The organism is Bacillus sp. UNC69MF (assembly GCF_000746035.1).
GTDB classification, from domain to species: Bacteria; Bacillota; Bacilli; order Bacillales; family Bacillaceae; genus Bacillus; species Bacillus velezensis.
In genome coordinates this window covers 165,179-214,070 of record NZ_KN050799.1, presented here as the reverse complement: position 1 = coordinate 214,070, position 48,892 = coordinate 165,179, and the positions used below count along the sequence as shown (strand labels likewise).

Below are 48,892 nucleotides of genomic sequence, written 5' to 3'. Positions count from 1 at the left end.
AAAGCTGTTAAAACAAAAGGCATTACCATGAGCATGTCCCGCAAAGGGACGCCCGCTGATAATGCCTCCATCGAATCGTTTCATTCCTCGCTAAAGTCTGAAACGTTCTATCTTAACAGCATTGATCGAACTACGACTGCCATCGTAGAACGCACTGTCATAGAATACATTCATTATTATAACAATATTCGTATTCAAACCAAACTAAACAACCAATCACCGATAAACTATCGGCAATTGGCTGTTTAAAAGGTGTTTTGACCCCTGTCTCAAAAACGGGGGGCAGTCCCAGTGATCTGCAAGCTTTTTCTTTATCCTCTTAATACGGCCTGATACGTTTCTTCCAGCGCTTTCAGCACGTTTTCATGAACTTTTGTCACTTCTTCTTCTGTCAATGTTTGTTCAGGGTTAACATATTGGAGCGAGAAGGCGACGGATTTTTTGCCTTCTTCCATATGCTCACCTTCGTACACATCAAACACGGTGACTTCTTTCAGCAGCGCGCCGCCGGCTTCTTTGATCACGGCTTCAAGCTGTCCGCTTGTAACGGTTTTATCTGCCACAAGCGCAATGTCGCGCGTGACGGACGGGTACTTCGGAATCGGCGTATACACGACAGGTTCTGTTTCCTCGGTCAGAAGCGCGTGCAGATCAAGCTCGAACACATACGTTTCTTTGATATCCAGCTCTTTTTCCATTGCCGGATGCACCTGGCCGATAAATCCGGCAAGCGAACCGTTCAATAGAATGTTTGCCGTCCGGCCGGGATGCATGTTTTTGCGTTCTGACTGGACAAATTCAACACGGTCTGACACATTCAATTGATGCAGCAGGCCTTCAACGATTCCTTTGGCGACGAAGAAATCAACCTGCTTTTTCTCACCCTGCCATAAATTTTTGCGCCACAATCCGGTTACAGCTCCGGCAACCCGTTCTTTTTCAACCGGTTTTGTGTTTTCTTCTTTCGTCAGAAATACAGAACCCGTTTCATATAAAGCAACGGAATCAGTCTGTCTGGCCAGATTGTATGAAACGGCTTCAAGAAGATTCGGCACGAGGCTGTGTCTGAGAATGCTTCTTTCTTCGCTCATCGGCAGAGCAAGCATCGTATTGAATGATTTTTCGATCGCAAAAGCGGCCGCTTTTTTATCATTCGTTAATGAATAAGTGGTCGCTTGTGAAAGACCCGCTCCTTCAAGGAAACGTCTCACTTTCCGGCGTTTTGCCTGATACGGTGTCAAGCCGCCTGTCGTGCCGGCCGTTTCCGGAAGCGTGGACGGAATATTGTCATACCCGTACAATCTCGCCGCTTCTTCAATCAGGTCTTCTTCTATTCTAATATCTCCGCGGCGCGACGGCACCGTTACGACGAGAACGTCTTCAGCTTCACCGACTGCAAACCCGAGGCGCTTGTAAATGCTGATGATTTCTTCTTTAGCGATTGTCATGCCGAGCACGGCGTTCACTTTTTCAACAGACACGTGAATATTGTTTGCTTCAATTTTCAGATGGTTTTCTTCAACCGTGCCTGAGAGCACTTCTCCGCCGGCATATGCCTGAATGAGACTGCAGGCCCGTTCAGCCGCCAGCAAAACGCGGGCCGGATCAATGCCTTTTTCATATCTGGCGCTCGCTTCGCTTCTCAATCCGAGGTCTCTCGACGCTTTGCGGACGGTCTGTCCGTCGAAATAAGCGGCCTCCAGTAAAATCGCAGTGGTGTCTTCACGGACTTCAGACTCAGCTCCGCCCATGACTCCCGCAACGGCTTGCGCTTTTTTTCCGTTTGTGATGACCAAATGGCTGCTTGACAGCTTTCGCTCTTGTTCATCCAGCGTTACGATGGTTTCGTTTTCCGCCGCTTTTCTGACGACGACCTCTTTTGAACCGAACCGGTCGTAATCGAAAGCGTGAAGCGGCTGTCCGTACTCAAGGAGGACGAAGTTTGTAATGTCCACGACGTTGTTATGCGGGCGGATGCCTGCATTCATCAGCTTCGTCTGCATCCAAAGCGGTGACGGGCCGATTTTGACGTTTTTAATGATTTTTGCGGCATAATGCGGATTGGCCTGCGTATCTTCAACCTTAACGGAAACAGCATCCGCCGCTTTTTCTGCCGCTTTTTCATATGAAGCCTCCGGAAGCTTTACCTCTGCGCCGAGGATAGCCGCAACTTCATAAGCCACGCCTAGCATGTTCATCGCGTCGGCGCGGTTCGGCGTTAAACCCAATTCTAAAATCGCATCATCAAGCTGAAGGGCCGCCATTGCGTCAGCTCCCGTTTCAGCATCATTCGGAAAAACGAAAATGCCTTCCGCATATTCTTTCGCCACGAGCTTGCTTTCAATTCCGAGCTCCTGAAGGGAACAGATCATGCCGTGAGACGCTTCGCCGCGCAGCTTGGCTTTTTTAATCTTGAAATTGCCGGGAAGCACGGCTCCGACCGTTGCAACGGCAACCTTCTGTCCTTTATCAACATTCGGGGCGCCGCAGATAATCTGCACGGGTTCCTCCGCACCGATATCAACAAGGCATTTGTTGAGTTTGTCGGCATTCGGGTGCTGTTCGCGCTCAAGGACGTATCCGATGACAACGCCTTTTACGCCCTCCCCTTTATACTCGATACCCTCAACTTCAATACCGGCTCTCGTAATTTTTTCTGCAAGCACGGCCGGGTCGATTCCCTGCAAGTCAACGTAATCTTCTAACCATTTATAAGAAACAAACATGTGTATCCTCCTCTTACGCCTGTTTAAACTGCGAAATGAATCTGACATCATTGGTATAGAAATGGCGGATATCTTCAATGCCGTATTTCAGCATCGCGATACGTTCCACACCCATTCCGAAAGCAAAACCCTGGTATTCCTCAGGATTGAATCCAGCCATCTTCAGCACGTTCGGGTGAACCATGCCGGCGCCGAGAATTTCAATCCAGCCTGTTTTTTTGCAGACGGAGCAGCCTTGTCCGCCGCACTTAAAGCAGGTCACATCCACCTCGACAGAAGGCTCTGTGAATGGGAAAAAGCTCGGACGGAGCCTGATTTCACGATCTTGGCCGAACATTTTTTTGGCGACCAATTCAAGCGTGCCTTTCAGGTCGCTCATGCTGATTTTGCGGTCGACGACGAGACCCTCGATCTGCATGAATTGATGGGAATGTGTCGCGTCATCGTTGTCGCGGCGATACACTTTACCGGGACAAATGATTTTGACGGGGCCTTTTCCTTTATGCTTTTCCATCGTGCGCGTCTGCACCGGTGACGTCTGCGTTCTCATCAGCATTTCTTCTGTAATGTAAAAGCTGTCCTGCATGTCGCGGGCCGGATGTTCCTTCGGCAGGTTCAGCGCCTCAAAGTTGTAATAATCCGTTTCCACTTCAGGGCCTTCTTCGACGGTATATCCCATGCCGATAAATAAATCTTCAATTTCTTCAATAACGACCGTCAGCGGATGGCGTCCGCCGATGTTTACCTGACTGCCCGGCAACGTGACGTCAATCGTCTGGCTGCTGAGTTTTTTATTCATTTCTTCTTGTTCAAGCTGTTCATTTTTCGCCGTAATGGCTGCTGCAATGCGCTCTCTCACTTCATTGGCGAGCGCTCCCATTTTCGGGCGCTCTTCGGCGGACAGTTTGCCCATGCCGCGGAGAACTTCTGTAATCGGCCCTTTTTTTCCGAGATATTGCACTCGAATGTCGTTAACTTCTTTTAATGAACCCGCCGCTTCTACTTTTTCTGCAGCTTCCAGTTCGAGCTGTTTAAGCTTCTCTTCCATCATGCATCCTCCTTTTATGTAAACCAAACCGTTCTATGCCTTTTTCAGAAAACAAAAAAACCCGCCCCTTGAGAGAAGGGACGAGTTGTGGCCGCGGTACCACCCTTTTTAAGGCAGACTTCATCTGCCGACAGCTTCATTGACATAACGGAAACGATCGTTCCGGTTCACCTTTACGCGCGTTTGGCGCGGTCCCGGTGACAACTCGAGAGGTGAAAATCAATTTTTGTGCTGCGATAAAAATGCTTTCAGTCAGCGGCATTTTCTCCCTGGAAGGCAGTGTGTGCAAAAATTGACGTCCTCTGTCACGGTTTTTACATTATTGCTATCTATTATAGTGAAATCCAAGGCTTTTCGCAACCTATCCTCTGAGATGATAAACGAGGATGGCGGCCGCTACCGCCACATTCAGCGATTCCGCCTGCCCGTACAGCGGAACGTACAGGTTGAGATCCGTTTTTTGCAGAAGGCCGGAGTCCACTCCCGCCCCCTCGTTCCCGACGATTAACGCGAACGATTCTTCAGGCTTCACGCTTTGATAAGCCGCACCGTTTTCAAGCGCCGTGCCGTAGATCGCGACGCCTTGTGATTTCAGCTCAGCGGTAAACTCATCAAGCGGACGTTTCAAAATGGGAATATGAAAATGAGAACCTTGTGCTGAACGCAGCGTTTTTCCATTGTACGGGTCTGCTGTTCCCTCACCAAGGACAACGGCGTCGATCCCCGCTGCATCTGCCGTTCTGATCATTGTTCCTAAATTCCCCGGGTCCTGCACGGCATCAATCAGAAGCAGCCGCTTCAGCTGATCAGGCTGCCTATCCGGCATATGGCAGACCGCGGCGATCCGCTGCGGCGTTTCTGTTTCCGTCACGGCTGAAAACGCGTCTTCGCTCAGCACGTAGCACGGAATGCTCATGTCCAGATCGGCCGGGATGGCGCTCTCATCGTTTACGAGAATTTCTTTTACCGTTCCCTTTGATTTGAGCGCTTCTTCTGCCAGATGCTCTCCTTCTATCAGAAATGTATTCGTTTTAAGTCTCTCTTTTTTTGTGTGAAGTTTTTTCCAGTCCTTCACTTTTTGGTTTTTTGCAGAGTCGATTCGTTTCACTTTATGTCTGTGCTCTCCTTTTTTCATGCATGTTGTTATTATATCTTAAGAACAGCACATAATAAACCGCGTGCGCGGTAAGAATATGCGTATCACATTCAGAAAAAGGAGCGGTTGTAATGGATCTTAATTTACGCAACGCCGTTATTGCCAATGTAACCGGCAATAACCAGGATCAGCTGGAGCATACGATCGTTGACGCCATCCAAAGCGGTGAAGAAAAAATGCTTCCGGGCCTCGGCGTCTTATTCGAAGTTCTTTGGCAGCATGCGTCGGACTCAGAAAAAAATGAAATGCTCAAAACACTTGAAGGCGGATTAAAACCTGCGCAATAAGCATGAACCGGGTGATGGGACACCCGGTTTTTTTTGTATAATAATGGCGAGGGGGATCGCCATGCAGTTACAGCCGGAACTGGCAAAGAAATTGATTGCCGAAGTCAAACATATGTACAGCCGCGAAGTGATTATTGCCGATACAAAAGGGATGATCATCGCGGGCACCAACGAGGCGCGCGCCGGATGGTTTCATGAAGGCGCACTGATCTGCGCGCGCGAAAAACGGAATGTCATCATTACGAAAGAAGATGAAAAACGGCTCGAGGGCGTAAAAGCAGGACTGAACCTCCCCGTTTTTTCAGGCCATGAAGTGATCGGAGTATTCGGCCTGACAGGAGACCCTGACGATATCCTGCCTTTCGGAGAATTGCTCAGAAAAATGACGGAGCTGTTTATTAAAGAAACGCGCCATATGGAAGAAGCGCAGTGGCGTGCGAGAATGCTTGAATCCTTTATGGTTGATTGGCTGCAGCTGAAAGAATGGTCTCCGGGCTTTTTAGAAAAAGCAAAGCTCATCGGCGCAGACCTTCATGCATACCGCCGGATCATACTCATTCAAGGCCGTTATGAGCAATATAAAGCGGAGGAGCTCGGGCGGCTCTGGCAGTACGAATGCCCTGAAGACCTGTTTGTCCGCTGGGGAAATGAACGCATTCTCATTAATCATGAAGCAAATTCGGCTTCCAAAACACAGCTCATTAAAAAGATCGGCGCCGTTTTTGGGCAGCCTGTCACCGCTGGCATCGGACGGATCGTTCCGGGAGAGCGCCTCACGGAATCATACGAACAGGCAGATAAAGCACTTTCAGCCGGAATCGGTGACAAGCAGGCCGTCTTTGAAGAAGATTTAAAACTGGATATGTGTCTTGCCGATATCACACCCCGCACGAGGTCGGAATTTTCACGGCGGGTTCTCGAGCATGTACTCGGCCGGGAAGAACTTCTGGATACGCTGCGCGCCTTTTTCGACCGGCAATTATCGTTAAAGCGCACCGCCGACGACATGCATATTCATATCAACACATTGCGCTACCGTCTTTCCAAACTGGAATCACTGACAAATATGAAGCTGGACCGCCCTGAAGACATAACGGCTTTTTATTTGGCGCTGCGCTTTTTAGATCAACATACAAAAATCACGTAATCATATCATCATTTTTCATATGTTTCTCCATAGTGTGCGGAATCGTTTTTCTTTACAATTAAATGAAAACGCTTTTCTTATCAGGGAGGTTGGGAGAACATGATTTCACGAGAGGCAAAAGAAGCGTTCATCCGGACGGTCGGGAAGGAGAATTATGATGATTCGGCGGCGGGCCGTCTTGTGTATTCTTATGATGCGGCTCCTCAGCTGCAAGCCATGCCGGATGCGGTAATCGCCCCCCGCAGCGCGGATGACGTGTCCCGTATATTAACGATTTGCAGCAGGCATGACATTCCGATCGTGCCGAGGGGTTCAGGCACAAACTTATGCGGCGGCACATGTCCGTCTGAAGGCGGGCTTGTGCTTTTATTCAAACATATGAACCGCATTCTAGAAATCGATGAAGAAAATTTGACGGCAACCGTCCAGCCGGGCGTGATTACGCAAGATATGATCCGTGCGGTTGAACAAAAAGGTTTATTTTATCCGCCTGATCCGAGCAGCATGAAAATATCGACAATCGGCGGGAATATTAATGAAAATTCCGGCGGGCTGCGCGGTTTGAAGTACGGCGTCACCCGGGATTATGTCCTCGGCCTTGAAGCCGTATTGGCTTCAGGCGATATCATCCGCACAGGAGGAAAGCTGACAAAGGATGTCGCCGGTTATGATCTGACCCGGCTTTTCGTCGGATCAGAAGGGACGCTCGGCGTTGTGACGGAAGCGACTTTAAAGCTGGTTCCGAAGCCGGAAACGAAAAAAACGCTGCTTGCACTCTATGAACATATTGAAGCGGCTGCGGAATCGGTTTCTGCCATCATCGCTGAAAAAATCATTCCGGCGACACTCGAATTTCTTGATCAGCCGACACTGCAGGTCATTGAAGATTACGCCAAGATCGGGCTTCCGACCGACGCAAAAGCGGTGCTGCTGATCGAACAGGACGGTGACATCGACACGGTCAGACGAGATATGGAAAAAATCGAAGCGATTTGTAAAAACGGAGCCGCCGTATCCGTCCAAACGGCTGAAACCGAGGAAGAGGCATTCGCGCTTACAGAGGCCAGACGGTCCGCATTATCAGCCCTTGCCCGGCTGAAACCGACAACGATTCTGGAAGATGCGACCGTGCCGAGATCACAAATTGCCAGCATGGTCAAAGCCATTAACGAGATTGCAGAAACATACGGCCTGTCCATCTGCACATTCGGCCATGCCGGAGACGGCAACCTCCATCCGACGTGCACCACCGATATCCGAAATACAGAGGAGATGGAACGTGTCGAAAAAGCTTTTGCCGCCATTTTTGAAAAAGCGATTGAGCTGGGCGGGACGATAACGGGTGAACACGGGGTCGGCATCGTAAAAGCGCCGTATTTAGAAATGAAGCTGAAAACAGAAGGCATCACCGCCATGAAAGCGATCAAACAAGCGCTTGATCCCCAAAATCTGCTGAATCCGGGAAAAATATTCGCCAATTCATCAAGGAAACGCGTGGTGGTGATGAAATGACAACGGCTAAAGAGCAGCAACAAATTCAAACAGAATTCAAAAACCGCATGGATGAAGGTGAATTGCTGAACTGTATGCGCTGCGGCTTCTGCCTTCCTTCCTGTCCGACCTATATCGAATCGGGATTTCAAGAATCCCATTCGCCGCGCGGCCGGATCGCCCTGATGAAAGCCGTCACTGACGGACTGATCGAGCCGGATGAAGATGTCGAGCGCTCACTTTCGCTGTGTCTCGGATGCCGTGCATGCGAGCCCGTTTGTCCGGCAGGGGTCAATTACGGACAGCTGCTTGAAGAAGCGAGGGATATCATTCATCAAAATAAAAAACATAAGCCGGGCGTGCGCCTCTTGCGGAAAGCCGCCTTCACCGGGCTTTTCCCTCACCAAAACCGCATGCAGACAGCCGTGAATCTTCTCGGAATATACCAAAGATCGGGACTGCAGACCGCCGTCAGAAAAACCGGTATGCTGCGCGTTTTGCCTGAACATCTGCGCACAATGGAACAAGTGCTCCCGCCCGCCCCGAAACGGAAAGACATGAAGGAAAGGCCGCGTTTTCTTCCTGCCGCGGGTCCCGTCCAAAAACGGGCCGCTTTTTTCTCGGGCTGCTTAATGGATACGATGTTTTTAGCGACAAATCATGCGACAACGGCGCTTTTACAGGCGGCCGGGTGTGAAATCGCGGTTCCGGACGGCCAGGCGTGCTGCGGCGCGCTTCACGGGCACAGCGGAGAAAAAGAGATGGGAAAAGAACTGGCCAAGCGGAATATCGCGGCTTTTGAGGCGCTTGACGCTGATTATATCATTACAAACGCCGGCGGATGCGGCGCCTTTCTTCAGGAATATCCGCATTTACTGAAAGATGAACCTGGATGGGCGGAACGTGCCGGACAATTCGTCCGGAAGCTCAAAGACTTTTCATCCGTACTGGTTGATCTGAAGTTCCATCAAAAAAACCTGCGGGCGCAGTCTCCTCATATCGTCACATATCAGGACTCCTGCCATCTCCGCAATGTGATGCATACGTCAGAGGAACCGCGCACGCTTTTGAAAAGCATTAAAGGGGCTGAGTACAGAGAAATGGAAAAGGCCGACAGCTGCTGCGGGTCGGCGGGAATTTATAATATAACAGAGTCAGAGATGTCTATGAAAATATTAGACAGTAAGATGAAAGCCGCCGGAAAAACGGAGGCCGCCGTCATCGTGACAGCCAATCCCGGATGCCTTCTGCAAATGCAGCTCGGCATTTTACGCGAAGGATTAACTGGCCGTGTCCGCGCGGTTCATTTGGCGGATTACCTTTTGGAAGCGGCGGATTTGTCATAAGATGAAAGCAGAGAGACATATCGGCTCTCTGCTTTTTTATGATGCTGCAATGTTCGGACGGCCGCGGATTTATCCGGGTATTGAAGCTTCCAGTCTGGCACTCGGATCACGCCATACATTCGCCCATTTTTTCACAGCCGCAATGATAATCACAAGCCCGAGAATGAGCATGATAATGGATAAAACGCCATTCAGCACGTTGTATCCCGCCGCTTCGGGGTTCAAATACACATACCTCACCATCCAATAACCCGCATAGTTGACGGTCACGTACAAATAAGCGAGAGGAATCAGGCATGTCAGCATATAGCGCCGCTTATCCGCTATTTTTAATACGACGGTCGCACCGATAATTAAGCCGACAGACGCCATAAGCTGATTGGATACGCCGAACAGCGCCCAAATGGAGCTGATGTCGCCCGAATACAGAAGATAGCCCCACAGCAGGCAGGCGAGCGCGCTTGAGAAAATCGAGCCCGGCAGCCAGTCTGTTTTTTTCAGCGGCTTATAGACCTCTCCGAAAAACTCTTGAATCAAGTACCGGGCGACACGGGTTCCCGCATCAATCGCCGTTAAAATAAACACCGCTTCAAACATAATGACGAATTGAAAAAAGTATGAAGCCAAATGACTGAAAAACGGAATCTCCGTAAAGATATACGTCATTCCGACAGCAAGCGTAACAGCGCCGCCCGTTCTTCCTTCCAGACTGAGCCCGATTTCTTTACTCAATTCAGGCAGATGGACGACATTCATCCCGAGGGTGCGGAATATTTCAGGCGTGCTGTTAATAGCAAAATAGTCGGCGGGCTCGAGAGCGGCAGCTGCAATGAGCGCCATAATTCCGACGAGACATTCCACAAGCATCGCTCCGAAAGCAACCGGCTTTATATCACTCCATTTATCCAGCATTTTCGGTGTTGTGCCGGAACCGACAAATGCATGAAAACCCGAAATGGCGCCGCAGGCAATCGTTATTGAAATAAACGGCCAGACAGGACCCGCGATCACCGGCCCTCCGCCGTGAATAAACTCCGTTACGGCCGGAAATTTAATGGCGGGATTGACGAAAAAGACGCCTGCGATCAAAGCGGCAAAAACCCCGATTTTCATAAAACTGCTTAAATAGTCACGCGGAGCCAGCAAAAGCCAAACCGGAAGCGCCGCGGCGAAAAACGCATAGACAGGAAGCGCCACTGCAAGCGTTTTCGCATCCAGTGTCAGCATGTCCCCGAGAGCCGTTGTCTGCAGCCGCGGCCCGATGACAACACCGGCCATTAACAAAAGAAACCCGACAGTTGATGCGAGTTTGAGATTGCCCGTTTTTTTATAGTAGAGGCCGACCCCCATCGCGATCGGAATCGTAATGCCCACCGCAAACGTTCCCCACGGGTTTTTCTCAAGCGCGTGCAGCACAACCATGGACAGCCCCGCCATCGTGATCGTAATGATAAACAGCATCGAGAGACCCGTGCAAAAACCCGCCACCGGGCCGAGCTCTTCTTTGGCGACTTCAGAAAGCGTTTTCCCGTTTTTCCGCATTGATGCAAACAATACGACAATATCGTGCACGGCTCCTCCGATCACCGCCCCGATTAACAGCCATAAAAGCCCGGGCAGATAGCCGAACTGAGCTGCCAGAATCGGTCCGACAAGCGGGCCGGCAGCGGCGATTGCCGCGAAGTGGTGGCCGAATGACACCCACTTATTCGTCGGCACATAATCTTTCCCATCCTCAAGCACATGGGCCGGAGTCGGTGTCTGATCATTGATTTTTAATACTTTGACCATCATAAAGGTACCGTAAAGCCGATAGGCGATCGCCAGAATACATATAGACGCTATGACGATTGTAATCGCATTCATTTAATCCCAGCCCCTTTTCTCTTTTTCTAAATATTATCACAATTATCAGATAACAGGAGATGATTTTTGCGTAAAAAAAAGCCGGCGGCGCAGCCCGGCTTTTCGGAACATTATTTGCCTGATAAACGGATGACATTCCAGGACAGCGGAGTAAAATGAGCCGTTATCCCTTCAGCATTTGCCGAAGACGTTCCGTTTGAGTGAGGCGTGACTTCTTTTCTGTTTTTTTGATTGGTCGCTTTCATATCCTGATGCTCCAGCACGATATGCTCAATGATGCGGTAATCTTCAAACCCCCTCAGCTTGATCTCCGTTTCCATCAGTTCCTTGCTTTTGTTGACGGCAAAAATGGTCAGTGCTTCATCCTCTTCATGGTAAACGGCCGCGGCATCAACATACGGCACATCCGTAAAATCCGCTGAGTCGTATTTCGGGGAGGTGATCAGCAGCTTCATTGAAGTCCCTCTCCCGTATACAGAGGCGTGCATGTAAGGATAAAAGATCGGCTGTCTCCATGCTTCTCCGCCCTTTTCGGTCATGATAGGCGCAATTACGTTGACAAGCTGGGCGAGACAGGCGATCTTTAGTCTGTCCGCATGCTGCAGCATCGTAATCAGCAGTGAACCGATCAACAGCGCATCTTCAAAATTGTAGATGTCTTCAAGAATCGGCCGGGCCGTAATCCATGGCTCCACTTTTTTATCCGCTTCATTTGAGTGATACCACACATTCCATTCATCTAAAGAAAGGTGAATCGTTTTTTTGCTGCGTTTTTTCGCTTTCATATAATCACATACGGCTGTGACGGATTTAATAAAATGGTCTAAATCCATCGACTTCGCCAAATAGTTTTCAAGATCATTTTCATGGTTGCCGTAATACGTATGCAGTGAGATGTAATCCACATGCTCGTACGTATGCTCAAGCACCTCGGCCTCCCACTCGATGAAGGACGGCATGCCGCTGTTTGAGCTTCCGCAAGCCACCAATTCGATCGTCGGGTCCGTCCATTTCATCACCTTTGCCGTTTCAGCGGCGAGCCGTCCGTATTCATGCGCCGTTTTATGACCGATCTGCCAAGGGCCGTCCATCTCATTTCCTAAGCACCATGTTTTGATGCCGTAAGGTTTTTCATATCCGTGCGATTTTCGTAAGTCGCTCCAGTATGACCCTTCAGGATGGTTGCAGTATTCGACGAGGTTCCGGGCGGCATCGATCCCTCTCGTCCCGAGATTGACCGCCATATTCACTTCGGCGTTCACTTTTTTCGCCCACGTTAAAAATTCATTCGTCCCTACTTCGTTCGTTTCTGTCGTCTGCCATGCCAAATCAAGCCTCCGCGGGCGGTCCTTCACCGGCCCGACGCCGTCTTCCCAATTGTAGCCCGAGAGAAAATTCCCTCCCGGATAGCGGATGAACGGCACTTGCAATTCCTTGATTAACTCCTGCACGTCTGTTCTGAAGCCGTCCTTGTCGGCTTTCGGGTGTCCGGGCTCATAAATGCCTTCATACACCGCCCGGCCCATATGTTCTATAAATGATCCGTACATCCGTTTGTCCACTTCACCGATGATATATTCTTTATCTGCTGTAATCCCCGCTTTTTTCATTATATTTCCTCCCTCTCTCTATCCCTTCACTCCGCCTACTGTGAGTCCGGAAATGAAGTATTTTTGGAAAAACAAGAATATGATGATCACCGGCAGTATCGCAAAAACGGACCCGGAAATCAGCATGTCATAGTTGTTGCCGTACGGACTCAGCAGCCCTGAAAGTCCGATTGGAAGCGTAAACATTTCTTTCGACCGAAGCACGATCAGAGGCCATAAAAAGTTATTCCAGCTGTTTAAAGATTGAAGAATGATCATTGCCCCGAATGCCGGTTTCATGAGCGGCGCCATAATTCTGAAAAAAATGCCGAATTCGGTGCAGCCGTCCATTCTCGCTGAATCAAGCAGATCCTTCGGAAGTCCGAGCGCATATTGCCGGAAAAAGAACACGGCGACAGGCGACACAATAAACGGCAGAATCACCCCAGTATAAGAATCGATCAAATGAAGACCCACCGTCAATTTGAACAACGGAAGCATCATCACTTCAAGAGGCACCATCATAATGATCAGCACAAGAACGAAAATAATATTTCTGCCTTTAAATTCGTAGACACCGAGTCCGTAGCCGATCAAAGAGGAAAAAAACAGCGTGAGAACCGTGGTGAGAACGCCGAGAAGCAGGCTGTTAAAAAACCATTTGAAATAAATGCTCCCCCCGTTGAACAAATAGGTGTAGTTATCAAGGCTCATCACATCCGGATCAAGGCGCAGATTCAGCCCGATGCGCATTAGCTCAGATGATGGCTTTAAAGAACCGAGCAATAGACAGATCATCGGAAAGATATACAACAGGCTCAGCATGATAAAAAACAAGGTGAACGCAACTCTGTACACGGAAGACATGTGATTGTTACGCAACGCTTATCCCTCCCCTTTAAACGAACCGGACAGTTTCAGTGAAACAAGACTGACTAGTAAGATGACAAGCAAAAGGACAATTCCGATTGCGGCCCCGTACCCCATTTCGTTGTATGCAAGCCCCTGCTGATATAAATAACCGACAAGCGTGAGGCCGATATTGCCCGGGGAATTATTCTGCCAAAGCACATAGCTTTCCTCAAACATTCTGAAACCGCCGATAATACTGATCGTTAACACATAAACGGACACCGGCTTTAAAAATGGAAGGGTAATATGCCGGAACTTTTTCCACGTACTCGCCCCGTCAATTTCAGCCGCTTCATACAATTCTTTCGGCACGTTTTGCAATCCCGCCAGAAAGTAAAGAATGTTAATCCCCATCCACCTCCATGACGCAAGCAGCACCATTAAAAACATGCCGGTACCTTTGTTGTTGAGCCAGTTTTGGGGTGATGCGCCAAGCTTCATCATCAGCTCGTTTGCAAGCGACGTATTCATTTCTCCGAACATCAGACGGAAAATAATCCCCGCTACGATCGTCGATGTTAAAGCCGGTACAAACAGAGCCGATTTAAACACATTTCTGAACCTGACGAGCTTCGAATTCAGAATCACCGCCAAAAGAAGCGGCACCGGAATCAGCACGATCAGCGTCCAAAAGGTATATTCCAATGTGTTAAATAATGCCGTATAAAAGGTTGGATTAAGAAGAGCGGTATAATTGGAAAACCCGACAAATGTAATTTCTCCCGGCAGTATCCGTTGAAAGCTCATGATAAACACGCTGATAATCGGATACAAAAAGAAAACGAGAAACGAAATGATAAATGGCGCCGTAAAAAGATAAGGCGCCGCTTTTTTTGAATACAGCACATTGCGCCGGCGCGGCTTCTTCCGGACTGCAGAAACGGTTTGCGCTGTCTCTGTCTTTACAAGTCTCATAAAAGCTCCCCCGCTTTCACTGTTAAATAGGGCGGCTTCTCCTATTTCTCTAATTGCTCTGCCGCCTCGTCCAAGGCTTCCTTAGGTGTTTTTTCCTGCGTCTTCAGCGCATCGAACAGCACTTGTCTGACAACGAGATCAGCCGCTTTAGAGAAGTCTTCATGCAGATAAATCGGATTGATCTCATCTTTTATTTCAAGGAGCGAGGAAAAAATTGACGTACCGTTCCGGAAGAAATCCGTGTACTTGTTTTTCTCCTTCAATTCTTTTGAATTCCACACGTCCCAGCGGAGCGGGTCAAAGCCGAGCACCGTCCAAAGCTTTATATTCCCTTCCTTCGAACCTTTCGCAAAACCGAGAAATTCTTTCGCGAGCTTCAGATGTTCAGCCTGCTTCGGCACGACGGTGGCTGTTCCGCCTAAACCCGCTGATCTGTCACCGCCTTCTTTCCAGGCCGGCATAGGGTAAATCGCCATTTTTCCTTTTAAATCAGGCATATAATCGATAAACCGTCCCATGTACCAAATGGGCATCAGCACTGAGGCTGCCCCGCCCTGATTCATAAAACCGTAGTATTCTTCGCTGTGATGGCCGCCGCCGGGAGCCGGCAGAAGGGTTTTATCATTTACCATGTCCTTTACATAATTCAGTGTGTCTGTATTCGTCTTGCTGTTCAGAATCAATTTTCCGTTTTTGCTGTAGTAGCCTGACCCTTGCTGCGAAATCATGGATAGGAATGTGGCGGAATCGTTTGTTTCAACCGTTCCCATCGGTTTCCCAGCGGCTTCACGCACTTTTTTCCCTGCCCGCCGGTAATCTTCCCATGTCTTAATGGAGGCGGGATCAACGCCCGCTTTTTTCATGATATCCATGTTGTAAAACATGACGGTCGTCCCCACATGTGTATCAAGGCCGTACAATTTTCCGTTTTTGCTGTATAAGGCCAGACGCGCTTCCACAAACTTATCGCGGTCTTTTTCAATCAGCGGCGTCAGATCGGCAAGCGGGATATCCTTCCCCTTCAGAAAGTTCGAGAACCGGCTTAATTCCACGTCGGCTATATCGGGAAGCCCCTCACCCGCGATCAGCGAAACCGATAAATTATCATGCATTTGTCCATAAGGATAAACAACGGTATTCAGCTTGATTTTGCGATCCGGAAATTTCTGATTCCATTCTTTGACCATTTCCTGATAAAACTGTTCGTGCAGACCGTTAAACGTCCAAAACGTCAGCTCCGTTTCTCCCGGCCGGCCGGCAGTCCGTTCTTGTGAACAGCCGGCGGTAAACAAGAAGAGCAACATCAGCACCAAACATACAGCGGTCGTTTTTTTCATGTCATTACCCCTTCCACTTTAGGCCGTGCGGCTATTGATGCAAATGATGTGCAAAGAGCGCTGCATTTTCATTTATGATGGTTAAACCGGTATAACGGTCTCGCAGTGTGTGCGCATGCTTAAGCGCATCGCTGACAAGGTCCTGTTTTACACCGATCTCATCGAAACAGGCGGGACCTCCCGCAGATGCGAGCCACCCGGCAATTGTCTTGCCGTCGGGAAGCCCTTCATATGCAGATTGAATCGCCTCGCGAAAGTGCGGCGGCAGTTCAGCAAGCTTTTCGTGACAAGCCAGTTCTTTGTAAATATCACTCAGCACCGCGCACGCACAGCCGACCTTCGCACCGTGGAGATTCGGAGGCTGTTTTGCCTTCAGCATTTCCATCTCAATCCAATGCGAGATGTGATGTTCTCCTCCTGAGGCGGGGCGGGAGTGGTCAAGCGCAAGCATGACAAGACCCGAAACGATCAGCGCTTCCATCAGCATCTGAATGCCGGCCTCCGTTCCCATGGCAATGGCAGCGCGGTGATCAATGCACTGCCAAAGCGCGTCTTTCACAAGCTTCGCCCCGGCTTCTGAGTACGGCTCACCCGCAAGCCTGCGGGAAATCTCCCAATCTGCCAGCGATGTTATTTTTCCGAGCATGTCTCCGAAGCCCGCGGCTGTCATTGAACGGGGCGCTTCTTTTAATACATTCGTATCCGCAAATAAGGCGATCGGCGCTTTCGTTTGAATCGTCGTTTTGATTCCGTTTAATATGAGCGGCGCTCCCGCCGACGTAAAACCGTCGACTGACGGAGCGGTGGGGAATGAGATAAACGGCAATCCGCGCTGGTAGGCGGCAAACCGCGTAATGTCGTGAATCGTTCCTGCACCGGCCGCAATGATGACATCCGTCTCTTCCGCGAGATTGATCAGCGTATAGACCAATGTCCTCTCATCAGCAGCGGCGGCCCCGGCTTCATGCTCCGGAATAATGACTTTTGACGCTTTGATCCCGCCTGCCCTCAATTCGTCCGCAAGCAGACGCCCCGCCGCCTCGTACGTGTTCCGGTCACAGACGATGACCGGATGATTCCAGCATTTTTTTTGCAGAAATCTGAGAAGCTCTTCTTTTCCATTCGCCCCGATCACGATATCTTCTATTTGAATCGGTGAGCGGCTGGCCCCTTCCTTGTCAAACTCGGATTGAATGTTCTCAGGAGAACGTTTCATAAAAGGATTCCCTCCTTCGCTAATCCTGTCAGGTCTTTAATAGAATCAAGGACGATGTCAGGTTCATATAGACGGGGCTCCCCAAGTTTGGCCGACCCCGTCAGAACCAATACGCTTTTCATCCCGTACAGGCTGCCCATTGCGATATCAGATTCGAGGCTGTCTCCGATAATGGCGCATTCCTCAGGGGGAAGTCCGAGCGCTTCACATGCCGCCTCAGCCATCAGCCAAGACGGTTTGCCGATGACAAGCTCCGTTTTTGCTCCGGCGGATGCTTCAATGGCCCCGATCATTCCCGCGACATCCATGGCATGGCCGCCTTCATTCGGAAAGGAGCGGTCCCGGTTCGTGGCGATGATGCGCGCGCCGGAGGAAGCCGCCTTAAAAGCGAGATTCAGATCCTCATAGGTGACGGTTTCATGCAGGGAGATGACAAGCCAGTCTGCCGCCTGCGGGTTTTGCGCCAGGGCGACACCCGCTAAAGCGAGTTCATCAGTCAGCCCTTTCTCTCCTAACACCCACACCTTTGACAAAGGATAATGCTTCTTTAAAAATGATGCCGTCACACTGGAGGACAGCACGATGCTCCGTTCATCCGTGCGGATACCGGCACCCAGCAGTTTCTTTCGGCACATTGCTCTTGATAGATTGCCGCGGTTGCTTAAAAAGACAACGGCTTTGCCCAGTGACTGAAGGGTATGAACGGCTTCTTTTGCTCCGTCAATCAGCTCCCGCCCCCTGAATACGGTTCCGTCTAAATCAATCAGAAACCCGGCTGCGTCAAGTTTGGCCATAATAAGCATTCGCCCCGTGTTTTCTGTAAAAATGCTTATCATGCAGCACTCTGTCGATCGGACTGAGCTGTTTGTTCAGCATAAGCGAATGGTAGGCCATTTCCGCTACCGTTTCGAGCACAACGGCGTTATGCAGGGCATTCAGCGCATCCGTTCCCCAGCAGAACGGGCCGTGGCTGTGGACGAGGACACCCGGATTTTGTTCATACGGTTCGTTTTGAAAGGTTTCGGCTATGACTTTGCCTGTATGATATTCGTAATCTTTCACAATTTCTTCTTCATACATTTCCCTCGTGCAGGGTATAGCGCTTTCAAAGTAATCCGCGTGAGTCGTTCCGAGAGCGGGTATGTCTCTTCCGGACTGTGCCCAGCTCGTCGCCCAGCGGGAGTGCGTATGAACGATTCCGCCGATAGCCGGAAACGCTTTATACAGATAAAGATGGGTCGGCGTGTCAGAAGACGGTTTCAGCGAGCCTTCGAGAATGTCTCCGTCCTCATTCAGGACGACCAGTTTGTCAGCGGTCAGCTCACTGTAATCGACACCGCTCGGTTTAATGACGATTCTCCCGCTCTCTCTGTCAATGCCGCTGACATTCCCCCATGTAAACGTGACAAGGTTATGTTCCTCAAGCTTCAGATTGGCGGCGAGCACTTCTTCTTTTAACGCTTCAAGCATGGCGGCTCCCCCCTTTCGCAAAATCACGGTTTTTAATGGCTTTCAGGCGTTTCATGACATTGTTTTCTTTGCCGAAGTAGTGAACGAGCTCTTTATATTCCGCATATAAGCTGTCATAAATCTCAGCTCTTTTTCGATCCGGGACATAAGAGCCGTCTTTTAATTTCCCCATATGCGCACATGCTTCAGCAATATTGGAGTATCCCCCGTTTTCCCGTCCCGCGGCGAGCGCTCCGAAAATCGCGGAGCCCAGTGCCGGCGCCTGCGGAGACCCGGATAATTGAATGTCCATATTTGTGACGTCTGCATAAATCTGCATGACAAACGGATTTTTTTCGGCGATTCCTCCGGCTGCGTAAAGCTCCTCGACCGGAACGCCGTTTTCCCGAAACGTTTCGATAATCATCCTCGTTCCGAACGCCGTCGCTTCAATCAATGCCCTGTAGATTTCTTCCGGCTTCGTGTGCAGCGTCATGCCGAGCATCATGCCCGTCAAATCGGCGTCCACCAAGGTTGACCGGTTTCCGTTCCACCAGTCAAGCGCGAGAAGGCCGCTTTCCCCCGGAACAAGTTCAGCTGCTTTTTTGCTGAGCAGCTCGTGAATGTCTATGTGTTTATCCTCAGCTTCCTTCTCATAGTCTCTCGGAACGCACGTTTTGACGAACCATTCAAAGTGGTCGCCGACACAGGACTGTCCCGCTTCATATCCCGCATATCCGGGCAAGATGCCGTTATTGACGACCCCGCACATACCGGGGACGATATGTTCTTCCTCGCCGAGCAGCACATGGCAGGTAGACGTTCCCATAATCATCAGCATTTTCCCCGGCTCTGTAATACCGACCGCGGGCACTGACACGTGGGCGTCGACATTGGCGACGGCAACGGCCGTCCCCGGCAGAAGCCCGGTCAGCTCCGCCATTTTTTCGGTCAAACCTCCTGCCTTTTCCCCGACTGAATAAATGGTGCCGCTTAATTTATCTTTTGTAATCGTTTTCATTAACGGGTTGAGCTTTTCAAAAAAATGATCCGGCGGATACCCCGTCTCCTCATTCCAGATTGCTTTGTAGCCGGCCGTGCAGTTGCTTCGCTTCAATGAACCGCACAATTGATAGACGATCCAGTCTGCCGCTTCCACAATCCGATCTGCCGCCTTGTATATATGCGGCGCTTCTTCCGCGATTTGCATGATTTTCGGGATCATCCATTCAGAAGAAATTTTACCGCCGTATCTTTTAAGGAATGTTTCTTTTGTGTCTTCGGCAATCGTGTTCAAACGGTCTGCATGTTTTTGAGCCGCATGATGCTTCCACAGCTTCACATAACTGTGGGGCTCCCGTTCAAATTCCGGCAGCATACAAAGCGGCTGCCCCGCACCGTCTATCGGCAAAATCGTGCAGGCGGTAAAATCAATTCCTATGCCGATCACGTCTTTTGGATCAGCGCCCGCCTCTTGAAGCAGGTTCGGAATCGCCGTTTCCAGAACTTCGATATAATCGGCAGGATGCTGAAGCGCCCAGTCCCGAGGGAGTTTTTCACCCGTCTTCGGCAGCGTGCGGTCGATGACGGCATGAGTATATTCTTTTACCGCAGACGCGATTTCTTCGCCCGTGCGGACATTGACAAGCACCGCCCGGCCGGACAATGTGCCGAAATCAACACCAATCGTATACGCCATATCAATTCCCTCCCAGCCGGTATAATACGTCATTCCATTTCAGCTCTTTTTTCAGCTCATGTATTTCGGTATTGCGGGAAATAAAGATGCTTTCAATGCCTGCCATCTCAGCCCAGTCAAGCATCTGTTCAGCCGTAAGCCGGAAGGACATACAAGTATGGTGGGCGCCTCCCGCCAAAATCCATGCTTCTGCAGCTGTTTTCAGCGATGGCTCCGGCTTCCACAGCACCCGCGCCACAGGGAGATTCGGCATATCATGATCAATTTCCCTGCCTTCCGCTTCATTCAGAATGAGACGGAATCGCCCGCCGATATCAATGATGCTGGCGATGATGGCTGAACCGCCGATTCCGTTAAAGACCAACCGGGCCGGATCTTCCTTCCCTCCGATTGAGAGAGGATGGACTTCGATTTTCGGCTGATCAAGGGCGATCGTCGGACATACTTCAAGCATATGTGATCCGAGAATCATCGCACGCCCCGGTTCAAAATGGTACGTATAATCTTCCATGAAGGAGGTTTGTTCTCCGTCCGCCATTATTTTCATCATTCGCACAAGGGCAGCCGTTTTCCAATCGCCTTCGCCGGCAAATCCGTACCCTTTCTCCATGAGACGCTGAACGGCAAGACCCGGAAGCTGCTTCATTCCGTGCAAAACTTCAAAGGAGGTCGAAAACGCTGTATATCCGCCCCGTTCGAGAAAGGCCGTTAATCCGAGTTCAATTTTCGCCTGTTCTTTAATGGAAGCAACTTTTGCTTCATCCCGTTTTGTTTCGCCGCTGATGACATACAATTTGTCGTATTCCTCATAAAGCGCCTCAATTTCTGTGTCGGTGACGTTGTTCATCACCTCGGTAAGATCGCCGATTCCGTACCCGTCAACCTGCCAGCCGAATTGGATGTGGGCGCCGACTTTGTCTCCGTCAGTAACCGCCACATTCCGCATATTGTCGCCGAACCGGGCTACTTTAATATTCCTGCTTTCATTCCAGGCGGCAGCAGTGTTCATCCATTGCGAAATGTCATGTTTGACTTCCTCATCATCCCAATAGCCTGCGATGACTTTTCTCGTCTGCCCCATTCTTGACTGGATATACCCGTATTCCCGGTCTCCATGAGCGGATTGGTTGCTGTTCATAAAGTCCATATCAATCGTTTCCCACGGGATGTCGCGGTGATATTGAGTATGCAGATGAAGCATCGGCTTTTGAAAAGCGGAAAGACCTTCAATCCACATTTTCGCAGGGGAAAATGTATGCATCCATGTCACGACCCCGGCACAGTTTTCTTGATACTGCGCTTCCCGCAAAACCTCTCTGATCGTTTCAGATGACGTGACAACCGGTTTATGCCTGATCTTGTATCTTGATGACACCCCGCTGAGGCCGTCACATATCCCCTTTGCGTGTTTATCGACAAGCTGCAGCGTTTCCTCTCCGTATAAGTGCTGGCTTCCCGTTACAAACCAAAATTCATATTCTTTGTTCTGAAGCACATTCATTTCCCCTTCCCATCAAAATAAAGCGCTTGCATTTTTAAAAATATACGTACGAATATAAAATATAAAACTTTTATCCTTTTATTTGTACGAACAATTTTATTATAGTTAAGGAGGAATCAAACTGTCAATCTTTTATTGCAAGTAAAAAAGCCGGACACACATGCCCGGCTGATCAATTAATAGGAAGGCCAGCCTGAACTCCAATCAATATCATTGATGAGCATCTTCGGAATTCCGCTGTTTTCGGCATCATACGCATGACGCACTAAAATATTCCCGTTCACAATGTCTTGGCCGCCCGGGCCTTTCCAGCGGTCATTGCCGGAGTCAAGAATCGTTCCTCCGCCTTCTGACATGCTTTTCCCGCTTTTATCGAGATATGGGCCGGTGATGCTTTTGGATCTTCCATAAGCGATTTTGTACGTACTATTCACGCCTGAACAGCATTTATCAAACGACACCATTAAGTAATAGTAGCCGTTCTGGTAGGTGATGGCCGGCGCTTCCAAAGCTCCGCCGTTATTCGGTCTGGCAGCGATGGAATAAAGTGATCCCGTCGGTTTCATTGTATTTTTATCAAGCTTTGTCAGCTTAATGCCGCTCCAAAAAGAACCGAAGGCAAGCCAAGGGTTTCCGTCTTTATCAATTGTCAGCTCCGGATCAATTGCATTGTAGTTATCGGCGCTTGTTGAACGGATGACGAGCCCTTCGTCCTTCCAGTTTCCCGAACTGAGGCTTGTAGATGATGCAAGACCGATCGCGGAGGTATTTTTGCCGAATGAAGAAACGGCATAATACAGCCAATACTTTCCGTTAAAATATTGAACATCGGGGGCCCATTGATTCAGCCCGTAATTCGGCACATAATTGCCCCACCATGACAGCGGGGAAGTAAAGATTGATTTCTGAACGGTCCATACGCCGCCGCTGCCCGCCTTTAAGACGCGAAGCCCCCTCTCCCCTTCCAAACCGGTTCCGAAAGCGTACCACGTGTTTCCTTCCTTCGCCATTGTCGGATCGTGAAGCAATTCATTTGATGCCCCCCAAAACGCGGCAGATGCCGGAGATGAAGACATCAGCAGCAGACCGGCTGTAACGGCTGCGCATGAAAAGCGGATCATGCGTCTGAATCTGTTTTTCATTTGTAAACCCTCCCCTTTTTTAAAGCGCTTTCAAAAACGTGTTGTCAGATTTTTCTATGTCTTCTCTTATTGTAGACGCAGGGCTCATATTTGTACAGACAAAAAAAAAGAATCTGCTTAAAAAAGCAGATTCTTCCGTATCTTTATTGATAAGTAATACGGTCAACCGTTTCCCGGTCTAATTTTTTAATCACTTCTGTGATCAATTTTACCGTATTCTCATAATCATCCCGATGCAAAATAGCGGCATGAGTGTGAATGTAGCGCGTCGCGATCGTAATGGACAGCGCCGGCACTCCGTTTGCGGTTAAATGAATGGAACCTGAATCCGTGCCCCCTCCGGCAATGGAATCGAATTGATAAGGAATTCCCGCTTCTTCCGCCGTGTTCACGACAAGGTCGCGCAGCCCTTTGTGAGATACCATTGACGCGTCATACAGAATAATTTGCGGCCCTTCGCCGATTTTGCTTTGTGCCTCTTTTTCAGAAATTCCCGGTGTATCTCCGGCAATTCCGACATCCACACCGAACGCGATATCAGGCTGAATCGTATGTGCCGCTGTTTTCGCCCCGCGAAGCCCGACTTCTTCCTGAACCGTTCCGACCCCGTATACTTCATTCGGATGATCGCTGTTTTTCAGATTTTTTAATACATCGATGGCAATCGCGCAGCCGATACGGTTGTCCCATGCCTTTGCCAATAAATGCTTTTCATTGTTCATCACTGTAAATTCAAAATACGGCACAATCTGGTCACCCGGAAGAACGCCCCATTCCATTGCTTCTTCACGGCTGGACGCCCCGATATCGATGAACATCTCTTTAATATCGGCGGCTTTTTTTCTGGCGTCAGGAGGCAGAATGTGAGGCGGTTTCGAACCGATGATCCCCGTGATGTCCCCTTTTTTTGTCACGACGGTGACGCGCTGGGCCAGCATGACCTGAGACCACCAGCCGCCGACGGTTTGAAAGCGGAGAAAGCCTTTATCAGTGATTTGCGTCACCATAAAACCGACTTCGTCTAAATGCCCTGAGATCATGATTTTCGGACCGTTTTCTTTGCCGGTTTTTTTGGCGATTAAGCTTCCCAGCCGGTCTGTTGTGACATCATCAGCAAATGGTTCTATGTATGATTTCATCACTTGTCTTACTTCTCTCTCATTTCCCGGTATCCCTTTTGCATCCGTTAACGCTTTCAGCATGGTGAGCGTTTCATCTAATTTTGTCATCAATAAACCTCCTTTTTTTCACTACCCTTCTTATTATACAAAACCAATGCTGAAGCATACGATTAATTCGCCTGAAAAACGGGTAAATGTTTTTATCTATTTCTTTTAAAAAAATGAAACCTTTTGTTTTGTTTTTCGTATTACATCAGATCATGACAAAGGTGAGGAGGTGCCTTCACACATATGGCCATTACAGTATTAAGGATTGTCTTGCTTGCACTTCTTATTTATTTTATTTACATGGGCGTCAAATTCTACGCAAACCCGAAAAGAAGGCTCAGACTGGCGCAATCAAAAGAGAATTTTTATTTTATTGATGAACAGAAAAACACGCGAAAAAATCTCCAGCTTACTTATAAAGGAGTGCTCTTTGAAGGAGAAAAGCATATCCCTTCCAAAGATCATCCGCTGTTTATTCATACGATATTTGTATGGACCGAAAATCCGGAAAAGCTGAACCGCTTTTCTGCAGGTGATTTTGAAGAAGTCGAAAAAAAGGTATTGGAGCGGTACCCGAATTGCAAGATTGATTGGGACCAGCCCATCAAAAAAGCGAAAAAAGCAGGCGAGCGATAAGCTCTCCTGCTTTTTATTCTTTATACACCAAATACATCAGCACAAGGGCGGCTTCAGTGAGAAAAAGCAGCGGCACCCCGTATAAAAAGGATTTGTGTTTCGTCTTATGCCTGAAGGTGCGCATGCCGATCCATACGCCGAGTGAGCCGAACATGGCGGCTGTGAGCCATATTCGTTTCTCTGATATTCTCCACCTGTGCGCCTTTGCTCTTCTTTTATCAGCGCCCATGATCCAAAAGCCGTATCCGTTTATCAATACGGCGTAAATGAAGAGAGCCATTGATTGTCACCCTTTACGTAAAAAAACCGCTCCCGGAAAGAGAGCGGCTTTTTTAACTTACTTGTCTAACTGAGCTTTAGCAGCATCAGCAAGCTGATTGAAAGCAGTAAGATCGTTTACAGCAAGATCAGCAAGCATTTTGCGGTTTACTTCGATGCCTGAAAGCTTAAGACCGTGCATTAAACGGCTGTAAGAAAGACCGTTCATACGTGCAGCAGCGTTGATACGAGTGATCCAAAGCTTACGGAAATCACGTTTTTTCTGACGGCGGTCACGGAATGCATAGTTTCCTGATTTCATGACCTGCTGGTTTGCTACTTTGTATAATGTATGTTTTGAACCGAAATAACCTTTTGCTAATTTAAGAACCTTTTTACGACGCTTACGTGTAACAGTTCCGCCTTTTACTCTTGGCATTAGATTTCCCTCCTAATTGTTCCTTGTCCGATTACTTGATGTTGGCAAGCTGTTGTTTGATGCGTTTGAAGTCTCCTGCGCTCACAATAGCACCCTTGCGAAGCTTACGCTTTTGCTTTTGGGATTTGTTGGCGAATAAGTGACTTGTGTATGCATGAGAACGTTTTAACTTCCCAGAACCTGTCTTTTTAAAACGTTTAGCAGATCCGCGGTGAGTTTTCATTTTTGGCATGGGATTTCCTCCTTATTGCTTTTCGTTTTTCGGCGCGAGCATTAAGAACATGCTGCGGCCATCCATTTTTGGTTTTGTTTCGACTGTCGCAACTTCCGCACATGCTTCAGAGAAACGGTCCAATACGCGCTGGCCGATTTCTTTATGAGTGATTGCGCGCCCTTTAAAGCGGATAGAAGCTTTCACTTTATCGCCTTTTTCAAGGAATTTAATCGCATTGCGCAATTTCGTGTTAAAGTCATGCTCATCGATCGTCGGACTTAATCTAACTTCTTTTAAGTTAATGATTTTTTGATTTTTGCGTGCTTCTTTGTCCTTTTTCTGCTGCTCGAATCTGAACTTACCGTAGTCCATGATGCGGCAGACAGGCGGTTTTGCATTTGCTGCAACTAACACAAGGTCAAGATTTGCGCGGCCGGCGATTTCAAGTGCTTCCTGACGGGACTTGATGCCGAGCTGATCGCCATTTTGTCCGATCAGACGAACTTCACGTGCACGGATACCCTCATTAACCAATTGATCTTTGCTAATAATGAGCCACCTCCATAGTTTCTTCGAATTGATTCACAACGCTTGTTGACTGCATTCTGCAGGCAAACAAAAAGTGCGGGCATGACAACACACCCACACTACGAACATCTGCATAAATAAAAATGTACGGTCAACCTGCCAACTACATGAATGTGTCAATCAGGTGAGAAGCGGGTGCCTCTGCTTGTGATTTATATTCAATTCAATAACTATTCTACACAATACCGGATCATTAGTCAAGAATGACTTCTCCGGATCAACTTTTTCATTTTAACACGATGCCGGAGCGAGCGCAAGGAAAAATGTGAAATTTCGTTCTTTGCCGCACGCGGACGTGCCAACACAATAAAAAAACCCGGGTCTATGGCCGGGTTTATCCTCCGATAAGCTGAACGAATACCGGAATGACCAGCACCGTCACCACTCCTACGACGACAACCGCGATACTTGCCATTGCCGCTTCTACTTCCCCCATCTCAATACCGACCGCAACACCGAGTGCGTGTCCTGATGTGCCGAGAGCCAGTCCCTTAGAGATTGGGTGTTTCACTTTAAACAATTTTAAGAATAGAGCGCCCAGAGCATAGACGATAACGGCGTTGAAAATAACGGCGAAAGCGGTGATGTCGGTGATGCCGCCGATTCCTTTTGACAGCGGAAGGGCAATTGCCGTTGTCGCCGCCTGCGGAAGCATGCTTTTCATAACGGCCGCGTCAAGATGAATGCCTTTTGCGATCAAATAGACAATCGTCACTGAGCAGATAGAGCCGACAATGATAGAAGACATGATCTGCCACCAGTATTTTTTCAGTTTGTCACGCTGTTTGTATAAAGGGATCGCAAAAGCGATCGTCGCGGGCTCCAGGAAGAATTTAATAATGTCTCCCCCGCTTTTATAATCTTCATATGAAAAACCGCCGAGCTTCAGAAAAAGGATTCCAAGCACCATCGCGACAAACAGCGGGGTGAAGAGGAAAAAGCCTCTCGTTTTTTTAAATAAATACGTGCCGATGCCAAAGGCCGCAAGTGAAACGACAATACCGAAATATGGACTCATCCGATTTCCCTCCTAATGCTGCACAAGTTCTTTTTCCTGATTGGAACGGCGCACCGTTTGTTTTTCAGGGGCTGCCTTCTGACGTTTTTGGCTGACAGACAAGATCAGCTGAGAAAAAAGGCCCGTCGCCCCTAACAGAATGATGGTGGCGAGTAAAATGACGAGTGCGATCTGCACGCCGTACTGCTGCATGACGCCAAGTGAATTCATCACGGAGATGCCCGACGGGACAAATAAAAATCCGATCAGTGACGTTAATGATGTTCCCAGCGTTTCTACTTGTTCAAGCTTAATCACTTTCAGGCATAAGAGGACAAATAATAACACCAAACCTACTACGGAAGCGGGTATAGGAATGGGGACAATCGCTGCAATCCCATTAGATATGAGCATAATTACGGCAAAAATAAATGCTTGTGTCAGAAATCCGTACACTTTTTTCGCACTCATTTTCTTCACCTCTTTCTCTTTGTTAGGTCCATTATAAAAGAGAAATCGCCTTTTAAAGCGCTTTCATAACAAACGGCTGAATATTCATTCTGAAATGCAAAAAACGGCTGCTGAAATGCAAAAGCCGCCTCATATAATATGAAGCAGCTTTTTTAAGTCCTTGGCGTATGTACGGCTGACGGGAATTTTAGAGCCGTCTTTTAAGATAAGATTGTACGTCGAATTAAACCACGGATGAATTTCTGTAATATGCTCCGTATTCACGATGAACGCGCGGTGCACTCTCAAGAAACCCGTATCAGGCAGTTTTTTCTCAATGACCGCCAAAGTTTCGTGAACGGAATAAGACGCGGCAAACGTTTTAACGGAAACGTGTCCGTCCTCCATGCCGGCGAAAATAATGTCCTTCGTATCTAAAATGACAATAGATTCACCGGCTGATACAGCCAGTTTATGCGCTCCGGCTGCGGACGGCTGCTCTGAGACGGCTCCTGCCCTGTCCCGCTTCACTCTTTTAAACTTTCTGATCGTCTGGCGCACTCTTTCTTCATCAAAAGGCTTCGTTAAATAATCGAGCGCGTCGACTTCAAAGGCTTTTAAAGCAAATTGGTCATACGCCGTCGCAAAAACGACGGCCGGCGGATTTTTCATGTTTTTCAGCCGTTTGGCAATGTCAAATCCGTTTTCTCCTGACAAATCAACGTCCAAAAACAGCAGATCCGGTTTTTGATCCATCATACTGTCAAAAGCGGATTCAATATTTTCAGCTTCGTTTATGTCACTTACTTCATTCGTCCGTTTCAGCAAATAAGCTAATTCATCTCTTGCCAGCATTTCATCATCAACGATTAACACCTTCAGCATGTTCTTCTCCTTTAGTCATCAGTTTCAAAGGCAGCTCAAATGATACGTCCGTACCTTTGCCGGCCTCACTTTCCAATCGCAGGGCTGCTTTGGGGCCGAACAGCCCGATCAGCCGCTGATTTAAATTGTAAAGCGCGGTTCCCGTCCCTTCTTTAGACGGGAGCGGACGGTTTCCGAGCACGGACAGCAATTCCGGATCAATTCCCCGCCCGTTATCTCCAACCCGCATTAAAACCGACTGACCGGCGGATACCACGCTGACATTGACGGCACAGCTGTCCTGCTTTCTTGAAAATGCATGGCGGAGCGCATTTTCGACGAGAATCTGCAGCACAAAAGGAGGAATTTCGATGTCCTCCAAACCGCGTTCGATTTCAAGACTGATTTTATATTTCCCGGGAAAACGGGCCTGCTCCAATGATAAATACGCCTGCAGATGGTTCAGTTCTTTAGAAAGCGGGATGAGCAGCTGCCTTGCCCCCTGCAGATTGGAACGGAAATAGACGCTGAGCTGCAGCAGAAGCTTTCGGGTTTTTTCCACATCCGTACGGCAAAGAGCAGAAATCGTATTGATCGCATTAAACAGAAAATGCGGATTGACCTGTGCCTGAAGCGCCTTTATTTCTGCGTCTTTCAGCAATTTGCTCTGCAGTTCCGCCTCGCCGAGTTCAAGCTGGGTGGAAAACAGCATGGCGAGTCCTTCTGCAAGCTCTTCTTCAACCCGGCTTAAACCTGACGGGCTTTTAAAGTACATTTTCAACGTCCCGATCGTATTGCCGTTTGACGTCAGCGGCAATACGATCGCCGCATGCAGAGGACAGGGATCGTGCGTGCATTCAATTTCTTCCTTTGATGTCGCTTTCATAATATGACCCGTTTTAATGACGCGTTTTGACAATCCGGTGATCAGGCTTTCAGACGGAATATGATGGTCGGCACCCGCGCCGACGTGCGCCAAAATCTTTTCGTTATCCGTAAGCGATACCGCGTCCGTTCCTGTTTGCCTGTGAATGATGGCGGCGACGCTTTTGCATGAGCTTTCATTCAGCCCCTGGCGGAAAAACGGAAGCGTCTGGTCGGCAATCATCAGCACCCTGTGGGTTTCAAGGGCTCTCGCCCGTTCTTCCTTCCGGATAATCGACTGAATGATCGAAAGAAAAATAAAAGTCCCTGACCCGTTTACCAATATCATCGGGATGCCGATGATGCTCACAAGCGTCCAAGCATCAGAAAACGGCTTGGCCATCAAGAGGATTAGCAGCATTTGCAGCGATTCCATTCCGAGTCCGACAAGCGCGGCCACACGCGGTGTCGGCATCGCATAGCGTTTTCTGAAATACCGTCCGATCCAGCCGGACAAAATGCCCGCTAAAACGGATGAGACGGCACAGCTGACTGCGGTCGCGCCGCCGAGTGATAAACGATGCAGGCCGGCCAGTATGCCGACGCCGATCCCCACATACGGGCCGCCTAAGAGTCCGCCGATTTCAACGCCCATAATTCTTGTATTGGCAATTGAACCGGACGGATTAATTTGAAACACCCAGTCATTATTCATGATTGTATTCCGCTGAATTTCTATTCCCGTATAGTTGCTGATGATACTGAACAGCGAGAAAATTGAAATCAGCACCGCTTTGCCTTTATAGCTCTCAGGCTGCTGGAGCGCCTGTCTGAACAATCTGGTATGAGCCAGAACAAATCCCAATATGACGATAATTCCGACTCTTTCCAGCATCATGATGATCAAATGCAGCATACTTTTCACCTGTTCTTTCAAATTTAATTTTATCACGTTTTAGAGCCTGAGACAGAATCTGACACAAACCTGCCTGTTTTTTTCAAATCATCTGAAAACAAATCTTTCACAGTCTATGTATCTATTGTAGAATAAACGGGAGCCTTGCGGCAGAGAGTTTCAGAATATAACAAAGAGGAGAAGATCATGAAAGCCGTATTTTTTGATTTGGACGATACACTGTTATGGGATGAAAAAAGCGTCAGAACAACATTCAGGGAAACATGTTTACAAGCGGAAAAAAAATATGGCCTTGACCCGCATACATTTGAAGATGCGGTTCGGAAAGCGGCACGGGAATTGTATATGTCATACGAAACCTATCCTTATACGGTCATGATCGGCATTAATCCGTTTGAAGGATTATGGGCGAATTTTTCCGAGCCGGTCAGCGAAGGATTTAAACAGCTGAATCGGATAGCGCCGGAATACAGACGAAACGCCTGGACGAACGGCTTAAAAAGCGTCGGTATAGAAGATGCGGCTTACGGCGAATATTTGGCGGAGTTTTTCGCGGCGGAACGCAGACAGCGTCCGTACGTGTATGATGAAACGTTTGCGGTGCTTGATAAGCTGAAAGGTGTTTATGAATTGCTTCTGCTGACAAACGGCGATCCCAGCCTGCAGAAAGAAAAACTCGCCGGCGTTCCTGAGCTCGCGCCTTATTTTAATGAAATCGTCATCTCAGGCGCTTTCGGAAAAGGGAAACCCGACGCCTCCATATTCGAACATTGCCTCGGCCTCCTGAACCTGAAAAAAGAAGACGCCATTATGGTCGGAGATAACCTCAATACTGATATATTGGGAGCGAAACGGGCAGGCATTACGACAGTCTGGGTAAACCGGACGCAAAAGAAAAATGATACGGACATTGCGCCTGATTACGTGATCAGCGATCTTCACGAGCTGTTTGCGATTATAGAGAAACAAAAAGAAAGATAATGTTATACGCAAAAAAACCCCATTCTGAATGAACGGGGTTTTTGTATTTCCGGTTATTTTTTCGCTTCGGCTACAGCCTTTTTCACAAAATCGTCCAATGAGACGGTTTCTGATTTCTGCTCGCCGTATTTCCGGACGTTTACCGCGCCGTTTTCCGCTTCTTGGTCACCGACCACAAGCATGTACGGGATTTTTTGCATTTGCGCTTCACGGATTTTATAGCCGATTTTCTCATCCCGGCTGTCAAGCTCGACACGCAGGCCTTCACGCTGCAGGCGCTCCTGCACTTTTTTCGCATAATCAAGATGCACGGACGGTGATACAGGAATGACTTGGAATTGCACCGGCGCAAGCCATGTCGGAAGGGCGCCTTTGTGCTCTTCGATTAAGAAAGCAACGAAACGCTCCATCGTTGACACGACGCCGCGGTGAATAACGACAGGACGGTGCTGTTTGCCGTCTTCTCCGACGTAAGTGAGATCAAAGCGTTCCGGAAGAAGGAAGTCAAGCTGTACAGTTGACAATGTCTCTTCTTTGCCGATCGCCGTTTTCACCTGCACGTCAAGCTTAGGGCCGTAAAACGCCGCTTCGCCTTCCGCTTCATAGTAGTCATGGCCGATTTCGTCCATTGCCGCCTTCAGCATGGATTGCGCTTTGTTCCACATCTCATCATCATCAAAATATTTTTCCGTGTCTTCAGGATCGCGGTAAGACAGGCGGAATGTGTAATCACTCAGGCCGAAGTCTTCGTATACGTCTTGAATCAAACGGACCGTGCGGATGAATTCTTCTTTAATCTGGTCAGGGCGGACGAAAATGTGCGCGTCATTTAACGTCATGCCGCGTACGCGCTGAAGACCTGAAAGCGCCCCGGACATTTCATAACGATGCATCGTTCCCAGCTCTGCGATGCGGATCGGAAGCTCGCGGTAGCTGTGAATGTCCTGTTTGTAAATCATCATATGGTGAGGACAGTTCATCGGACGGAGCACGAGTGTTTCATTGTCCATTTCCATCGGCGGGAACATGCCTTCCTGATAATGTTCCCAGTGGCCCGATGTTTCGTACAGGTCTTTGCTTCCGAGAACAGGCGTATAGACGTGCTCATAACCGAGGCTCAGCTCTTTATCCACAATGTAGCGCTCGATCACGCGGCGGATGGTTGCGCCTTTCGGCAGCCAGAGCGGCAGGCCTTGTCCGACTTTTTGAGAGTTGGCGAACAATTTTAATTCTTTGCCCAGTTTTCGGTGGTCACGCTCTTTCGCTTCTTCAAGCATCCGCAAATGCTCTTTCAAGTCATCCTTTTTAAAGAAGGCCGTGCCGTAAATGCGCTGAAGCATTTGGTTTTTGCTGTCGCCGCGCCAGTATGCGCCCGCAAGGCTCAGCAGCTTAAATTCTTTAATTTTGCCTGTAGACGGCACGTGCACGCCGCGGCACAGGTCAAAAAATTCGCCCTGCTCATAAATGGAGACCGTTTCGTCTTCTGGAATCGCATCCAGCAGTTCAAGCTTCAGATTATCGCCGATTTCCGCAAACATGGCTTTTGCTTCATCACGGCTCACTTCTTTTCGGATAATCGGCAGATTTTCACCGACGATGCGTTTCATTTCTTTTTCAATCTTCGGAAGGTCATCCGGCGTCAGCGCCTGCTCCATTTCAACGTCATAATAGAACCCGTTTTCAATGACGGGGCCGACTCCGAATTTCACATCTTTATAAATGCGTTTTATCGCCTGGGCCAATAAATGCGCCGTGCTGTGCCGCATGATGTTCAAACCTTCTTCTGTGCCTTCTGTAATGATTTCTACGGCACCATCCTCTTGAATCGGTGTTCTTAAATCAATTTCCTGTCCGTTCAGTTTTCCGGCTAAAGACTTTTTCTTTAATCCCGGACTGATGGATGCCGCGATATCTTCTGTTGTTGTTCCTTTCGGAAATTCCTTTACCGCTCCGTCCGGAAATGTGATGTTGATCATATCTGACATCTTCGTCACTCCTTTTTTTATGCAAATCAAAAACCCCGCCCCCTATGAAAGGGACGAGGTTAAATAAACGGAATCGTGGTTCCACCCTTTTTTCCGCGCGGCCGATTGTTTCGGCACCTGCGGCTCTAAGCTCTGTAACGGGAGTTCCCGTCAGCTATTACTGGCGCTTCTTCCGGCGTTCACAGCTGAAGTTCAAAGGCGGTAAAGACAATGATCCATAGCTGGAAAGCTTTCAGCCTGGGCTCTCCTCTCTTATAAAGCCGGTATCAATGCTTCATGTCCTTATCAATACGTGTAGCAATCATTAATCTTTTATGTATTATAAAATGTCTGTGAGAAAAATGCAACTCGGTTTTCCGTCTGATTTCGCACAGACAGCCCTGCCGCTTACACAAGGCCGTCCGTGCGGCTATCCTTCCGTCTTCTCGGCTGCAAATGCGCCCAGCGGAAAAAGGCGCACCCTCTCCTGAAACACGTTTTGAATCGTTCTGGACATCATATGCTCCGGTTTGTCCGTATACAGTTCTACCGTCTCAGGCGCAATGGAGATCAGCGGCGCAAGGAGATGGGAATCTATATACATCGGGTGCTCCCGCACAAACCGTCTGTCTATGTATTTTTTCTGTTCCCGTTCTGACAAATAGCGCAGCTCCCACAGCGTAAAAGCTTGGTCATGTACGATGCGGACTTTCTTCATCCGCGGCGGATTGGATGTCACATAATCTCTCAGAGACTGGATAAAGTTTTGATATTCCTGTTCCATCCGATATTCATCTATCGCAGCCTCCGCGTATTCTCTGAGCCGCTCATAATACCTGCCGAGCCGGAACGTCTGAAACGAACGCACGGAAAAAACACCCGCATCAAGTGAAATCGTCCGGAGCGCATCTGAAATAAACTGTGTGCGCGGCTCTTTCTTCGGCTCGAACGGATGATCATCAAGCTCTCCTTCCATAATGCTGTGTGCAAGCTGAAGGATTTGCTGCTGTTCATCCTGATCGGTGAAGCAGTATGCATCCTCAATAAGCGAAAGCATATGCTCGTCTTCTTTGCATTCCAAAAAAAACCTGACAAGTATCGGCTCAATAAAGCGCTGAACGCAAAAAGCCGTTTCAGACCTTGCGATTCCGACTTTTTTTATGCCTTCACGGACAATAAAATGTCTCCGGTCGTCCGATTGCTGAATGAGATGTAAAAAAGCGGCGGTATCATGGTCATCTTCAAAGATCACTTCAAGCATATTTGTCCCCCCTTACGGCATCTGTTACAAGTATATGGGGGATGTTTTTAAAATAGACGTAAAGGTTAGCTTTCACCGCCGAACAAATGGCGCACCTTCTTTTTAAATATAACGGGAAGCGATAAAAATACGATGTAAAGACAGATCACGCCGAGTACGGTCAGCACATTGCCGGACATAAAGCTCGCGCCGAGCACATTCAGGACGATCGTCCCCGGAATGATGCCCGCTGCGGTCGCCAAAAAATACGTCATCGGCCTGACTTTCGATAGGCCCGCGGCATAGCTGATCACATCAAAGTTAACAGGCAGAATACGCAGGATAAAAATATAAAAGAAGCCATTGGTTTTCATCTGCTTTTGAATGGCTTCCATTTTTCCATGACGGCTTTTCTCATTAAAGGCAAACAGCCCCGCCGCAAAAAAAGACGCGGCGGCAGCGCCCATTGAGCCCGCCAGCGTATACACGGTGCCGAAAAACGGGCCGAACGCCAATCCTCCGGCGACGGAAACGATTGATACGGGAAACAGCACAAAAGGCCTGACGATGGAAATTCCGATAAACACAAGCGGCGCAAAAACACCGAACGATAACACCCACAGCCGTATCTCCTTAGGCGACAGATTCAGATATTTGCGGTTTGCCCACAGCAAAAGGCCCGCTCCCGCCGCAGCCGCAGCCCAAGTGACAGCCTTCTTATTCCTCATTCCCTCAAATCCTTCCCATTGGACGCCGGCATCATGAACGGCGGCGGTTTTCCCCGTCAAGACGGACGGGCGAAGCCAAATATAAAATCCGCTCCATCAGTCTTGCCGCTTTTACTTCTTCCTTTTCTCCCCGCTGTGAATACGTAAAATGATGCTTCAGCTCGTCAGGTGAGAAATTAGACGAGAAGAAAGTGGGAAGCTGCTGGCTCATTCTGTGCTGAAGCACGGTGCCGATGACCTCATCTCTGACCCAGCTTGTCATTGACTCCGCTCCGATGTCATCAAGCATCAGTACGGGCGTCGTTTTCACCATATTCAGTTTCGCCTCCAACGACTGATCCTGGAGCGAGTTTTTCAGCTCTCTGACAAATTCGGGAACATATACGATCATTGATGAATACTCTTTTTCCGCCAGTTCGTTAGCAATGGCGGCTAAAATAAATGTCTTTCCGATTCCGAATTTTCCGTACAGATACAGCCCTTTGCCTTTTCCCGTTTCATTATAGCTCTTCAGAAAATCCGTCACATGCTGGAAAATGCCGACTCTGCTCGGATCGGTAATGTCGATCTGCTGAAACGTCGCGCCGAGAAGATCCTGCTGGATATACATGCTCTTCATCAGGGACTTTTGCCTTTTCTGGCGGTCGAGCTTTCTCTTTTCCGGACATTCGTAATATTCAATATCGATGGAACGCCCGTTGATCACAAGCTTCGGATGATAGCCTTCAAGCAGGCTGTTCGTCCGGCTGTCTTTCGAGCAGAAGGCGCACTGTTTGCTTTGCTGAACGAATTCGTACAGTTTATTTAACCCTCTGTCAATCATGCTTTGATTGATTACATCTTTCTGTTCCTTCAAAAAAGCCTGGACGTCTTCGTCGGCCATGACTTGCTCCTGCATTCGTTCCAGGCGTTTTTGAAAGTCAGGTCTTTTCGTCACGCCTTCTAAGGATCGGCTGATCGGTTCCATTCAATATCACCCCGCTTCTCTGTCTCAATAGGCAGAGTATTTTTTCAGTTTTTTCATTTCTTCCATCATTTTTTTCTTCTGTTCTTCAAGATCCTGCGCGGAAAGAGCCGGCTGTTCTTGTTTCTTCCCGGTTTCTTCTTCTTTCATCCAATCAGGGCGCTTTTCTTCCCGGACGGTTTTTTTGCCGCGCGCCGCGCCGTTTGTTTTGCCGTCCGCCCAATCAAGATATTGCCTGTGCTCTTCTATTGCGAGCTTCATTGCTTCCCGTACCGTTTTGACTTTCTTTCTGGCCCAGTGGGCGGCGATTTTTTGGATATAGTTTTTGGACAGCTTCATATCTGTTTTCAGCATGACATAATAAATCAGCACATTGGTGACGCCGGGCTCAAGCTTTTGTTCGAACATAATATCGGCGATAATCTGCAAGTCGGCTTTTGACGGCTCGGTCCCGTCCGCAATGTCCTGAAGAAGCTTTCTCGGTGATATGGTCTCAAGCTGTGCGATGAGTTCGCCGTTCAATGAATCGTCCTTTTCCGTCCGGTTTTCTCTCAAGGTGACAGGCTGTGTTTTATCAATCAGTTCCGGAAGCTTACCGCTTCTTTCAATTTGGTACCAGTCGCTGGCCGCTTTCCTCAGCGCTTCGGCCGTTATCGTATCCTGTTCATTAATTGCGGTCATGACGACGTGCTGCATGGAGATAGGATCTATTCCGTATAAATATGAAAGCTTTTTAATGCTCTCCCGCACGTCCTGCGTGATTGATTTACGCGGTATCATCGTTTCTGACAGTCCCGCCATGAAAAGCTCAAAATCAAATACTTCCTCCGTCACCGTATAGGAAGGCGCTTGTCCGACAGACGCCGTCTCATAGTCCTCGGGGAGCTTCATCGCCTCTTCCATATCAGGCGTCATTTTCCATTCACTCGGCTGAAAAGAGGCAAAAGCGTGATTAAACGGACGGGTAATTTCCCTTGCGCCCGCGCCGACGGAAGGGTGCGTGTAAAATTGTCTCAGCTGCTGGTATTTCGTTTTACCGACTCTGTTATAAAGAAAGACATTCAGCATGCCGTCTTCAAAAAAATCATTCGGTCTGAGCGGGGGCAGCAGCTCATAAATAAACATCCGCTCTTTCTGCTCGGACTCCCGGATATACACTTTCAGCAGCCCGATTCCTTCAAGCTTTCCCTGTTCATGATGAATCTTTTTTAAATTTGACTGCATCATGCCCATCAGCTGCCTGTGCGTGGATTCCGCTCCCCACAAGCGGTTCTGCTCAAGCTCCCCCCATAAGGTCATATAAAGGGAGAATGCAAAAGAACCGATCAGCGGCTGGTACAGATGTGTCAAAACCTGTCTGTCGACATCCTGAAGAAGCGAACGGCTTTTGACCGTATAAGGATCTACAGGCAATACGTCATTCCAATAGTCAGCCATGATTCTCAAACCTTCCGATATGTTTCTACTCTCATTTTACACCGTTTCTGCGATCTATCAAATGCCAATTTTGCTCATGAGAAAAGAGCCAGACACAATCTCTTAGCTCTCTCAGCGTTCTTTCTTTATTAAATCTTTCAATTCATCGATAAACACGTTTATATCCTTAAACTGCCGGTAGACGGAGGCAAAGCGGACATAAGACACCTCATCGATTTTCGCCAGACGGTCCATTACCATTTCTCCGACAAGTTCGCTTTTGACTTCAGATACACCTTGGTTTCTCAGCTCTTTTTCAATGTCAAAGCACATGTCTTCCAATGTTTTTAAAGGAACGGGCCTTTTTTCACAAGCTTTAATTAACCCGCGCAGCATTTTTTCACGGCTGAATTCTTCCCGGACGCCTTCTTTTTTCACGACGATCAGAGGCATCTCTTCAAACTTCTCAAATGTAGTGAAGCGGTAATGGCAGGCTTCGCATTCCCGCCTTCTGCGGATTGATTTCCCTTCGTCCGCAGGCCGTGAATCAAGTACGCGGGAACCGTTGTGCTGGCATGAAGGACATTTCAAATTGGATCAGCTCCCATCTGTTTCGTTGCTGTAATGCGGTTCGCAAGCTTCCGGTAAATGCCCGCCAACGTTTCTAGGATGAGCCTATTTGTTGGGAGAGCCGATAGACCGGCCTTATCTTTTCTATTTTACAAAAAAAATGCTTAAAGAAAAAGCAATGCTGTTTTTTTACATTAGAAAAGGAGCATCAGCTTCAAAGCGCGTAATGGCTTTTTCAGCTTAGCTCCCTTGTGTTTGCGTTTTGAAAATTACAGTACTTTCGCTTGTGCCTGTTTAATCTGTACAGGCCCCATTCCTCGCGGTATTTCAATGTTTTCTCTTGTATCTGCATGTAATGCGTCCGCAATGTAATCCGCAGCCACATTAGGATCCAGGTCTCCACAAGTATAAACATCAATGCTTGCATATCCGTGTTCAGGAAAACTGTGAATCGTTAAATGTGACTCAGAGATAATAACGACTCCGCTTACGCCTTGCGGTGCAAATTTGTGAAATGCGACCTCGCGCACTTCAGCTCCTGATTTCAAAGCAGCATTTACAAACGTTTTTTCAATAAAATCCATGTCATTGAGCTTATCAAAATCGCATCCCCACAGCTCGGAGATGACGTGACGCCCCATTGTTTCCATAATCATGGACCCCCCTTAACAAGAATTAAAAAAGTGAATTTCCGAGAACTGACCCGGCCATTTACCACGGGGGAAAGTTAGTCCGGAGAGGTCCTAACCCTTTAAGTAATTCCGAAGCAGTCACGAGCAAGAAGTTCACGAAAGATAGTATACTGTGTTTAAGTTTATTTTGCAAGGTGTGTTTTTTGCGAATATGCCGTTAAGGGTTTTTTTCTAACAAATGTCCATGATCTTTAGTCTACACAGCTGACGGGTGTTTCATTCGCGCGGCGACGTGACGGATAAGATCAACGACCCGGCAGGAATATCCCCATTCATTGTCATACCAGGCGAGCACCTTTACTTTTCGGTCTTCCATCACCATCGTTGTCAGACCGTCGATGATCGCAGAGTGTGAATTCGTATTATAATCCGAAGAAACGAGCGGCTCATCCGAATAATCAAGAATTCCGTACATCGACGTTTTTGCGGCTCTTTGGAAAGCGGCGTTCACTTGCTCGGCCGACACATCTGTTTTCAGATCGCAGACAAGGTCCACTAATGACACATTCGGAACGGGAACACGCAAAGCGAGACCGTGAAGTTTTCCTTTCAAATGAGGCAGCACGAGCGACAGCGCTTTGGCGGCGCCAGTAGAAGTCGGAATGATGGATTCTCCGCACGCTCTCGCCCTCCGCAGATCTTTATGCGGATTGTCGATATTTTTTTGATCATTCGTGTAAGCGTGAACAGTCGTCATCAGGCCGCTTTCAATCCCGAATTCCTGATCAAGCACTTTGACGACCGGCGCAAGACAGTTTGTCGTGCAGGATGCATTTGAAATAATGACATGTTCATCGGGATTGAACTGCTCTTCATTTACTCCCATGACAATGGTAACGTCTTCATTTTTGCCCGGAGCCGTTAAAATGACTTTTTTCGCCCCTGCTTCAATATGGCTCATCGCTTTTTCTTTTGAGTTAAATTTCCCCGTTGCCTCTACGACGATGTCTATTCCGCATTCTTTCCACGGAAGCTCTCTCGGGTCCCGGCGATTGAACAGCATAATATGTTTTCCGTTGACGATCAGGCTGTCGTCGGAGGTCTCAACTTCTTGATCGTATTTGCCGTGAATTGTGTCATACTTTATCAAATGAGCAAGCGTTTCCGGGGGATAGCTTGCATTAATGGCTGTTATTTGAATTTGATCATCTTCCATTGCTTTTCTGAACACCATTCTTCCGATTCTTCCAAACCCGTTGATTGCTACTTTTACCTTCATGCTCAGGTCACCCCTTTTTAATATGCCACTCTAATTTACCTTTATTTATATATAGTATAACATATTAAAAGAAATCCGCCAGTACAACTTGATAAAAATCCACCCTTATACCGATCAATATGTTGTTCAATCGGTTTTTTTGCATATAAAATGATCTTTCTTCCATAAAAAAAGCAGGATCAGCGTCTCAGGCTGCCTGCTTTTTTCTTATATTTGTCCCGGTTCTTTAAATTTGTCATTTAAAATGCTGTCCTCTAAAACGGAAGACACCTCGCCGTACCGTTTAGCAATATGCATCGCGCCCCAGTCGCACAGCGCGTTTAAAATTCTTTCCAGACTGTGCCCGTATTCACTCAGCTCGTATTCCACTTTCGGCGGCACCTGATTGTACACGATCCGGTTGATGACGCCGTCAGCTTCCAGCTCCCGCAATTGCTGTGTCAGCATCTTCTGGGTGATGTCCGGCATAAGCCGCTTCAATTCGCTTGTCCGTTTTTTCCCGCGCATGAGGTGGCAGAGGATCACACACTTCCATTTTCCGCCGATCACTTCAAGCGTCGCCTCTACGGATATATTGTATTTTTTCTTCAGCAACGGTAATTCCTCCTCATCTATAGGAACTAAAAAGTGCCTATGGCACTTAAAAGTACGTTCTTTTCAATGACACTTCTATCGATCATAATGACATTTGCCGGCTGAAAAGGAATGTACTCTTATACTTATATCGTTTACCCGGCATCATTTCAACCATACATTATCGTTCAAGGAGGAAAACAGATGTCTTCACATCGCCAAAGCTATTTACCAGCGCTGCTGGCATTAGCCGTCAGCGCTTTTGCGATCGGCACAACCGAATTTATCAGCGTCGGGCTGCTGCCGCTTATATCTCAAGATCTGCATATACCTGTGACAACGGCGGGACTTACCGTTTCCATGTATGCTCTGGGCGTGACATTCGGCGCGCCGGTTTTAACGTCTCTCACATCCGGCATGTCGCGGAAAACGCTGCTGCTCTGGGTGATGTTAATTTTTATCGCCGGAAATACACTCGCAGCGAGCGCTTCCTCAATCGGCGTCTTACTGGCGGCACGGGTTATTTCGGCTTTTTCCCACGGCATTTTCATGTCAATCGGGGCAACAATCGCCGCCAATATCGTGCCGGAGCATAAAAGAGCAAGCGCGATTTCTATCATGTTTACGGGGCTGACGGTGGCTACGGTGACCGGCGTTCCGTTCGGCACCTATCTCGGCCAGCAATTCGGATGGAGAATCGCATTTGCCGTCATTGTGGCAGTAGGAATCATCGCATTCCTCACAAACGCGCTCCTCGTTCCGTCGCATTTGCGCAAAGGGACGAAAACCGCATTTTCCGAGCAGGTCAAACTCGTCACAAACGGCCGGTTATTGCTTTTATTTATCATTACCGCGTTAGGCTACGGCGGAACGTTTGTCGTGTTTACGTATTTATCTCCGCTTCTTCAGGAGGTAACCGGTTTTCAGAAAGAAACCGTCGCGGCCATCCTGCTCATTTACGGAATTGCGATTGCCATCGGAAACATGATTGGCGGCCGTTTATCAAACCGAAATCCGCTGAAAGCCTTGTTTTATATGTTCATTGTCCAGGCTGCTGTGCTGTTTGTTCTGACTTTTACCGCGCCGTTTAAAACAGCTGGGCTGATCACCATTATTTTCATGGGGCTGTTGGCGTTTATGAATGTGCCGGGGCTTCAGGTATATGTCGTGATGCTGAGTGAACGTTTTGCGCCAAGCGCCGTTGATACAGCATCAGCCTTAAATATCGCGGCATTTAATGCCGGAATCGCGATCGGCTCGTTTGCCGGCGGAATCATTACAGACTCAATCGGAATCATTCATACCGCTTGGATCGGGGCGCTGATGGTGCTCAGCGCGGTCGTATTAACCGGATGGAGCAGGAAGCTTGAAAAGCGGGATCGCACTGCCCTTGAAAGGAGGTGAGTTTTTCTTCAGCGCATTTTGATTGTTTCAACAGACAACTAATAGGAGGAATATATACATGACAACACATTTACAAGCAAAAGCAACATTACATAACGGAGTAGAGATGCCTTGGTTCGGCATCGGAGTTTTCAAAGTAGAGGAAGGCGCGGAACTCGTCAACGCGGTGAAAACGGCATTGGTGCACGGCTATCGTAGCGTTGATACCGCCGCGATTTACGGAAATGAAGAAGGTGTCGGCGAAGGCATCCGCCAAGGGCTGCAAGAAGCGGGATTAAAACGTGAAGACATTTTTGTCACGTCAAAAGTGTGGAATGCCGATTTAGGATATGAAGAAACGTTAAAAGCGTTTGACACAAGCTTAGAAAAACTCGGTTTAGATTATTTGGATTTATATTTGATCCATTGGCCTGTCGAAGGAAAGTACATCGATGCGTGGCGGGCGCTCGAAACCCTCTACAGGGATGGACGCATTAAGGCGATCGGGGTCAGCAATTTCCAAATTCACCATCTGAAACATCTCATGAAAGAGACGGAAATCAAGCCGATGATCAACCAGGTGGAGTACCATCCTCGTCTGACACAGAAAGAACTGCTTGCTTTCTGCACTGAACAAGGCATTCAGCTTGAAGCGTGGTCGCCATTGATGCAAGGTCAGCTGCTTGATCACACCGTCTTACAGGAAATCGCTGAGAAGTACGGCAAATCAGCCGCTCAAGTGATTTTGCGCTGGGATTTGCAAAACGGTGTCATCACCATTCCGAAATCAACGAAAAAACACCGTATTGAAGAAAATGCAAATGTCTTTGATTTCGAACTGTCAGCTGACGATATGAAGCGGATTGATGATCTGAACGAAAATCTCCGTGTCGGTCCTGACCCTGACAATTTTGATTTTTAACCAGAAGAACACCGTTCGGCTTTCCGAACGGTGTTTGTTTATGCCCAGCCGCTCAATACTTCCTCAAGCTGGTGCTTTGTATATTCAAGACTGCCGCTGTTATCAATGACGGCGTCAGCTTTTTTTGTTTTATCCGCTAAAGGCATTTGCGACGTTATCCGGCTCATCGCTTCTTCTTCTGTAAGGGAATTCCGCTCTATCAGCCGTTTAAGCTGAATGTCTGCCGGTACGGTGACGACGAGCACCTTGCCGACAAGATAATCAAGCCCGCTTTCATACAAAAGCGGTATATCCAAAACGACGAACTGCTCTTTTCGCGCAACGGCTTCATCCCGCTGTTTCAGCATTTCCGCACGCACCGCCGGATGAACGATCTGATTCAGCTTCAGACGCTTCTGTTCGTCAGTGAAAACGATAGAACCGAGTTTTTTTCTGTCAATATCGCCATTTTCCAGCAGGATGTCTTTTCCGAATGCTTCCACAATTTGTCCGTAAGCCGGCATTCCTTTTTCCACCGCCTGTTTTGCGATGGCATCCGCATCAATGACTGTTATTTTTTTGTCGATCAGCATACGCGCTACCGTGCTTTTGCCGCTTGCGATGCCTCCCGTTAAACCGATGACCAAGCTCAAAAAGCCCACTCCTTCTTACATTTTCCAAATCCCGATGATAATCAGCAGGACTCCCGGCAAAAATGTCATTTTATCTATCCAATTCCATCTTGAAAGCAAATGCCCCGCGTTTATGCCGAGTGAAACAAACAGCGAGCTCATCAGCCCGACAGTCACGCTCATCATAACCGGAGAAAAGCCGAGAATGGCCGCTCCCAGCCCGGCGCCAAACGCGTCAATGGATAAGGCGATACCGAGCAGAAGCGCCTCGACTCCGTTAATGGTTCCGGATTGATCAATATCGGCGCTGGTCGGTTTTTTCAAAATATGAATGACGATGCCGAGCGATTTCACTTCAAGATTAAGTAACGTTTTTTCATGCAATAAGTAATCCGGCTCTTTAGCCGGTTTGAAAAATTGCCAGATGACCCATGCCCCGATTCCGATTAAGATCAGTCCGCCCAGTTTCTCCGTGACGGATACGGGAAAAATCTTTGTCAGAAAATGGCCGATCAGCATGGATATAAACATCACAGAGGCTGAACAGCAAGCGATCACGGCAATCGCTTTGAACGGGATTTTCATTTTTCTCAAACCATACGTAAACCCGACTGAAAAACTGTCCAAGCTGACAGCAAAAGCCAAAAGCAGCAAAGAAACAATCTCCATATCCGTTTCTCCCTTTCTCTTGATCGGCAATTGTGACATATGCCTATTGGGTGAATCACAATATATATATGGAGAAAGGTCATCAACTGTGTTAGAAAAAAGTCATTCTGCTGCCGCCTGCTTGAACCGCTTCAGTTTATGATTTTTTTTGGCAGCGGGCGCAAAAATGCGTACCCCTTCCGCCGACCACGATTTTAGAAATCATCGTGCCGCACGATTTGCACGGTTCATCCTTTTTGCCGTATACGTAATGTTTGAGCTGAAACATTCCAATTTCCCCTTGAGAATTGATATAAGACCGGACGGTGCTCCCGCCCGCGTCAATCGCTTCCTGAAGGGTGTCTTTAATTTCTGTATGAAGCGTTTTTATCTGCCCGTCTGACAGACTGTTCGCTTTTGTCTCTGGATGAATACGCGCCCGGAATAAAGCTTCATCGACATAAATATTGCCGAGGCCGACGACCGCTTTTTGGTCGAGCAGGGCTGTTTTCACCGCGCGGTTCGTTTTTGCAAGCCGCTCTTTTAAATAAGCAGCGGTAAATGCTTCATCATCGGGTTCGGGCCCGAGCTGTGAAAGCGGTAATGCATTCTGTTCCTCTCCCGGCGCAAACAAATGCATCGTGCCGAATTTCCGGACATCCCGGTAGCGGAGCTGTGTTCCGTCCGTCATGTGAAACACGACGTGCACATGTTTATCGTCAGGCTCATCGGCCTGATGAAGACCGTATTTCCCCTCCATCCGCAGGTGGGACACCATGACATAATGATCCAGATGGAAAAGCAAAAACTTTCCCCTTCTTCCGATGGATCGGATCGTTTCTCCTGCAATCTGCCGCGCGAATTCCTCCGGCTCGGCGGGTTTTTTGATGATATTCGGCCATCTGATATCCGCCGATTCAATCGTTTTCCCCTTCACAAGACCGGTCAGAGTGCGCCGGACCGTTTCAACTTCTGGTAATTCCGGCACAATCATCACTTCCTTTTTCTCTGTTTATTTTGCATCGTACCAAGACGGCCCTGAAGCATAATCCGCCTTCAGCGGCACGTCTAATGCCAAAGCATGCTCCATCACTTCAGGAACCAGCTTCTCTAATATTTCAATTTCTTCCTTAGGCGCTTCAAAAATCAATTCATCGTGCACCTGAAGCAGCAGTCGCGCCTTCAGGTTTTTTTCTTTCAGCTCAGCTGCCATGTCAATCATGGCTTTTTTAATAATATCGGCGGCGCTTCCCTGAATCGGCGTATTCATGGCCGTTCGTTCCGCAAAGCTCCGCAGGTTGAAGTTGCGGCTGGTCAGCTCAGGAATATAGCGGCGGCGCTGCATAAGGGTCGTGACATATCCTTTTTGCTTCGCTTCCTGCACCGATTCTTCCATATACGCCTTAACGCCCGGGAAGCTCTCCAAATAGCGGTCTATAAAAGCGCCCGCTTCTTTCCGGGTGATGCCGAGGTTTTGTGACAGCCCGTAATCACTGATGCCGTAAACAATGCCGAAATTGACGGCCTTTGCCTGGCGGCGCATCGCTTGTGTCACTTCATCTTCACTGACATGAAACACGTCCATGGCGGTTTTTGTGTGAATGTCCATGTCATTCGTAAACGCTTCAATCAGATTTTCATCTTTTGAAATATGCGCAAGCACCCTTAATTCAATTTGTGAATAATCGGCGGCGAAAATAAGCCAGTCCGGTTCGGACGGTACGAAAGCCTGACGGATTTTCCGCCCTTCCTCCAGCCGGATCGGAATATTTTGCAGGTTCGGATCCGTTGAGCTGAGGCGTCCGGTTTGAGTCAATGCCTGATTGAATCGTGTATGCACCTTATGAGAATCCTTGCGCGTGACCTTCAGCAGCCCTTCAATATAAGTCGATTGGAGTTTGCCGATTTGTCTGTATTGCAGAATGTGCGCGACGATATCATGTTTGTCTGCGAGCTTCTCAAGCACATCGGCTGAAGTGGAATAGCCTGTTTTTGTTTTCTTTACTGGCGGCAGGCCGAGCTTTTCAAACAGAATGACGCCGAGCTGTTTTGGTGAATTGATGTTAAACGGCTCACCGGCGATGTCATGGATTTTTTCTTCATATTCTTTCAGCTTTGCCTTGAGCTCTTCGCCCATTCGCTTCAGTCTTTCAACATCCACTTTGACGCCCATTGATTCCATTTCTCCGAGAATTAGCGCAAGCGGGAGTTCGAGATCTTCATATAATTCAAGCTGATTATTTTCTTCCAGCGCGTGCAGCAGTTTGTCACGGAGGCTGTTAACGGCAGACGCTTTCCGCGCGAGATGATCGGCAAGCTCTTTTTCAGCCGGAACGGCGCGCTTTGCGCCTTTTCCGTAGACCGCTTCATCTTTTGAAACGATATTCAGCCCGTATTCTTTCGCTACGCTCGCGACATCGTCGTACGAATTGCCCGGGTTTATAATGTAGGCAGCAAGAAGCGCGTCAAATTCCGTTCCCTTCAGCTCAATTCCCTGCCAGCGCAAAGCGACGACGGAACGTTTGCTGTCGAACACCCACTTTTTCATCGATTCATCTTCAGCCCAAGATTTAAAAGCTTCAGACTGAATGGCGATTTCTTTCGGAATATAATAAAGACCTGTTTCATTCACGATGGAAAAGCCGAGGATCGGTTCTTCGTGATAGTTATCACCGATTTGTTCAACAACCAAAGCGGACGGCGAAACGAGCATATCTTCAGTGATTTCTTCTGCCGTTTCAACATTGATGTCTTCAAAATTTTCTTCCGCCGTTTCGCCGCTTTCTTCACCGAGCCGCTCAAGAAGCGTATTAAAACCGAGGTCTTTAAAAATGGCAACAACTTGTTCACGGTCAAACCCTTGGTAATCTAAATCTTCGGGCTTGACTTCAATCGGCGCATTTGTCATAATCGTCGCCAGCTCTTTGCTCATCAGGGCTTGTTCCTTATATTCTTCAAGCTTTTCTTTTAATTTTTTTCCGCTGACTTCATCAATGGAATCAAGCAGTTTCTCAACCGAATGGAACTGCTTTAAAAGCTTAATCGCGGTTTTTTCTCCGACGCCGGGGACGCCCGGTATGTTATCGGATGAATCCCCCATTAATCCCTTCATATCAATGATTTGCAAAGGGGTCAGACCGTACTTTTCTTGCACGTGCTCCGGCGTGTAATCTTCCACGTCGGTAATGCCTTTTCTCGTAATGGCAACGGTCGTTTTCCCGGTTGCAAGCTGGGTTAAGTCCTTGTCCCCCGAAACTACCTTTACTTCGAAGCCTTCTTTTTCAGCAGATACGGCAAGGGTGCCGATAATATCGTCCGCTTCATATTCAGGAAGCTCGTAGCGGCTGATTTTGTAGGCATCAAGGAGCTCGCGGATGAACGGCATCTGTTCTGAAAGCTCCGGCGGCGTTTTTTGTCTTCCGCCTTTATATTCTTTAAACGTACTGTGGCGGAAAGTGGTTTTTCCCGCATCAAAAGCCACCAGCATGTGGGTCGGCTTTTCATCTTCCAGCATTTTCATTAAAATCATCGCAAACCCGTATACGGCATTTGTATGGATGCCTTTTTCATTGCTTAAAAGCGGCAATGCAAAAAACGCTCGGTACGCCAGACTGTTTCCGTCGACAAGCACTAATTTTTTTCGTTCCGTCATTCAATATCCTCCTAAGAGCAAAAGCTCGTCATTCCTCTATTTTTTAATCTCACAGCTTCTCTTATTTTAACAAAGTTCAATTTGAAAGGAAAATGAGCGAACCCCGTGAAAACGCAAAAAAGGACGGGAACAAGAAAACACGTTCCCGCCGTCAAAATTGGCTCCTTGGATGAAGGGGTTCTGTTATATCCTAACAAGATAGGTTTAACAGGTCATGAAGAAATTGTTAATCCTTTGTAAAGCTGGTCACGCTTCCGGCTGCCGCTTCAGCGTCACGGTAAATACAGTCCCCTGTCCCGGCTCGCTTGTGACCTCGATTTTACCTTCATGGGCTTCTATTAAGTGCTTCACGATGGCGAGGCCGAGCCCGGTTCCTCCCGAGTTGCGGCTTCTGTCTTTATCCACGCGGTAGAATCTCTCAAATATCCTCGGGATCTCTTCCTTCTGAATGCCGATTCCCGTATCGGACACTTTGATATCGACAACGGTTTCTTTCACATGTACCGAAATCCCCACCGTCCCTTTTTCAGGCGTGTAGGTCAGGGCATTGTTCGCCAGATTCAAAAACACCTGCTTCAGCCTGTGCGCATCACCCGTCACAAAAATCGGCTCTTCCGGGAGATCGAGCTGAAAGCTGATGCCTTTTTCCTCAGCCTTATGCCGCAAAAGCGCTTCAATTTCATGCAGAATTTTTGCGGCGTCAAAGGACTCTACGCGCATCGTAAAGTTTTGCTGCTCCATCTTGGATAAATCCAGTAAATCCTGCACGAGAGATTGGAGCCGCTCACTTTCTTTCAGAATGATAGACAGAAAGTCTGAAAGCGCCTTTTCGTCTTTCATCGCTCCGTCTAACAGTGTTTCCGTAAAGCCTTTAATCGAGGTGATCGGTGTTTTCAGTTCATGGGAGACATTGGCGACGAAGTCCTTTCTCATCTGCTCCAATTTTTTAATTTCCGTCATATCGTGAAAGACGAGGACGATGCCCTTCCATTCATCGTCAGGGCCCATGATCGGAACGCCGTCAACTTCAAAGTAGCGCCGCTCAATGTTGATGGGAAGTCTGAGCAGCTGGCATTTTTTCGTCTCCGTCATAAAAATGTCTTCGAC

General features: G+C 48.2%; 46 protein-coding genes and 1 other annotated feature (1 of these 47 only partly in view). Of the genes, 9 read left to right on the top strand and 37 right to left on the bottom strand.

Annotated features, from left to right (window positions below):
- A partial coding sequence (locus BR62_RS19420) for an IS3 family transposase (RefSeq protein WP_032870924.1) occupies nt 1-249 on the top strand: 249 nt, incomplete at its 5' end.
- A gap of 62 nt (nt 250-311) precedes the next feature.
- Here BR62_RS19420 and pheT read toward each other — a convergent pair.
- From pheT to BR62_RS0118170, 3 genes are all read right to left on the bottom strand, one after another.
- Nucleotides 312-2,726, bottom strand: coding sequence for a phenylalanine--tRNA ligase subunit beta (gene pheT / locus BR62_RS0118180; RefSeq protein ID WP_015240337.1), 2,415 nt, complete (start codon nt 2,724-2,726; stop codon nt 312-314).
- A gap of 13 nt (nt 2,727-2,739) precedes the next feature.
- Complete coding sequence (gene pheS, locus BR62_RS0118175) at nt 2,740-3,774, bottom strand: phenylalanine--tRNA ligase subunit alpha (RefSeq protein WP_003152530.1); 1,035 nt, start codon at nt 3,772-3,774, stop codon at nt 2,740-2,742.
- Between the two features lie 361 nt (nt 3,775-4,135).
- A complete protein-coding gene (locus BR62_RS0118170) occupies nt 4,136-4,882 on the bottom strand; it encodes a TrmH family RNA methyltransferase (protein WP_025285081.1) in 747 nt (248 codons plus the stop codon).
- Between the two features lie 119 nt (nt 4,883-5,001).
- On the opposite strand from BR62_RS0118170, the gene sspI reads away from it, so the two are divergent.
- The 4 genes from sspI to BR62_RS0118150 all read left to right on the top strand — a co-directional run bounded on the left by sspI (nt 5,002) and on the right by BR62_RS0118150 (nt 9,201).
- Entirely contained in the window at nt 5,002-5,217 is a 216-nt protein-coding gene (sspI, locus tag BR62_RS0118165; RefSeq protein ID WP_003152527.1) for a small acid-soluble spore protein SspI, read from the top strand.
- A gap of 61 nt (nt 5,218-5,278) precedes the next feature.
- The gene (locus BR62_RS0118160; protein WP_032871722.1) at nt 5,279-6,364 is read left to right on the top strand and encodes a CdaR family transcriptional regulator; all 1,086 of its coding nucleotides are present in this window, start codon (nt 5,279-5,281) and stop codon (nt 6,362-6,364) included.
- A 99-nt stretch (nt 6,365-6,463) separates the two neighbouring features.
- Nucleotides 6,464-7,876 carry a glycolate oxidase subunit GlcD gene (gene glcD / locus BR62_RS0118155; protein WP_015417962.1) on the top strand — a complete coding sequence of 471 codons (1,413 nt, stop codon included), beginning with the start codon at nt 6,464-6,466 and terminating at the stop codon, nt 7,874-7,876.
- The gene (locus tag BR62_RS0118150; protein ID WP_007408108.1) at nt 7,873-9,201 is read left to right on the top strand and encodes a (Fe-S)-binding protein; all 1,329 of its coding nucleotides are present in this window, start codon (nt 7,873-7,875) and stop codon (nt 9,199-9,201) included. Before glcD ends, BR62_RS0118150 begins: the two co-directional genes overlap by 4 nt.
- 69 nt (nt 9,202-9,270) lie before the next feature.
- Here the strand turns inward: BR62_RS0118150 and cstA are convergent, their stop codons facing one another.
- The 12 genes from cstA to BR62_RS0118090 form a co-directional block, all read right to left on the bottom strand.
- On the bottom strand, nt 9,271-11,067 hold the full coding sequence (gene cstA, locus BR62_RS0118145) for a carbon starvation protein CstA (RefSeq protein WP_012118141.1): 1,797 nt from the start codon (nt 11,065-11,067) through the stop codon (nt 9,271-9,273).
- 110 nt (nt 11,068-11,177) lie between these two features.
- Complete coding sequence (arfA, locus tag BR62_RS0118140) at nt 11,178-12,677, bottom strand: arabinosylfuranosidase ArfA (RefSeq protein WP_032871721.1); 1,500 nt, start codon at nt 12,675-12,677, stop codon at nt 11,178-11,180.
- 18 nt (nt 12,678-12,695) lie between these two features.
- Complete coding sequence (locus BR62_RS0118135) at nt 12,696-13,523, bottom strand: arabinooligosaccharides ABC transporter permease AraQ (RefSeq protein WP_032871724.1); 828 nt, start codon at nt 13,521-13,523, stop codon at nt 12,696-12,698.
- Between the two features lie 18 nt (nt 13,524-13,541).
- Nucleotides 13,542-14,483 carry an arabinooligosaccharides ABC transporter permease AraP gene (locus BR62_RS0118130; RefSeq protein WP_032871719.1) on the bottom strand — a complete coding sequence of 314 codons (942 nt, stop codon included), beginning with the start codon at nt 14,481-14,483 and terminating at the stop codon, nt 13,542-13,544.
- 41 nt (nt 14,484-14,524) lie between these two features.
- Complete coding sequence (locus BR62_RS0118125; RefSeq protein WP_032871718.1) at nt 14,525-15,820, bottom strand: arabinooligosaccharides ABC transporter substrate-binding protein AraN; 1,296 nt, start codon at nt 15,818-15,820, stop codon at nt 14,525-14,527.
- Between the two features lie 31 nt (nt 15,821-15,851).
- Entirely contained in the window at nt 15,852-17,036 is a 1,185-nt protein-coding gene (locus BR62_RS0118120) for a sn-glycerol-1-phosphate dehydrogenase (RefSeq protein WP_032871717.1), read from the bottom strand.
- Entirely contained in the window at nt 17,033-17,839 is an 807-nt protein-coding gene (locus BR62_RS0118115) for an HAD-IIA family hydrolase (RefSeq protein ID WP_371877522.1), read from the bottom strand. The genes BR62_RS0118120 and BR62_RS0118115 overlap by 4 nt, the downstream gene beginning before the upstream one ends.
- The gene (gene araD / locus BR62_RS0118110) at nt 17,817-18,506 is read right to left on the bottom strand and encodes an L-ribulose-5-phosphate 4-epimerase (protein WP_003152509.1); all 690 of its coding nucleotides are present in this window, start codon (nt 18,504-18,506) and stop codon (nt 17,817-17,819) included. Before araD ends, BR62_RS0118115 begins: the two co-directional genes overlap by 23 nt.
- Nucleotides 18,499-20,184 (bottom strand): ribulokinase, encoded by a 1,686-nt coding sequence (gene araB / locus BR62_RS0118105; RefSeq protein WP_007408100.1) that lies wholly within the window; start codon nt 20,182-20,184, stop codon nt 18,499-18,501. Before araB ends, araD begins: the two co-directional genes overlap by 8 nt.
- Before the next feature lies 1 nt (nt 20,185).
- A complete protein-coding gene (araA, locus tag BR62_RS0118100; protein ID WP_032871715.1) occupies nt 20,186-21,679 on the bottom strand; it encodes an L-arabinose isomerase in 1,494 nt (497 codons plus the stop codon).
- 182 nt (nt 21,680-21,861) lie between these two features.
- Complete coding sequence (locus tag BR62_RS0118095) at nt 21,862-22,827, bottom strand: arabinan endo-1,5-alpha-L-arabinosidase AbnA (protein ID WP_012118149.1); 966 nt, start codon at nt 22,825-22,827, stop codon at nt 21,862-21,864.
- A gap of 143 nt (nt 22,828-22,970) precedes the next feature.
- The gene (locus tag BR62_RS0118090) at nt 22,971-24,056 is read right to left on the bottom strand and encodes a M42 family metallopeptidase (RefSeq protein WP_007408096.1); all 1,086 of its coding nucleotides are present in this window, start codon (nt 24,054-24,056) and stop codon (nt 22,971-22,973) included.
- 183 nt (nt 24,057-24,239) lie between these two features.
- Here BR62_RS0118090 and BR62_RS0118085 point away from each other — a divergent pair, with 183 nt between their 5' ends.
- On the top strand, nt 24,240-24,632 hold the full coding sequence (locus BR62_RS0118085) for a hypothetical protein (RefSeq protein ID WP_007408095.1): 393 nt from the start codon (nt 24,240-24,242) through the stop codon (nt 24,630-24,632).
- 13 nt (nt 24,633-24,645) lie between these two features.
- Here the strand turns inward: BR62_RS0118085 and BR62_RS0118080 are convergent, their stop codons facing one another.
- The 8 genes from BR62_RS0118080 to BR62_RS0118045 all read right to left on the bottom strand — a co-directional run bounded on the left by BR62_RS0118080 (nt 24,646) and on the right by BR62_RS0118045 (nt 30,222).
- Nucleotides 24,646-24,912 (bottom strand): DUF1294 domain-containing protein, encoded by a 267-nt coding sequence (locus BR62_RS0118080; protein ID WP_015240352.1) that lies wholly within the window; start codon nt 24,910-24,912, stop codon nt 24,646-24,648.
- Nucleotides 24,913-24,969: 57 nt separating this feature from the next.
- The gene (gene rplT, locus BR62_RS0118075) at nt 24,970-25,329 is read right to left on the bottom strand and encodes a 50S ribosomal protein L20 (RefSeq protein WP_003152495.1); all 360 of its coding nucleotides are present in this window, start codon (nt 25,327-25,329) and stop codon (nt 24,970-24,972) included.
- A 31-nt stretch (nt 25,330-25,360) separates the two neighbouring features.
- A complete protein-coding gene (rpmI, locus tag BR62_RS0118070; protein ID WP_003152493.1) occupies nt 25,361-25,561 on the bottom strand; it encodes a 50S ribosomal protein L35 in 201 nt (66 codons plus the stop codon).
- 12 nt (nt 25,562-25,573) lie between these two features.
- Nucleotides 25,574-26,095, bottom strand: coding sequence for a translation initiation factor IF-3 (infC, locus tag BR62_RS0118065; protein ID WP_071543361.1), 522 nt, complete (start codon nt 26,093-26,095; stop codon nt 25,574-25,576).
- A gap of 58 nt (nt 26,096-26,153) precedes the next feature.
- Nucleotides 26,154-26,284, bottom strand: a sequence feature (ribosomal protein L20 leader region).
- Nucleotides 26,285-26,465: 181 nt separating this feature from the next.
- A complete protein-coding gene (gene lrgB / locus BR62_RS0118060; RefSeq protein ID WP_007408093.1) occupies nt 26,466-27,149 on the bottom strand; it encodes an antiholin-like protein LrgB in 684 nt (227 codons plus the stop codon).
- Between the two features lie 12 nt (nt 27,150-27,161).
- Entirely contained in the window at nt 27,162-27,599 is a 438-nt protein-coding gene (gene lrgA / locus BR62_RS0118055) for an antiholin-like murein hydrolase modulator LrgA (protein ID WP_007408092.1), read from the bottom strand.
- 129 nt (nt 27,600-27,728) lie between these two features.
- Complete coding sequence (locus BR62_RS0118050) at nt 27,729-28,463, bottom strand: LytR/AlgR family response regulator transcription factor (RefSeq protein WP_007408091.1); 735 nt, start codon at nt 28,461-28,463, stop codon at nt 27,729-27,731.
- On the bottom strand, nt 28,441-30,222 hold the full coding sequence (locus BR62_RS0118045; RefSeq protein ID WP_020956183.1) for a sensor histidine kinase: 1,782 nt from the start codon (nt 30,220-30,222) through the stop codon (nt 28,441-28,443). The genes BR62_RS0118050 and BR62_RS0118045 overlap by 23 nt, the downstream gene beginning before the upstream one ends.
- Before the next feature lie 186 nt (nt 30,223-30,408).
- Between BR62_RS0118045 and BR62_RS0118040 the strand changes: the two genes are divergently transcribed.
- A complete protein-coding gene (locus BR62_RS0118040) occupies nt 30,409-31,203 on the top strand; it encodes an HAD family hydrolase (protein WP_007408089.1) in 795 nt (264 codons plus the stop codon).
- Nucleotides 31,204-31,256: 53 nt separating this feature from the next.
- On the opposite strand, the gene thrS is transcribed toward BR62_RS0118040, so the two are convergent.
- The 9 genes from thrS to BR62_RS0117995 all read right to left on the bottom strand — a co-directional run bounded on the left by thrS (nt 31,257) and on the right by BR62_RS0117995 (nt 40,590).
- Complete coding sequence (gene thrS / locus BR62_RS0118035) at nt 31,257-33,188, bottom strand: threonine--tRNA ligase (protein WP_007613029.1); 1,932 nt, start codon at nt 33,186-33,188, stop codon at nt 31,257-31,259.
- A gap of 409 nt (nt 33,189-33,597) precedes the next feature.
- Nucleotides 33,598-34,428 carry a putative sporulation protein YtxC gene (gene ytxC, locus BR62_RS0118030; RefSeq protein ID WP_032871714.1) on the bottom strand — a complete coding sequence of 277 codons (831 nt, stop codon included), beginning with the start codon at nt 34,426-34,428 and terminating at the stop codon, nt 33,598-33,600.
- A 65-nt stretch (nt 34,429-34,493) separates the two neighbouring features.
- Nucleotides 34,494-35,135, bottom strand: coding sequence for a TVP38/TMEM64 family protein (locus tag BR62_RS0118025; protein ID WP_007408086.1), 642 nt, complete (start codon nt 35,133-35,135; stop codon nt 34,494-34,496).
- Between the two features lie 31 nt (nt 35,136-35,166).
- Entirely contained in the window at nt 35,167-36,102 is a 936-nt protein-coding gene (dnaI, locus tag BR62_RS0118020) for a primosomal protein DnaI (protein WP_020956184.1), read from the bottom strand.
- 24 nt (nt 36,103-36,126) lie between these two features.
- A complete protein-coding gene (locus tag BR62_RS0118015) occupies nt 36,127-37,536 on the bottom strand; it encodes a replicative helicase loading/DNA remodeling protein DnaB (RefSeq protein WP_012118158.1) in 1,410 nt (469 codons plus the stop codon).
- Between the two features lie 111 nt (nt 37,537-37,647).
- On the bottom strand, nt 37,648-38,106 hold the full coding sequence (gene nrdR / locus BR62_RS0118010) for a transcriptional regulator NrdR (RefSeq protein WP_003152473.1): 459 nt from the start codon (nt 38,104-38,106) through the stop codon (nt 37,648-37,650).
- Between the two features lie 248 nt (nt 38,107-38,354).
- Entirely contained in the window at nt 38,355-38,735 is a 381-nt protein-coding gene (speD, locus tag BR62_RS0118005; RefSeq protein WP_003152471.1) for an adenosylmethionine decarboxylase, read from the bottom strand.
- Nucleotides 38,736-38,973: 238 nt separating this feature from the next.
- Nucleotides 38,974-39,996 (bottom strand): glyceraldehyde-3-phosphate dehydrogenase, encoded by a 1,023-nt coding sequence (locus tag BR62_RS0118000; RefSeq protein WP_007408083.1) that lies wholly within the window; start codon nt 39,994-39,996, stop codon nt 38,974-38,976.
- Nucleotides 39,997-40,203: 207 nt separating this feature from the next.
- Nucleotides 40,204-40,590: a winged helix-turn-helix transcriptional regulator gene (locus BR62_RS0117995; RefSeq protein ID WP_032871713.1), complete on the bottom strand. Its 387-nt coding sequence runs from the start codon at nt 40,588-40,590 to the stop codon at nt 40,204-40,206.
- A 183-nt stretch (nt 40,591-40,773) separates the two neighbouring features.
- Here BR62_RS0117995 and BR62_RS0117990 point away from each other — a divergent pair, with 183 nt between their 5' ends.
- Nucleotides 40,774-41,973 (top strand): MFS transporter, encoded by a 1,200-nt coding sequence (locus BR62_RS0117990; RefSeq protein ID WP_014305559.1) that lies wholly within the window; start codon nt 40,774-40,776, stop codon nt 41,971-41,973.
- A gap of 58 nt (nt 41,974-42,031) precedes the next feature.
- The gene (locus tag BR62_RS0117985; RefSeq protein WP_007408081.1) at nt 42,032-42,874 is read left to right on the top strand and encodes an aldo/keto reductase; all 843 of its coding nucleotides are present in this window, start codon (nt 42,032-42,034) and stop codon (nt 42,872-42,874) included.
- Nucleotides 42,875-42,912: 38 nt separating this feature from the next.
- On the opposite strand, the gene coaE is transcribed toward BR62_RS0117985, so the two are convergent.
- From coaE to pnpS, 5 genes are all read right to left on the bottom strand, one after another.
- Complete coding sequence (gene coaE / locus BR62_RS0117980; RefSeq protein ID WP_032871712.1) at nt 42,913-43,506, bottom strand: dephospho-CoA kinase; 594 nt, start codon at nt 43,504-43,506, stop codon at nt 42,913-42,915.
- A gap of 15 nt (nt 43,507-43,521) precedes the next feature.
- Entirely contained in the window at nt 43,522-44,154 is a 633-nt protein-coding gene (gene ytaF / locus BR62_RS0117975; protein WP_003152461.1) for a sporulation membrane protein YtaF, read from the bottom strand.
- A 136-nt stretch (nt 44,155-44,290) separates the two neighbouring features.
- The gene (gene mutM / locus BR62_RS0117970; protein WP_021494431.1) at nt 44,291-45,121 is read right to left on the bottom strand and encodes a DNA-formamidopyrimidine glycosylase; all 831 of its coding nucleotides are present in this window, start codon (nt 45,119-45,121) and stop codon (nt 44,291-44,293) included.
- Nucleotides 45,122-45,145: 24 nt separating this feature from the next.
- Nucleotides 45,146-47,785: a DNA polymerase I gene (gene polA / locus BR62_RS0117965; protein WP_032871711.1), complete on the bottom strand. Its 2,640-nt coding sequence runs from the start codon at nt 47,783-47,785 to the stop codon at nt 45,146-45,148.
- 246 nt (nt 47,786-48,031) lie between these two features.
- A protein-coding gene (pnpS, locus tag BR62_RS0117960) for a two-component system histidine kinase PnpS (protein WP_025285095.1) crosses the window boundary here: on the bottom strand, nt 48,032-48,892 show its 3' portion. It continues 879 nt past the right edge of the window; 861 of the gene's 1,740 nt are visible here — the last part of the coding sequence; its start codon lies off the right edge, out of view; it ends in the stop codon at nt 48,032-48,034.

Coding starts and splice junctions, on each gene's coding strand:
- pheT (WP_015240337.1), bottom strand. CDS start 2,726: ATGTTTGTTTCTTATAAATGGTTAGAAGATTACGTTGACTTGCAGGGA.
- pheS (WP_003152530.1), bottom strand. CDS start 3,774: ATGGAAGAGAAGCTTAAACAGCTCGAACTGGAAGCTGCAGAAAAAGTA.
- sspI (WP_003152527.1), top strand. CDS start 5,002: ATGGATCTTAATTTACGCAACGCCGTTATTGCCAATGTAACCGGCAAT.
- BR62_RS0118160 (WP_032871722.1), top strand. CDS start 5,279: ATGCAGTTACAGCCGGAACTGGCAAAGAAATTGATTGCCGAAGTCAAA.
- glcD (WP_015417962.1), top strand. CDS start 6,464: ATGATTTCACGAGAGGCAAAAGAAGCGTTCATCCGGACGGTCGGGAAG.
- BR62_RS0118150 (WP_007408108.1), top strand. CDS start 7,873: ATGACAACGGCTAAAGAGCAGCAACAAATTCAAACAGAATTCAAAAAC.
- cstA (WP_012118141.1), bottom strand. CDS start 11,067: ATGAATGCGATTACAATCGTCATAGCGTCTATATGTATTCTGGCGATC.
- arfA (WP_032871721.1), bottom strand. CDS start 12,677: ATGAAAAAAGCGGGGATTACAGCAGATAAAGAATATATCATCGGTGAA.
- BR62_RS0118135 (WP_032871724.1), bottom strand. CDS start 13,523: ATGTCTTCCGTGTACAGAGTTGCGTTCACCTTGTTTTTTATCATGCTG.
- BR62_RS0118130 (WP_032871719.1), bottom strand. CDS start 14,483: ATGAGACTTGTAAAGACAGAGACAGCGCAAACCGTTTCTGCAGTCCGG.
- BR62_RS0118125 (WP_032871718.1), bottom strand. CDS start 15,820: ATGAAAAAAACGACCGCTGTATGTTTGGTGCTGATGTTGCTCTTCTTG.
- BR62_RS0118120 (WP_032871717.1), bottom strand. CDS start 17,036: ATGAAACGTTCTCCTGAGAACATTCAATCCGAGTTTGACAAGGAAGGG.
- BR62_RS0118115 (WP_371877522.1), bottom strand. CDS start 17,839: ATGCTTATTATGGCCAAACTTGACGCAGCCGGGTTTCTGATTGATTTA.
- araD (WP_003152509.1), bottom strand. CDS start 18,506: ATGCTTGAAGCGTTAAAAGAAGAAGTGCTCGCCGCCAATCTGAAGCTT.
- araB (WP_007408100.1), bottom strand. CDS start 20,184: ATGGCGTATACGATTGGTGTTGATTTCGGCACATTGTCCGGCCGGGCG.
- BR62_RS0118095 (WP_012118149.1), bottom strand. CDS start 22,827: ATGAAAAACAGATTCAGACGCATGATCCGCTTTTCATGCGCAGCCGTT.
- BR62_RS0118090 (WP_007408096.1), bottom strand. CDS start 24,056: ATGACAAAATTAGATGAAACGCTCACCATGCTGAAAGCGTTAACGGAT.
- BR62_RS0118085 (WP_007408095.1), top strand. CDS start 24,240: ATGGCCATTACAGTATTAAGGATTGTCTTGCTTGCACTTCTTATTTAT.
- BR62_RS0118080 (WP_015240352.1), bottom strand. CDS start 24,912: ATGGCTCTCTTCATTTACGCCGTATTGATAAACGGATACGGCTTTTGG.
- rplT (WP_003152495.1), bottom strand. CDS start 25,329: ATGCCAAGAGTAAAAGGCGGAACTGTTACACGTAAGCGTCGTAAAAAG.
- rpmI (WP_003152493.1), bottom strand. CDS start 25,561: ATGCCAAAAATGAAAACTCACCGCGGATCTGCTAAACGTTTTAAAAAG.
- lrgB (WP_007408093.1), bottom strand. CDS start 27,149: ATGAGTCCATATTTCGGTATTGTCGTTTCACTTGCGGCCTTTGGCATC.
- lrgA (WP_007408092.1), bottom strand. CDS start 27,599: ATGAGTGCGAAAAAAGTGTACGGATTTCTGACACAAGCATTTATTTTT.
- BR62_RS0118050 (WP_007408091.1), bottom strand. CDS start 28,463: ATGCTGAAGGTGTTAATCGTTGATGATGAAATGCTGGCAAGAGATGAA.
- BR62_RS0118045 (WP_020956183.1), bottom strand. CDS start 30,222: ATGCTGCATTTGATCATCATGATGCTGGAAAGAGTCGGAATTATCGTC.
- BR62_RS0118040 (WP_007408089.1), top strand. CDS start 30,409: ATGAAAGCCGTATTTTTTGATTTGGACGATACACTGTTATGGGATGAA.
- thrS (WP_007613029.1), bottom strand. CDS start 33,188: ATGTCAGATATGATCAACATCACATTTCCGGACGGAGCGGTAAAGGAA.
- ytxC (WP_032871714.1), bottom strand. CDS start 34,428: ATGCTTGAAGTGATCTTTGAAGATGACCATGATACCGCCGCTTTTTTA.
- BR62_RS0118025 (WP_007408086.1), bottom strand. CDS start 35,135: ATGAGGAATAAGAAGGCTGTCACTTGGGCTGCGGCTGCGGCGGGAGCG.
- dnaI (WP_020956184.1), bottom strand. CDS start 36,102: ATGGAACCGATCAGCCGATCCTTAGAAGGCGTGACGAAAAGACCTGAC.
- BR62_RS0118015 (WP_012118158.1), bottom strand. CDS start 37,536: ATGGCTGACTATTGGAATGACGTATTGCCTGTAGATCCTTATACGGTC.
- speD (WP_003152471.1), bottom strand. CDS start 38,735: ATGGAAACAATGGGGCGTCACGTCATCTCCGAGCTGTGGGGATGCGAT.
- BR62_RS0118000 (WP_007408083.1), bottom strand. CDS start 39,996: ATGAAGGTAAAAGTAGCAATCAACGGGTTTGGAAGAATCGGAAGAATG.
- BR62_RS0117990 (WP_014305559.1), top strand. CDS start 40,774: ATGTCTTCACATCGCCAAAGCTATTTACCAGCGCTGCTGGCATTAGCC.
- BR62_RS0117985 (WP_007408081.1), top strand. CDS start 42,032: ATGACAACACATTTACAAGCAAAAGCAACATTACATAACGGAGTAGAG.
- ytaF (WP_003152461.1), bottom strand. CDS start 44,154: ATGGAGATTGTTTCTTTGCTGCTTTTGGCTTTTGCTGTCAGCTTGGAC.
- polA (WP_032871711.1), bottom strand. CDS start 47,785: ATGACGGAACGAAAAAAATTAGTGCTTGTCGACGGAAACAGTCTGGCG.